Below are 54,907 nucleotides of genomic sequence, written 5' to 3'. Positions count from 1 at the left end.
GCAACTGATGCACGTCGGCGAAAAGTACAAGCTGTACATCCCTAGCGACCTGGCCTATGGCGCGCAGAGCCCGAGCCCGGCGATCCCGGCCAATTCGGTGCTGGTGTTCGAGCTGGAACTGCTGGGTATCAAGGATCCGGCCAAGCAAGACAAGCCGGACGCAGCCAAGTAACCTGCTGCAATGTCTTCAACAACGCCCCGTTCTTACGGGGCGTTGTCGTTTCTAAAGGCTGGTAATGGTAAAAAATCCGAACTGGCGGCATTGTCGACAGTCAGAACAGAGGAGCGCCAGCAGCTAGTCGCTGGAGCCTGCCAAGTCAATGAAATTATGGGTTTTTTTATGTGAGTAAAAAACGCCCGATCTGAGCTAAGCCCTTGTAAAACGGGGCTTTCAGCGCTGAAAAGGAGCTCTGTTCACAAGGTTATCCACAATTTGTGTGGATAACATTTCAGTGGGAGTGAAGATGAAAGCACCCTGGAATTTTGCCCGCTTCCTGCCCCTGGCCGCTCGGCTCCTGAGTCGTGGCCGCTTGCCGACGCTGTTGTTCGCCGTGGCGAGCAAGGGCGTTTTCCAGGGCGAGCGCCTGGGCAAGGTCAAGGAAGACCTGCGTCTGTTGCAGGCGTTGTGCCTGGCCTACTGGCGGGGCGAGTACCGAGCGATCAGTCCCAAGGCGCTGCTGTCGGTGGTCGCCGGCTTGATGTACTTCCTCAGCCCGCTGGATGCGATTCCCGATTTCCTCCCGGTGTTCGGCATGCTCGATGACATCGCCGTGCTGGCTTGGCTGATGAAGACCCTGGGTGATGAGCTGGATGCCTTTCGCGCCTGGCGCAATGGCCAGGCCCCGGAAAAGCTGGCGGTAGTGGAGCGGCTGCCGGACACCCCCGAACAATTGCGTCTGGAGAGGGCGGGGAGAACCTCCGGTAAGGGCCCCGTTACCTGACGACAATCATGCTCTGCGCGACCGCCATCGCTGTTAGGATTACACTCCTAAGGAAAATTCCGACTCGTTAAGTGTCGTAGTCCTACGGGGTGGTGATGGATATCCAGATTATTGAACGCGATGGCGAACCCGAATATGCGGTTCTGCCGTGGGCTCAGTATCAAGCGTTGTTGAAAGCCGCAGGTCTCACCGAACACGCACCGCAAGCCGCTGCAATTTCTCAGGCGGCGACACCGGCCCAGAGTCTTCCGGGCCTGGATCAATTACGCAATCTACGCGAAGGGAAGGGCATCGCCATCGAGGCGCTGGCCCGCAAAGTAGGCATCAGCCCGTCTTACCTGGCCTTGATTGAAAGTGGCGAGCGTCAACCTGACGCTGCTATTCGCCGCAGCCTGGCCTGGGAACTGACGGTGCCGGGGTGGAGGGAGCAATCGTGAGTGTAAGGATCAGTCGTCAGCACTGGGATGGGCTGTTGGGTGAGCTGGATCAAGCCCGACGACAACGCCATCTCTTAACCTACCGTGCATTGCTGGAGCGCTTGCAGTTACCCAGCCCGGCAATGCAGACCCTGACGGCCGCGCTGGAGCACCTGGCCGCCCTGGATGCACGAGCCGAGCAGCCGCTGCGCAGTTCCCTGGTCATCAGCCAGGGTGCCAGCCGCCTGCCGCGTACCGGATTCTTCGAGTGCGTGGAGCGCCTCGGGCGTTTTTCCGGGCCTTCCGATGGTGTTGCCGCAGCGTCCTGGCATGCCTCGGAAGTGGTGCGAGTGTTCGAGTACGAATATCCCGAATCAGCGGAGGCTTGAATGTTCTGGCGATTCAAGGCGCGGGCCGGCTATTGGCTGGCGCGCCGGTTGTTTCACTGGCCCTGGTTCATCCGCCAGCCCCGTAGCTGGCGCTGGATGGAGGGGCAATATGCGCGCATGGCCAACCTGGGCAATGTGGGTGCGCAGAGCTTCTATGGCCATATCCTGCTTTTCCGTGGCCAGGGGCTCGGGGCACGGGAGGAGGGGATCCGCCTGTTGCGCCTGGCTGCGTTGGCCGGCGATGCCAAGGCTGCCTACCAGCTTGGGGTGATCAGCCTGGCCGGCTCGGCCAGCACGGTACCCGATGCTGTCGAAGCGGCTCGCTGGTGGAAGCTTTCGGCCCAGGCCGGACATCCCCTGGCCAGCCTCAAGCTGGAGCAGCTAGGTCCGCAGCACTGAGGTTTTCGTTGCGCTGGCGGGCCAGGGCTTCCAGGCTGTCGATCACGTGCACGCTGTAGCCTTGGACGTTCTTGGCATGGTGCTTGGCCTGGGAGGCCAGCTCCGCCAGTTGGCTGGAGTCCAGTTGCCCACAGGCCTGTGGATACAGGTGCACCACGCCGATGGACAGTGACAGCAAGGGGAATTCCTGGCGAATTCCCTGGCGGTTGGGCGCCACGAAACAACCGGCTTCCAGGTGTTCGCTGCGATAGAAGCGCCGGCACTGGCTATGAAAGTCGTCCAGCAACTGGTTCAGCCGCTTGCGCCAGTCTTCCGGTCCCAGCACCAGCAGGAAATCATCCCCGCCGATATGCCCGACGAAGTCGCGGCTCGGGTCTACCCGGTCATTCAGGCATTGTGCCAGGCACAGCAGCACCTCATCGCCGCGGCCGTAGCCGTAGATATCGTTGAAGGGCTTGAAACTGTCGATATCCACATAGCAGATCACCGATTCGCGCCCCTGCTGGAGCAAGCGGGTCAGGCACTGCTGGATGGGGACGTTGCCCGGCAGCAGCGTCAGGGGGTTGGCGTAGCGAGCCTGCTGGATCTTCAGTTCAGTGATCAGCTTGAGCACATCGATCACCCGCCCCAGCCCCAGGTAATGGCCATTGAGGGTGATGATGAAATCTTCCTCGATGCGTTGCCTGGCGCGGCTGGTGATCAGTCGGCTGACCTGTTGCAGCGACTGGGTCAGCTCGACGGCCAGGAAGTCGTCGTTCATCAGCCGGCTGATGGGCTTGCGGGCGAACAGGTCGGTAGCGAATGGCTTGAGCAGGGCATCGGAAAGCGAATGTCGGTGGACGATTCCGCAGGGTTGGCCCTGCTCGTCAAGAACCGCCAGGGAATTGAGATTGGCCTGGCGGCGAAAGGCCTCCAGCACATTGGCCGTGGGCGTGTTGCGTGCCACCGCCGGCTGGTCGTTGAGCAAGGCGCTGAGGTCGCTGCCTTCGTCATTCAAGGCCACGCTGGTGTTGTCGTGCTTGGGCATCATCGCCCAGGCATCCTGGGACGGTTGTTCCTGGGGTCGGCACAGCAGATAACCCTGGACCAGGTCGACGCCCATCTCGGTGAGCACCGCCAGTTCCTCGGCCAGCTCGATGCCTTCGGCGATCACCTTGGCCCGGGAGGCCTTGGCGATCTGCAGGATCGATCCGACGAACTCACGCTTGAGCGCATCCTGGTGGATGCCGTCGATGAAATGGCGATCGATCTTCACGTAGTCCGGTCGCAGCTCCGACCACAAGCGCAGGCTGGAATATCCGGCCCCCAGGTCATCCAGGGCGATGGAGAAACCCATGTCGCGATAGTGGTGCAAGGCATTCTGCAGCAGTTGGAAGTCGTCGATGGGAGTCTGTTCGGTAAGTTCGATCACCACCTGGCTGGGTGGGATGCCGAAGTCTTGCAGCAATTGCAGGGTGCGCCCGGGTTGGTGGGCGGCTTCCAGCAGGGACTCGGGAGAAACGTTGAGGAACAGCTTGCCAGGCAGCAACTGCTCGCTGAAACGCCGGCAGGCGCTATGGCGGCAGGCGATCTCCAGTTCGCTCAGGCGGCCGGCCTGGCGGGCGACGGCGAACAGGGCGACTGGGGAATGCAGCGGGCTGTTGGAGGGGCCGCGGCTCAAGGCTTCATAGCCGAGGATGCGGCGTTCCGAGAGGGAAATGATTGGTTGGAACAGGCTGTGCAAACCGCTTTGAGCCAGGATTGAACTCAATGCACTGAGCTGTTCGGTCGTGGTCATGGCGATCTCTGTCGATAAAAAAAGGACCGGGTGCGCATGGCCCCCAGTCCTTTATTTCACGACAGAATGATGACTATTTGATGACGCTCCGAGGAGCGCTCGAATTAAATTGCCATCATCCTCAGTGCTTGGCCACCGAAGTGTTGAGCTTCAGGTAATCCAGCAGGATGCGCCCGGTTTCGCTCAGGTAGGCGTCGTCTTCAGGCTTGGTCTTGTCCGGCTCGGCAGCGGCCAGCGCGTCCTCATCCTCTTTCTTCAGCTCCTTGAGCGGCTCTTCGCCCTTGGCCTTGCGACGGATGTTTTCCAGGGCCAGTTGCTTGGCTTCGATATCGGCATGCTGCGCACGGCGATCGGCTTCGTTGAGGCTCACGGTTTTTTCCGCCATCAGCTTCTGCGCCAGCGCCAGCTTGTCGCGGATGAACACGAATTCCGGATCTTTCGCCGAGCGGCTTTCGTGTTCGGCCTTGAGCTGGGCCAGGAACGGCTTGAACGGATCCATCGCCGGCTTGATGGCCGGGCGGATGGTGTCCCAAGGCATGGCTTCGGGTAGCGCGCTTTCACCGATCTCCTTGGTATCGATGATCGATGGGTAGCCGATATCCGGCAGCACGCCCTGGTGCTGGGTGCTCTGCCCGGAAACCCGGTAGAACTTGGCCAGGGTCAGCTTCAGCTCGCCATGGTTGAGCGGCTGGATGGTCTGGACCGTACCTTTGCCGAAGGTCTGGCCGCCGATGATCAACGCGCGATGGTAGTCCTGCATGGCGCCGGCGAAGATCTCCGAGGCCGAGGCCGAAAGGCGGTTGACCAGCAGGGCCATCGGGCCCTTGTAGAAGGCACCGGGGTTCTCGTCTTCCAGCACATCCACCCGGCCATCGGCGTTACGCACCAGCACGGTAGGGCCCTTGTCGATGAACAGGCTGGTCAGCTCGGTGGCTTCCTGCAGGGAACCGCCGCCGTTGTTGCGCAAGTCGATGACCACGCCGTCGACCTTCTCTTTCTGCAGTTCGGTCAGCAGCTTCTTCACGTCACGGGTGGTGCTCTTGTAGTCCGGGTCACCCGCGCGGAACGCCTTGAAGTCCAGGTAGAAGGCCGGGATCTCGATCACCCCGAGCTTGTAGTCCTTGCCGTCCTGCTTGAGGTTGAGGACCGACTTCTTCACCGCCTGGTCTTCGAGCTTCACCGCTTCCCGGGTGATAGGCACGATCTTGCTGGTCTGGTCGTTCGGCGCATTGCTGGCCGGGATCACTTCCAGGCGCACCAGGGTGCCCTTGGGACCGCGGATCAGCTTGACCACTTCGTCCAGGCGCCAGCCCACCACGTCGACCATTTCCTTGTCGCCCTGGGCGACACCGATGATCTTGTCCGCCGGGGCGACCTGCTTGGTCTTGTCCGCCGGGCCTGCCGGTACCAGGCGCACGACCTTGACCTGGTCGTTGTCGCTTTGCAGTACCGCGCCGATGCCTTCCAGCGACAGGCTCATGTTGATGTCGAAGTTCTCCGCGTTATCCGGCGACAGATAGTTGGTATGCGGGTCGTAGGACATGGCGAAGGTGTTGATGTAGGCCTGGAAGATATCCTCGGCCCGGGTCTGGTCCAGGCGCGCCAACTGGTTCTTGTAGCGCTTGGTCAGGGTTTCCTGGATCTGCTTGGGTTCCTTGCCGGCGATCTTCATCCGCAGCACTTCGTCCTTCACGCGCTTTCGCCACAGGTCGTCGAGTTCGGCGGTGGTCTTGAGCCATGGAGCTTCCTTGCGATCGATCAGCAAGGTTTCCTTGGTGGTGAAGTCGATCTTGTCGACACCCTTGGCCAGTTCCGCCAGGGCGAAGTCGAGGCGGGATTTGACCCGGTCCAGATAGCGCTTGTAGATGGTGAAGCCTGCGTTCAGGTCACCGCTCTTGAGGAAGTCGTCGAACTGGGTTTTCCACCTGTCGAACTCTGCGATGTCACTGGCCAGGAAGTAGCTGCGCGATGGGTCCAGCAGCTTCAGGTAGCTGTCGTAGATGATGACCGAGCGTGCGTCGTCCAAAGGTGGCTTGCTGTAGTGATGACGCTTGAGCAGTTCAACAACATTGAGGCTGGCAATTACCTCATCGCGATCAGGCTGTAGCTTGTCCCAGCTATTGGCTGCGAGCGTAGTGGTCGACATCGGCAGTAGGCCGAAACCAATGAAAAGAGCGAGGGCGGTGCTGGGGAACAGATGCTTCATGCTGATTCGACGCGGGGGCAATTGATAACGCATATTAGGCCGTCTTAGAAGTCGCCGGTTCCATCAGGGCCGGTCGCATAATGCAAAAAGCCCGGTGCTATAACCTCCGGGCTCAGTCCAGACTCACTATGGAGGCACTGTGAAAGCATTGCAAGGCGTTGAAGGTCATGTGGAGTGGGTTGAAGAGCCAAGCCCGACTTGCGATGCGGGCCAGGTTCGTATTCGCGTGGCCGCCGCCGGCCTGAATCGGGCCGACCTGCTGCAGCGCGCGGGGCTCTATCCACCGCCGGCCGGGGCCAGCCAGGTGCTGGGGTTGGAATGCTCCGGGGTGATCAGTGAAGTCGGCCCGGGTTCGTCCTGGAAAATCGGTGATCGGGTCTGTGCGCTGTTGGCCGGTGGCGGCATGGCCGAGGAAGTGGTGGTCGATGCACGCCATGTGCTGCCGGTGCCCGAGGGGTTGTCGCTGGTCGAGGCCGCGGCGTTGCCGGAAGTCTATGCCACGGCCTGGCTGAACCTGTTCCAGCTGGCGGCGCTCAAGCCCGGAGAAAAGGTGCTGCTGCACGCCGGGGCCAGTGGGGTCGGCTCGGCGGCGATCCAGCTGTGCAAGGCCTTCGGCAGTCCGTGCTGGGTCAGTGTCGGCTCCGCCGAGCGCCTGGCCTACTGCGAAAAACTGGGTGCCCAGGGGGGCGTGATACGCACCGATGGCCTGGATGCACTGCGGGATTTCGCCCCCTTCGATGTGGTCCTGGACCCGGTGGGAGCTGGCTACGCGGCCGATAATCTCAAGCTGCTGGCCCTCGATGGGCGTTGGGTGCTGATCGGCCTGATGGGCGGGCGCGAGGCGCAACTGGACCTGGCCAAGGTGCTGGCCAAGCGGATCCAGCTGCTGGGTTCGACCCTGCGCAGCCGCAGCGATCAGTTCAAGGCCGACTTGCTGAGCGATCTGGGCCAGAACGTCTGGCCGCTGTTCGGCGATGGGCGCCTGAGCCCCCAGTTGGCGAGGACGTTCCCGATCGAGGATGCCGAAGCCGCATTCGCCGAACTGGCCACCAACCAGGTATCGGGCAAGCTGGTCCTGGTGATCGACTCCGCATTGGCATGACCATCTGCGGGAGCTGGCCCACGGCCGTTTCCCGCAGGCATGCGGTCATTTCCAGTGGTGGATCGGCCAGCCGGCTTGCTGCGCATGCTCGCGCAGTACCGGATCCGGGTTGACCACCTGGGGATGATCCACTCGCAGCAGCAACGGCAGGTCGTTGCGCGAGTCGGAATAGAAGGTCGCGCCCTTAAGGCTTTCCTGTTCGGTTTCCAGCCATTGCAGCAACCGGGTGATCTTGCCCTCGCGGTAGGTCAGGGTGCCCAGGGTATTGCCGGTATAGACGCCGTTGAGCACTTCCAGCTCGATCCCCAGTACTTCATCGATGCCCAGGCGCTGGGCGATCGGCTGCACCAGGTGGGTGCCCGAGGCCGAGATCACCAGGATCCGGTCGCCGGCCTGGCGATGGGCGGCCAGGGTCTTGCAGGCATCGCTGAAGATGATCGGCTCGATCACGTCCTCGACCCAGGGCTCCACCAGGTGGGCCACATCCTCCGGGCTGCGCCCGGCCATGGGCTCGAGGCTGAACGCCATGAATTCCTCCATGGCCAGCTTGCCATGGCTGTAGGCGTCCATCAGCTCGTTGTTGCGGCGCATGAACGACTCGCTGTCGACCCAACCCAGGCGCCCCATCTGCTCGCTCCAGAGGGTGGCGCAGTCGCCGTGGATCAAGGTTTCGTCCAGATCAAAAATTGCCAGTGCCATTAGTGCAGTTCTCTCCGAGAACAGCTTCAAGCTATAAGCTTCAAGCTGCAAGAATTGGATTTAGGTGCTTAGCGGTCTATCTATAACTTGAAGCTCGCAGCTTGAAGCTTGTCGCTGCCGTCAAGCTACCTCACACAGGGCGCTCGGATCGATGGATAACGCCAGGCGCTGGCCATTGGCGTGCAGGTCGGCAGCCGAACGGTTGAGTACATCCACCACCAGTTCCACGCCGTGGGCCTCGACCCGATAGCGGATGACGTTGCCCAGCAAGCTGTGGCCACGGATCAGCGCGTCCGGCTGGCCGTCCCTGCGCAGCTCGATGGCCTCGGGGCGAATGGCGATGCGCCCGCTCACCGGACGCTGCAACAGCTTGCTGGCGCTCTCGGCGTCAAGGAGGTTGTAGTTGCCGATGAAGCCGGCGGCGAATGCATCCACCGGCGCGGTGTACAGGGTCTCGGCATCGCCACTCTGGACGATCTGGCCCTGGTTCATCAGGAAGATCCGGTCCGACAGGGTCAGCGCTTCTTCCTGGTCATGGGTGACGAAGATGGTGGTCAGGCCCAGTTCCTGCTGGATATTGCGGATTTGCTCGCGCAGGTGCTTGCGGATTCGCGCGTCCAGTGCCGACAGCGGCTCATCCAGCAACAGCAGGCGCGGCCGGGTCACCAGGGAACGGGCCAGGGCCACGCGCTGGCACTGGCCGCCGGAGAGCTGGTGTGGGTAGCGGCTGGCGAAGTCCTTTAGCTCCACCAGTTGCAAGGCTTCATTGACGCGCTTGTGGCTGTCGTCGGCGTTGACCTTCTGCATGCGCAGGCCGAAGGCGACGTTCTGTTCCACGGTCATGTTGGGGAACAGCGCATAGCTCTGGAACACCATGCCGATCCCGCGTTTCTGCGGGCTCAGGGGCACGATATCCTGGCCGTCGAGGAGAATCTTGCCGGCATCCACCGGAGTCAGCCCGGCGATGCAGCGTAGCAGGGTGGACTTGCCGCAGCCGGAGGGGCCCAGCAGGGTGACGAACTCGCCCTTGTGGATCTGGCAGTTGATATCGCTGAACACCGTGGTGCCCGCGTAGTGCTTTTGCAGGTGTTGCACGTCGACGAAGCTCATTGGCTCTTGTCCCTGTTCAGGATGTTGGCGGCCCAGGTCAGGACCAGCACGAAGAAGAAGTAGGAGATCACCAGGGCGCTGGTGAAGTGGCCGCTGCTGTTGCGCATGTTGTTCAGGTATACCTGCAGGGTTTCGTAGCGGGTGCCCACCAGGATGTTGGCGAACACGAACTCGCCGAACAGGAACGAGAAGGACAGCAGCAGCGCCACCATCAGGCCCTTGCGCAGGTTCGGCAGGACTACCAGCAAGGCCGCCTGCCAAGTGCTGGCGCCCAGGAGCTGGGCGGCGTCCATCAGGTCCCGCAGGTTGATCGCCTGCAGGTTGTTGGTGATGGCCCGGTACATGAACGGCAGGGCCACGGTGAAGTAGCAGCCGATCAGGATCCACGGCGTGCCGACCATGGCCAGGGGGCCTGAGCCGTATAACTGCAGCAGGCCCACCGAGGACACCACCGGCGGCACCGCGAAGGGCAGCAGGATCAGGATGTTCATCAGCGCATCGAGCTTGGGAAAGTGGTAGTGCACCACGAACAGCAGCGGCAGGATCAGCACCACCGACAAGACCAGGGCGCCGACGCAGACCAGCAGCGACTGGCCGAAGGCCGCGAGAAAGCGCGGGTCGCTCCACAGCTGCGAGTACCACTTGAAGGTGAAGCCGCTGGGCAGGATGGTCGCCGACCAGCTGCTGGCGATGGAGTAGACGAAGGTCCCCAGCAGCGGCAACAGCAGGATGGCGAACAGCAGCCAGACCACGAACCGGTGGTAGAGGGCGACGGAGCCAGGTTCAGCGCGAGACATGGTAGCTCCTCTTGAGCAGCAACTGATGGACGATGGTCACCAGGGTCATCAGCGCCACCAGCACCACCGCCAGGGCGCTGGCCATGTTCGGATCCAGGGAAATGTCCCCGGAAACCATGGCCGCGATGCGGATCGGCAGGACGTTGAAGTTGCCGGTGGTCAGGGCATAGACCGTGGCATAGGCGCCCAGGGCGTTGGCCAGCAGGATCACGAAGGTGCCCAGCAGCGCCGGGGTCAGCACTGGAAGGCCGATATGCCGCCAGAACTGCCAGCCGCTGGCGCCCAGCAAGGCGGCGGATTCGCGCCAGTCTTCGCGCAGTGCGTCGAAAGCCGGGTACAGCAACAGCACCCCAAGCGGGATCTGGAAGTAGGTGTAGAGGATGATCAAGCCGGTCTTGGAGTAGAGGTTGAAGTCCTGGATGACCCCCGACTGCTTGAGCATGATGGTGATGGCACCGTTGAAGCCCAGCAGGATGATGAACGCGAAGGCCAGGGGCACGCCGGCGAAGTTGCTGGTCATGTTGGCGAAGGCATTGACGAAGTTGCGCAACCTGGAGTCGACCCGGCGCAGCGAGTAGCTACCCAGCACGGCGATGATGATGCCGAACACGCTGGACCAGAAGCTGATCTCCAGGCTGTACTGGATCGCCTGCAGGTAGAACTTCGAACTGAAGATCTTGCTGAAGTTGGCCAGGCCCCAGCCGAACTCCTCGGACTGCAGGCTGTTGATCAGCACCCACGCCAGCGGGGCCAGCTGGAACACGAGGAAGAACAGGGCGAAAGGCACCAGGCACAAGGCCGCCAGCCATTTGCCACGGGTCACTGAATTCACTTCAACAGCTCCCGGCAGAAGGGTTTGTCGTGGGGTACGCCGAGCAGTTGGCAGATGGTGCCGCACAGTTCGGCCTGCTTCGGTGTGGCCCCGGGATCGAGGCTGAAGGCCTCGCCGATGACGAATAGCGGCACCTCCCGTTCCTCCGGCAGCAGGCCATTGTGCGAACGATCGGCGTTCATGCCGTGGTCGGCGGTCACCAGCACCTGGTAGCCGGCGTCGAGCCAGCCTTGCAGGTAGTCGGCCAGGATGATGTCGGCCGAGCGTGCGCTGTTGCGGTACTGGGCGCTGTCCAGGCCGTGCTTGTGGCCGGCGTCGTCGATGTTCATCGGGTGCACCAGCAACAGGTTGGGAGCGTGGCGCAGGCGCAGGTCCTCGGCATCGGCGAACAGGTGGGAGTCGGGGTAGTGGTCGCTCCAGTAGAAGTGGCCGTACTGGATCGGCAACTCAGGGGCGACGGTGTGCCGGTCTCGCGCTGCATTGAACGGCGTGCGGTTGTACAGCTCGCTGATCCAGTGGTAGGCGGCAGCGGCGGTGCCCAGGCCGGCGGCCCGGGCGTAATGGAACAGGCTGCGCTGGGTGGAGAGGCGCGAGACCTGGTTGTGCACGATGCCGCTGTCGATCGGCGGCACGCCGGTGAGGATGCATTCGTACAGCGGGCGGGACAGTGCCGGAAGCTCGCATTCCAGTTGGTACAGCGCTGCGCGTCCTGCGCCGACGTAGGCTTGAAGATGTCCCATGGCGTGGCGGGCGACCTGGTGATTGAGGCCGTCGAGCACGACAAGGATGACGTTGTGTGACATGGGGCAAGGGCTCCGCAAGACCGAACAATCTCGTAGGAGCGCAGCTTGCCCGCGATGGTGTCGCTGCGATTTCAAGATAGACCGCAGCGCCTGGATCGCGGGCAAGCCTCGCCCCTACGGAAGCAGCATTACTGCATGTTGATGATCACTTCTTCCTGCCACTTCTGCGGCAGGGCCTTGGAGGTTTTCTCCCAGGCTTCGGCGTCCTTGATCGGCGTCACGTGCTTGTACTGCTCGTTGGGCAGCAGGTTGGCCTTGACGTCCGCCGGCAGGTTGACGTGTTCGGCGCGGATCGGGCGGGCATTGCCACGGGCCAGGTTGATCTGCCCGGCGTCGCTGAAGATGTACTCGCGGGTCAGCTTGGCCGCATTCGGGTGCTTGGCGTACTTGTTGATAATGGTGGTGTAGCCGGAGATCACCGAGCCGTCGGACGGGATCAGCACCTCGTAGTCGTCCTTGTTGACCATCTTGTTGCGGTAGCTCAGGCCGTTGAAGTCCCAGACCACGCCGACTTCCACTTCACCCTTCTCCATGGTGGCGATGGTCGGGTTGGCCAGGGACAGGCGCCCCTGCTTGGCGATCTCGGCGAACATCAGCAGCGCCGGCTGGATGTTCTTCTCGTCGCCACCCTTGGCGATGGCGGCGGCCAGGACGCCGTTGGCAGCCTGGGCGGCGGTGCTCACGTCACCGATGGACACCTTGTACTTGCCCTTTTCCAGGTCGGCCCAGCTCTTGGGTGCTTCGGAACCGTGCAGCAGCTTCTTGTTGACGATGAAGGCGATGGTGCCGGTATAGGCCAGGGCCCAGTTGCCGTCCTGGTCCTTGGCCCAGTCCGGGACCTGCGCCCAGGTGCTTGGCTTGTAGGGCTGGACCACGCCCTGCTTGACGGCGATCGGGCCGAACGCGGCGCCAACGTCGCCGATATCGGCGCTGGCATTGGCTTTCTCGGCGGCGAACTTGGCGATTTCCTGGGCCGAGCTCATGTCGGTGTCGATGTGCTTGAGGCCGTAGGTCTTGGCCAGGTCGTCCCAGGTGCCTTTCCAGTTGGCCCAGTCATCGGGCATGCCGACGCTGTTGATGGCGCCTTCCGCCTTCGCAGCGGCTTCCAGGGTTTTCAAGTCGTTGTCAGCGGCCATGGCGGCGGTACACATGGCGATGGTCGAACCTAACAGTGATGCCAGGAAAAGCTGTTTCATCCGAAGCTCCTTTGGGCGTGTTCCACGCTGCGTTGTGATCGACAGTCTTGCGGTGGGTTGGTCTAGGTCAGCAATACCCGAGCCAATCTAAGCCTGTTGGATGACACTTTTATGTCGATGCCTGCCGCGAACGCCTGGAACCAGGCGCTGGCGCGACACTGCGAACTAAGCGTAGACCACGGCAAAACTCCCGTTTTCAAAGGCCCTGGCGAGAAAATTGCAGCCCCGGCCAGGGCCGTTCGCAAGCTTTGTCACATATCAGTCATCTGCGTTGCCTAGGCTTTGCAGTCAGGAGCAGGGGGCCGCCCGGGTCGCTGCCAGGCACTGGGACGGTGCTGGTCTAGTCCAAATAGGTAACGTTGATGCGTATAGAGGCAACCAAGGCGGTGACAGCCATCGGCCAGGTGCTGCAAGAACAGATTGCCCATGGCTTGCTGGCGCCGGGGAGCAAGCTGCCGGCCGAGCGCAAGCTCAGCGAGTTGTTCGCCACTACCCGGATCACCGTGCGTGAGGCTCTGCTGCAACTGGAGGCCCAGGGACAGATCTACCGCGAGGAGCGCCGGGGCTGGTTCGTTTCGCCGCCGCGCCTGGCCTATAACCTGATGCAGCGCAGCCACTTCCACGCCATGGTCAGCGCCCAGGGCCGGGTGCCGTCCACCGAGGTGATTTGTGCACGTTTGCAACCGGCGTCGGCGGCGGTCTGCGCCTGGTTGCAACTCCCGGCCTTGTCCAGCGTGATCCAGATCTGCCGGGTGCGACGTATCGACGAGCGTCTGGTGCTGTATGTGGAGCATTACCTGAATCCGCAGTACTTCCCGAAGATCCTCGACCTGGATCTGAACCAGTCGATCACCGAGCTGTATGCCCGGCACTACGACCTGCATTACGGGCGGGTGCGTTTCGAGATCGTGCCCACGTCCCTGCCACCGGAGGCGGCCGCGGCGCTCAAGGTCTCGGTGGGCAGCCCGGGACTGCGCATCGCCCGGGTCAACTACGACCAGCATCAGCGGCTGATCGATTGCGACCTGGAGTTCTGGCGCCACGATGCGATCCACGTCGGTGTGGATGTGGCCTGAGCCCGCTGCCTTCGCGCCAGCGGGCAGGGGCGGGGACTTGCAGGCTTAGCAGGCCGTTGAAAAACGTAGGCGAGGCAGTCAACGCAAGGCAAAAACAGGCGAAAAAGCGCAGTTTACGCTTGGTAAATGAGCATTTTGAGCCCTGTTTTTAACGCAGCGATGGCAACGCAGGTAGCTTTTCAACGGCCTGTTAGGGATTGGCCCCGGCGAACAGATAGTCCGTGGTCAAGGACGCCAGGGTCCGCACGCCCACCACCAGAGCCGACTCATCGACGAAGAATCCCGGGTTGTGGTTCGGCGCGGCCTTGGCCATGTCCTGGTCCCGGGGCGTCACGCCGAGGAACACGAACAGTCCCGGTGCCTGCTTGGCATAGAAGGAAAAGTCCTCCGCGCCGCCCACTAGCGGCCCTTGCACCACATCGTCCTTGGCCGCCCAGCGCAGGCTTGGCAGCATCTTCTCGGTCAGGGCCGGGTCGTTGATGGTCGGGTCGTACTTCTCGATGATGCTCACTTCGGCCTTGGCGCCGCCGCTCTCGGCGATCCGCTCCACGGTCTGGCGTACATCGCTGTGCAGTTTCTGGCGAATGCCATAGTCGTAGGAACGGATGGTGCCGGTCATTTCCACCGATTCGGGAATGATGTTGTAGCGTGTGCCGCCGTTGATGGTGCCGATGCTGACCACCGACGGGTACGACGAAATATCGGTTCGGCGACTGACCACGGTCTGCAGCCCGACAATGGCCTGGGCTCCGACGGTGATCGGGTCGATGCCGTCCCAGGGGCGGCCGGCGTGGGTCTGCTTGCCGAGGATGCGGATGCGCAGGTCGTCGGAGCTGGCCAGGGTCGGGCCCGGGCGATAGGCGATGCGCCCGGCGGGAATCCCGGCCCAGACATGCAGGCCGAACACCGCGTCCGGCTTGGGCGATTGCATCACGCCTTCCTGCACCATCATCTTCGCGCCCCAGACGTTCTTGCCGTCAGGAATGAAATCGCTCGGGCCTTCTTCGGCGGGCTGGAAATAGAACACTACAGTGCCTGGCAGGCGCTCGCGCATGTCGCTGAGGACTTTCGCCGTGCTCAGCAAGATTGCCGTGTGGGCGTCGTGGCCGCAGGCGTGCATGACGCCCACTTCCTTGTCCAGGTAGCGCCCCTTGGCCTTGGAGGCGAACGGCAGGTCCGCGACCTCCTTGACCGGCAGTGCGTCCATGTCGGCGCGCAAGGCCACGGTGGGGCCGGGCAGGCCACCCTTGAGCACCGCCACCACGCCGGTGCGGGCGACGCCCGTCCGGACTTCCAGGCCCAGGGCGCGCAACTGCGTGGCTACCAGCTCGGCAGTGCGGCGTTCGGTGTTGCCCAGTTCAGGGTGGGCATGGATATCGCGACGGGTTGCCAGCAATGCCGGTTCCAGGGCCTTGGCCTGTTCGGCGATGTGCTTGCGGGCCTGCGCCATGGCGCTGTCGTCGGCGGCATGGACGTAGTGGCCCGACAAGGCCAGGACACTGGCCAGGCAAGCGCTGGCGATGGTGGATAGCTGCATGGGGACTCTCTCCTTGATTGTTGTTGTAGTACGGGGCTGCCAGGTCCCGTGGCGTGCTGCGCCGTCCTGTCATGGGCCGCCTTGCCATGGAGCGCGTGCAGGCGTGGTCGCTCGCCTTATGCCTCGGCCTGGGAGCCGCCCCCGGCGGTGACCACCTGGATGCTCATGCGCGGGGTCGCCAGGTCCAGCCCGGCCTCGTCGAGGTGGCGCTTGAGCGACAGGTTGAAGGCCCGGGACACTTCCCATTGCTTGATCGGCGCGGTCTTGAAGCGGGCGCGGAGGATGGCGCTGCCGGATTCGAAGCTCTCCACCCCCTGGATCTCCAGGGGCGACCAGATATTGCGCCGCTGTAGCGGATCGCTGCGCATCTTCTGGCCGACATCGCGCATCAGCTTGATCGCATCGTCGATCTCCATGTTGTAGGGGATCGCCACGCGGAAGATGGCGTAGCCGAACTCCCGGGAGTAGTTCTTGATGCTCTTGATCTCGCTGAACGGGATGGTGTGGACGATGCCGTCGATGTCTCGCAGGCGCACGGTGCGGATGGTCAGGCCCTCGACGGTGCCCAGGTGGCCGCCGACATCCACGTAGTCGTCGATGGCCAGGGAGTCCTCGATGATGATGAACAGGCCGGTGATCAGGTCCGCCACCAGCGACTGGGCGCCGAAACCGATGGCCAGGCCGATCACACCGGCACCGGCCAGCAGCGGCGTGACATTCATGCCCATGTTGGCCAGGGCGACGATGGTGGCGATGATGAAGATCGCCACGAACAGCACGTTGCGGATCAACGGCATCATGGTCTGGGCGCGGGCATTGGCCAGGCCCTTGCGCGAGCGGGTCAGCGCGTGGTGCACGGCGGTATCGCTGAGGATCCAGATCAGCCAGGCGAAGATCAGGGTGCCGCCAAGGCCGAACAGCTTGACGCTGACTTCGTGGCCGTCGCCTTCGGTGAAGCGGATCAGCGACATGCCCCAGACCCGCAAGCCCAGTTCGATGAAGGCCAGCCACACGGCGAGGTGGGCCAGGGTGTAGAAGAACCCCTTGAGCCGCTCGGAATACAGCGCATGGCGCTTGTGCCCGCGGTGGGGGCGCTGGGCATGGCGGCGCACCAGGCCATTGATGACCATGCACAGCACCAGCAGCACGGTGCACAGCAGCGACTGGCGCAGGGCGGTGCTGGTGTCGCCGGCGGAGACGAAGGTGGCGAACAGCGAGATGCCCACCAGCACCAGGGCCGGCAGGTACCAGAAGGTGCCGATGATCTCGATGGTGTCGCTCAAGGCCCGGCGCGTCAGGCGGCGCGCCAGGGGCTGGTTGCGGATCAGGTGGGCGATCGGCCGCCGGAAGCGCAGGATGAACACCCCGGTGGACAGGGCGGCCATGACATTGGCGAAGGTCGCGGCGGTATGGGCCAGGTGCTGGCCGAGGCTGGCCACCATGCGCGGATCGCTCAGGGCCTCGCCGAAGGCGGCGAAGCTGCCGATCCACCATAGCGGTCGAAACGCCTGGCGCCGCAGGATGTACAGGGCGCGATGGCGGTGGGGGCCGTCGAGAACCGAGAACGCCACCACGCAGATCGCCGAGAAGCAGGTGCCGACCACCAGGGCATAGGCCAGGACCATGGCCAGGTCCTTGCCCAGGGACGAGGGCAGGGAATAGGTCATGTACACGGTGATCAGCAGGGCGATCATCCAGGGGCCGAGCTTGCGCAAGGCGAAGCGCAAGAGGTCCCAGGTCTTGGGGTGCTGGGGCAGGTCCTCGGTAAGGCCGAAGCGCAGGCGCACGCGATGGCTGAGCCAGATCAGCGCCGCTGCCAGCAGGCTCCAGACCATGAGGATCAGGGCAAAGGCGAAGATGATCGGCAGCCACTGGCTGGCCGGCAGTACCAGGGCCGCCAGTTCCTGCTGGGCCAGCTCGAACTCGTCGGTCCAGCGGGTCGCGGGGCTGTCAGCGCCGGAAAACTGCTTTTCCAGGGTCGACAAGGTGCCGCCGATCAGCCCGAGCACGCCTTCCTCGGGGGTGGGCTGGGCTTTTTTCGTGGTGTCGCGCAGGCGCTTGAGGTCCGCCAGCAGCTTGGCCCGCTGCTGGTCGTTCTCCAGGGACTTGATCACTTGGTCCAGGGACTGCCCCAGGGGCTCCTCGGCTTGCGGCTGGGGCTTGGCCTGGTTGCCCAGCAGGCCAGGCAGGCCGACGGCCTGGGCGCTGTTGAGGGGCAGGAGGGTCAGCAGGCAGACGAGCACATAGCAGGGCAGGGCGAACAGACGAGCGAACACTGGGCGGTCAACCTCGGACGTTTACGGTATCGACCGAGTGTACGAGGCCGCCAAATCCAATGCGAGGGCGAGCGGCGCTTTTATTCCGCGAGCTTGGCCAGGATCTTGTAGACCACGGTGCCGAGGATCAGCAGCATGCCGATCCACATGCTGAGTACGCCCAGGTTCTTGTCGCGGAAATTGAAGCCGATGGCCAGGAGGATCATGCCAATGAGGATCGGCACGAGCATGGCATGGAATGAAGACATCGAAATCATGGCAATGGCCTCCTCAGAAGGAATGCTTATAAGTCTAGATCGTTTTGTCGCGATTCGTAGTGATGTGCATCAGCGACCAGCGATCTGTCGCCGGGACCGGGCCGTGCTGGCGCAGGCGCAGGCGCAGGCGCAGGTGCCTGTGCCAGCGGCGGTTGGTGGTTTACGGCAGCTCTTGGCTGGCGTAGAAGGCGCTCAGCACCTTGACCAGGTGAGCCAGGTCGTGGCTGCCGCACAGCTCGCGGATCGAGTGCATGGCGAAGGTCGGCAGGCCGATATCGACGGTGCGCACGCCCAGGTGGCTGGCGGTGATCGGGCCGATGGTCGAGCCGCAGCCCATGTCGCTGCGCACCACGAAGCTCTGCACCGGCACCTCTTCGGCCATGCACAGGTGACGGAAGAAACCGGCGGTTTCGCTGTTGGTGGCGTAGCGCTGGTTGCTGTTGACCTTGATCACCGGGCCGGCGTTGAGCTTGGGGCCGTGATTGGCGTCGTGTTTATCGGCGTAGTTGGGGTGGACCCCGTGGGCGTTGTCGGCGGAAACCAGCAGCGACTTCTGGATGGTACGCACGAACTCGTCGCCCTCGGGCAGCAAGCGGCGCAGGGTCTGCTCGAGCATCGGGCCGTCGGCGCCGCAGGCCGAGCAGGAGCCGACTTCTTCATGGTCGTTGCACACCAGCACGCAGGTTTCGTCGCTGTCGGCATTGAGCAGGGCCTGCAGGCCGGCGTAGCAGGACAGCAGGTTGTCCAGGCGCGCGCCGGCGATGAAGTCCTCGTGCAGGCCGATCACCGCCGCGCCCTGGGTATCGTAGAAGCTCAGCTCGTAGTCCAGCACCACGTCGGCGTTCAGGCCGTGCTCACGGGCCAACTGGTCGGTCAGCACGGCACGAAAATCCACGCGCTCGTCGCCGGCGAACTGGGCGAGGATCGGTGGCAGTTCGTTCTGCGCGTTGATGGCCCAACCCTGGTTGGCTTCACGGTTGAGGTGGATGGCCAGGTTGGGAATGATCGCGATCGGCGCCTTGAAGTCGATCAGTTGGCTTTCCACCTTGCCATCGCGGCGGAAGGTCACCCGGCCGGCCAGGGACAGGTCGCGGTCGAACCAGGGGGCAAGCAATGCGCCGCCGTAGACTTCCACGCCCAGTTGCCAGAAGCCCTGGCGTTGCAGCTCTGGTTGGGGTTTGACCCGTAGGCACGGGCTGTCGGTATGGGCGCCGACCATGCGGATGCCGCCGTGCAGAGGGGAGTGCCGACCCAGCTTGATGGCGACGATGGAGGAGTCGTTGCGCGTGACGTAGTAGCGGCCATTGGCTTCGGTGGCCCATGACTCGCGCTCGTCCAGGCGCTGGTAGCCTGCGGCTTCCAGGCGTTGAACCAGGCTGGCAGTGGCATGGAAAGGGGTAGGGGAGGCCTTGAGGAAGTCGATCAGGCCTTGGTTCAGCTCTTCGCGCATAAGTAGCTCCAGACAGCAGTGGCGCGAGTTTAACGTATTGGGCAGGGGCTATGGGCAAGAGCATGTGCTGCTTGCCCATCCTGTGAGTGGGGCCTCAGGCGATAGGCTGGCGCAGGTAGCCGAGAATGGCTTGGTGGTCTTCCCGGCGCTCGGGCATAGGCAGGTGCTCCGGCCAGGCGCCATCCTCGAGGGCCAGCATGGCTTGCTGTTGCTGTTCGTCCCAGCGGCCGATTTCACGAGATGCGCATTCCCACCAGGCATGCCGGCACGCCGAATGATACGGCGCATCGGACAGCGAGCTGCCGTAGAGCACGTCGCGGCCGATCTTTTTCTGTCCCCCTTTGAGCTTGCGCAACCGCCACTTGATCCGCAGTCGCTGCCACAGATGCGGCAGGGGTTTGCTCCGGGGCATTTCCTGGCACAGCTTGATCAGCTCGGGGCGATAGTCCTCGCCGTGCAAGGCAAAGAAGTGCGCCTGCATGGCATGGAAGAAGCGTTTCGCCGCGAAGTAGTGATAAACGTGTTTCCTGGCTTCCTGCACCGGCTTGCCGCGCATGGTGAACGACAGCGCGACTTGTTCGATGGTATGGATCTCGAAAGGCTCGCGGGTCCACTCGTCGATCAGTTCGATGGCCCTTTCCAGCATCGGCAAGTCGCTGTCGGTGAGGCCGCACAGTCCACTGTTATACAGCCGGAAGTCGCTGTCAGGTTCGATGCCGTGGGGTTTCAGGCACTGGCCGAGCTTGTGGTAGACCGGGCGCTTGCTGACGTCTCGCCAGTGATATTCGAAGCAGTCCATCAGGTAACGCTGAGGGCTGATCTGCTTGAACAGCAGATGTGGGTTCTTCAAGAACAGGGTGTCGGTATCGACGAACAGAGTCTTCTCAGCAAGTTGCAAGCCACTGGCGATAGCGCAGGCCTTGCGTCGATGGTGATAGCCGTTCTGGCCTTGCCATTGCTGCAGGGTCTGCTCATCCAGGGCGACCGTATCCACGGGCCAGCCGGCATAGTCTTCTGGCCGGTCGGTCATGATCCTGATGCACAACGATTCGCTGCTCCTCAAGTGGCTGAGGGCGGTGAGGATGCTGAACTTGACTTCGCGCCGGTAGACCGCATTGCTGCCGTAGACCAGGTAGAGCAGTTGCTGCGGTGTTTTCTCTGGGTTGCGGGGAGACGGTACTGCAGGGAACGTCATCGTTTCGAGTGTCCTTACTTCTGGATAGGCGCTGGAGAATCGGGTGTTGTCAGAACGGGGCAGGGCATTCGAAGCGCAGGCGCTCGCCGGTCTGGGGGTGGGTGAAGGCCAGCATGCTTGCATGCAGGCATAGGCGCGGCCAGGCGGCCAGGGCCTGGGGATGGGCGTAGAGACCGTCGCCCAGCAATGGGTGGCCGATCGACAGCATATGCACTCGCAACTGGTGGGAGCGGCCGGTGATAGGGGTCAACTCGACCCGGCACCAGTCGCCGCAGCGCTCCAGCACGCGCCAGAAGGTCAGGGCGTGCTTGCCCTGCTCGTGGTCCACCACGTGCCGTGGCTTGGTCGGCGGGTCATAGCGCAGGGGCAAGTCGATACTGCCGCTGTCCAGTTCCGGCTGGCCCCAGCACAGGGCGGTATAGGCTTTTTCGGTTTCACGGTCATGAAACTGCCGGGACAGTTCGCGATGGGTGTCCGGGTCCCGGGCCAGGAGAATGATCCCTGAGGTTTCCCAGTCCAGGCGGTGGACGATGCGGGCTTCGGGATAGCCGTTTTCCTGCAGGCGGGTGATCAGGCAGTCCTTGTTGTCGTCGGCGCGACCGGGCACCGAAAGCAGCAGGGTAGGTTTGTTCACCACCAGAATGGCGGCATCCTGGTACAGGATGTGGATATTGGACAACGGCATCAAAACAGTCTCGTAACAAACGCCAACGGCGGCTCGCCGACCCCATGCATGCATGAGGCCCGCGAGCCGCCGTGGTTTCCGCCCGGTCGATCAGCGATCAGGCAGAGTGATGTTGAGTTCAAGGATCGAGCAGCTACCCTGGTTTTCCAGGGCGACCTGCACATCATCGGACCCGATATTGACGTACTTGCGGATCACTTCCACCAGTTCCTTCTGCAAGGCGGGCAAGTAATCCGGGGTGCTGCGCTGGCCGCGCTCATGCGCCACGATGATCTGTAGACGCTCTTTCGCTACCGACGCGGTACTGACCTTTTTGCTGGCACGAAAGAAGTCGAAAAGATTCATTATCTACCTCCAAACAGGCGCTCGAAGAATCCCTTCTTCTCGACATTCAGGAACCGGTGTTCTTTTTCCTTGCCCAGCAAGCGATCGACAGTATCGCTGTAGGCTTGGCCGGCATCGCTCTGGTCGTCGAGGATGACAGGGATACCCTGGTTGGAGGCTTTCAGTACCGCCTGGGATTCCGGGATCACGCCCAGCAGGCGGACGGCGAGGATTTCCTTGACGTCTTCGACGCCGAGCATTTCGCCTTTCTCGACACGCTCGGGGTGGTAGCGGGTGATCAGCAGGTGTTCCTGGATCGGCTCCTCGCCTTTTTCCGCACGACGCGATTTGCTGGCCAGCAGGCCCAGCATGCGGTCGGAGTCACGGACCGAGGATACTTCCGGGTTGGTCACGACGATCGCTTCGTCAGCGAAGTACATGGCCAGGTGGGCGCCTTTTTCGATGCCGGCCGGGGAGTCGCAGACCACGAAGTCGAAGGACTCCTTGAGCTCCATCAGGACTTTCTCCACGCCTTCCTGGGTCAGGGCATCCTTGTCGCGGGTCTGGCTGGCGGCCAGCACGTAGAGGTTTTCCAGGCGCTTGTCTTTGATCAGGGCTTGTTGCAGGTTGGCTTCGCCATTCACCACGTTGACGAAGTCATACACCACGCGACGCTCGCAGCCCATGATCAGGTCGAGGTTACGCAGGCCGACGTCGAAGTCGACGATGACAGTCTTGTGGCCACGCAGAGCGAGGCCGGTACCGATAGCGGCGCTGGTGGTGGTTTTACCCACACCACCCTTGCCGGATGTAACAACGAGAATCTTGGCCAAGGTGTTTCACCCCTAAGGAAAAAGGACTTTGGGTCCCTGAAAAACATCTCTTGAAAACTACTGCAGTCGGACAGCCTTGGCTGGAGCTCGGTCAGTGGCAGGGTTTATCTTCGATAAACGCTGCTTATTGCCAATTTCCCACTTCGTTTGAGCCGTATTCGCTACGTTTTAGAGATGCTTGGAAAATGCGGCAGTATCCGTTAAAGACGGATGATGTTCAACACGTCACCCGACAGGCTGACCTGGACTCCAGAGCCCCACAGGGGGTCGCGCCGCAGGTCCTCGGAGACCTTGTACTGGCCCGCGATGGAGATCAGTTCGGCGCTCAGTTGCTGGCAGAAAATCCGTGCCTTGGTGTCGCCCTTGACACCGGCCAGGGCTCGGCCACGCATCGGGCCGTATACATGGATATTGCCATCGGCGAGAAGTTCCGCACCGGGGCTGACCGAGGACACCACCACCAGGTCGCCACCCTGGGCGTAGATCTGCTGGCCACCACGTACTGGCGAGGTGATGATGCGGGTCGGCTTGACCGTGGGTTCAGGGGGCTTTTCCGGCGCCTTGCGGACTTCGCTTTCCGGTGGCTCCAGTGGCCGTTCCCGGGCTCCGGAAGGGGGCAATACCGGCAGGTCCACGGCGATCGCCGCAGCGATGTCCTCGATGCGGCTGGCGCGGATGGCCAGGGTCCGCAGGCCGTGATGACGGCAGACGCGCATCAGCCCGGGCAGGTCCACCGAGCCTTCGGCGGCGGGCAGCTTGTCCAGGGCCAGTACCAGTGGGGCATTGCTGAAGAAGTTCGGGGCCTGGGCGACCTTGGCGGCCAGCTGGCGATCGAGACCTTCCAGGTCGTTGCGGGCCAGCTCCAGCACAGTGATGGCGAGCATGCTGCCCTTTAACTGGAAGACAGGATCTTGGTCTAGCAATTCGGTTTGGCTCATGGTCTGCAGGGGGCGGCTTGTCACTAAAAGTGCCGAGACTTATAACGAGAACGCCCGCGGGCCGCAAGCCAGGTCGAACCGTTGTAGAATGCGCGACCTTGTTGTCTGTCCGGAATCTGTAATGGATCGCCCGCGTTTTCGAGCTGCATTCCTTCATCCTCGCTTTTGGCCGCTGTGGCTGGGTCTCGGGGTGTTATGGCTGGTCGTCCAGCTGCCCTATCCTTTATTACTGCTGATCGGTCGCGCCCTGGGAGCCCTGATGTACCGGGTCGCCGGTGAGCGCCGGCGGATCGCCCAGCGCAACCTGGAGCTGTGCTTCCCGGAAAAGTCCGCCCAGGAGCGCAAGCGCCTGCTCAAGGAGAACTTCGCGTCCACCGGCATCGCCTTCTTCGAGATGGCCATGAGCTGGTGGTGGTCCAAACCGCGCCTGGCACGCCTGGCCCATGTCGAGGGGCTGGAGCACTTGAGGCAAGCCCAGCGCGAAGGGCAGGGAGTGATCCTCATGGCCCTGCACTTCACCACCCTGGAAATCGGCGCGGCCCTGCTGGGCCAGCAGCACACCATCGATGGCATGTACCGCGAGCACAAGAACCCGCTGTTCGACTTCATCCAGCGTCGTGGCCGTGAGCGACACAACCTCGACTCACTGGCGGTGGAGCGCGAGGACGTACGCGGCATGCTCAAGCTGCTGCGCTCCGGTCGCGCCATCTGGTACGCGCCGGATCAAGACTATGGCGCCAAGCAGAGCCTGTTCGTGCCGCTGTTCGGCATCCAGGCCGCCACGGTCACCGCCACCACCAAGTTCGCCCGCCTGGGCAAGGCGCTGGTGGTACCGTTCACCCAGGAGCGCCTGGCCGATGGCAGCGGTTATCGGCTGGTGATCCATCCGCCGATGACGGACTTCCCAGGCGCCAGCGAAGAAGCGGATTGCCTGCGGATCAACCAGTGGGTCGAGAGCGCGCTGCGTGCCTGCCCCGAGCAGTACCTGTGGGCCCACCGGCGTTTCAAGAGCCGTCCGCCAGGCGAGCCCCGGCTTTACCCGAAACGCGGTTGATTCCCCGACAGTGACTAGCGCCCCCAAGGCGTCATGGATGGAGTGGATTGATGAGTGCGGTGCAACCGGTCACAGGTTTGATTCTTTCCGGCGGTGGGGCCCGAGCGGCCTACCAGGTGGGGGTGTTGTCGGCGATCGCCGAATTGCTGGGGCCTGGGGCGCGTAATCCGTTCCCGGTGATCGTCGGCACTTCCGCCGGCGCGATCAATGCGGTCAGCCTGGCCAGTGGTGCCAGTAATTTCTCGGCGGCGATCGAGCGCCTGACAACGTTCTGGGGCAACTTTCGCAGTCACCAGGTGATGCGCAGCGATTGGCCGGGAGTGATTCGCCAGGCCAGCCGCTTCGTTGGCCACAGCCTGCTGGGCCTGGGTTCCCAGGTGCCGGTGGCGTTGATCAACAGCTCGCCGCTACGCGATCTGCTCGACCAGCACATGCAGCTCGCGGGGATCGACGAGGCCATCGCCCTGGGGCAACTGCACGCGGTGGCGGTCACGGCTTTCGGTTATGAATCCGGCCAGGCGGTGACCTTCTACCAGGGCGGCGGAGTGATCGACCCCTGGCTGCGGCACCGGCGGATCGGTCTTCCCACGCGCTTGACGGTGGATCACCTGCTGGCCAGTTCGGCCATTCCACTGCTGTTCGCCCCGGTGAAGCTGCAGCAGGAGTACTTCGGCGATGGTGCGGTGCGCCAGTCGGCGCCCATCAGCCCGGCCCTGCACCTGGGCGCCAGCCGGGTACTGGTGGTCGGGGTCAGCGGCAACCCTCGGAGCAACGACCCGCAGAGTCTCGTGGAGCGTACCTACACCGGCCAGGAGCCGACCCTGGCGCAGATCGGCGGCCACATGCTCAACAGCACCTTCATCGACAGCCTGGAAAGCGACATCGAACTGCTCGAGCGGCTCAATCACTTCACCCGACTGGTACCGGGCGGCGCCAGCGAAAGTGGCTTGGGCATCGCCCCGGTGGAGGTGCTGGTGATCGCCCCCAGCCAGCCGATCGACGAGATCGCCGCGCGTCACCGCCACGAATTGCCGGCGGCCTTGCGCCTGTTCCTGCGCGGACCGGGGGCGACCCGTACCAGTGGTGCCGGGGTGCTGAGCTACCTGCTGTTCGAGGCAGCCTACTGCAGCGAGCTGATCGAGCTGGGCCGCAGCGACGCCCTGGCCAAGGCTGGGGAGCTGGTGCGTTTCCTCGGTTTGCGCAAGGCCCTGGCCCCGGCCTGAAACCCCTGGCCTGCGAGCCTCAGTCGGTTAGGCGGTCATCGCGAAAATCCCGCAAGGCCTGCTCGATCTCCTCCCGGCTATTCATCACGAAAGGGCCGTACTGCACCACCGGTTCTCCCAGGGGCTTGCCGGCGATCAGCAGCACCCGGGCGCCCGCCCGGCTGTCCAGGCGCAGCTCACCTTCGTCGGCCAGGCGTACCAGGCGGCTGCTTGCGATGCTCTGCGGGTGCCCCGGCAACTCGATCGAACCTTCATAGACGTACAGCATCACTCGGTGTCCCGCCGGCAGTCGTGGACTGACCGAGGCTCCGGCCGGCAGGTGCAGGTCGAAGTAATGCGGTTCGGTATGGGGGCGCTCCACTGCTCCGGCCTGCTGGCTGTGACCATCGTCGAAGCGTCCGGCGATCACCACCGCCTCGACCCCACCAGCCGTGGTCAGCCGCGGGAGGTCCTGGGGCTGGATATCACGATAGGCGGCCGGATCGAGCTTGTGCCGGCCCGGCAGATTCAGCCACAACTGGAAGCCGCGCATCACGCCTTGTTCCTGTTCCGGCATCTCGCTGTGGATGATGCCCTTGGCAGCGGTCATCCACTGCACGCCGCCGCTTTGCAGCAGGCCGACGTTGCCCAGGTGGTCTTCATGGCGCATGCGGCCTTCGAGCATGTAGGTCACGGTCTCGAAGCCACGGTGCGGGTGGGGCGGGAAGCCGGCGATGTAGTCGTCGGGGTTTTGTGAACCGAATTCGTCGAGCATCAGGAACGGATCGAAGCGTTCGACGCCCTGGCCACCGAAGACCCGGGTCAGTTTCACTCCGGCACCGTCGGATGCGGGCTGGCCGCTATGGACGCTGAGTACCTTGCGCAGTTGGGTCATGGAGCAACTCCTGGTCGATAAGTGGAATGAGCGGGATGTTATGCCTGCCTCATCGATCGATGGTTGCGAAATGTGCGCTGGTTTTATCGAATTGGTCGATATTTTGCGTGCTGCCTCCAGCCATCGGAGGCAGCACCCGGCATGCCGCTTAGAAGTGGTACTTGACCAGCAGGCTGGCGGTGTCCTGGTTGGTCTCGAAGGCGCGAGAGTCCTGGACGCCGTACTTGTTCTTCCAGTAGTCGTACTCGAAACCGACGTACAGCTGCTTGGCGCCCCAGTTCAATGCCTTGCCCAGGTCGTACTTGACCTGTGGATTGAAGTGCAGGTTGGCGTGGTAGGTGCCCTTGGAATTGCGGTCGTTGTCCACGACCCAGTCCATGTAGCCGTCGATCAGGATGTCCGAGCGGCCCACGGGAATGGTGTAGGACCACACCGGGGTGATCTGCCAGACGTTGTCGCCCGGGCGGCTGCCTTCGGTGTGGCGCTGGTAGAAGTTGAGCTGGAAGTAGTCGAAGCCGGGTACCGCCAGGTCGAAACCGGGACCTACCAGGTAGGACTCGTTGTCGCCTTCGCCGAATTCATAGGTGAAGGCCAGGAGCACATCCTTGATCGGGCCGAATTCCAGCTTCTGGTCGAAGATCTTGCCGAACGAAAGACGCGGGGTGAACTCGCCGTAGTAGGTGTTCGGGCCGACGTTGCCGTCTTTCTTGCCGTTATAGAAGATGCGGTCGAGGAAGAAGAAGTTGTCTCCATACTTCCAGGCGTCGGCGTGCTCGAAGGTCACGGTCTGCTGGATCTGCGGGTTGATCTTGAAGTCCTTGCCGTACAGGTAGGTCAGGCTGTTGTTCTGCCATTGCAGCAGGTCCCCGGCCATGGCCTGGCTCCCGGCCAGCAGGCCGGCGGCCAGCATCAGGCGTGTGCTCACAGGTTTCATTCGGTTGCTCCCAAAGTAGGTGTTTCAATGTTTTTTTTGATCTGGCGCTCTGGTGTGGCGCCTTTTTTCTTTGCTTCGAACACTGTCCGATCGCTCAGCTCGGCCGCTTTTAACGGCTGCTGTGGCAAGGCCGAAAAAAGCGAAAGAACCATCGCCCGGCTGTAGCGATACAGTCGGCAGAGGGTTCTTGTGCTTTGATTCCTGCGCCTTGATACCTGCCTGGGCCGGGATAAGTTGGCTTTCAGGTCAGGTTTTTCGTCCGGGCTTTTTTTTACCTCGGAGTTGCGCGGCCGCGGAGAATACTGGCTCCCACGGCGGCGCTCAAGTACGGCACAGCGCTGTACTTGCAGCCACGCTGGGGCAGGCCGGGCGCCAGGTCTGGCCACCGGCTCGCAAGGATGGGGAATGGCAGGGCCATGACCGTTGGCGGCCTGGCTGCGTGGCGCCCGGGGAATGGGGGCCACTGGGTAACTGCGGGCAGTCTGCATGGTGGTGCTCCCTGGTTGTTCTTGTTCTCAAGGCGCAGCGGTGCAGGCAGCGCTGGGCCCAGGGTGGGCCGTGGCTGCGGTATCGGTTCAGGGCATGCTCGGGCGCCAACCTGGCGCCCGGGTCGTTCAATGCTGGTGGACTTGCCGGTGGCTGTCGGTGACTCGTTCGGCACCGCCAAGGATGTTGAACAGCAGGTTCAGCAGCAGGGCGCTCAAGGTGGCCATGGCGATGCCGCTGTGGGTGATGGGGCTCATCCACAGCGGCAGGTGGGCGAAGAACTCCGGGCGTACCACCGGGATCAGGCCCATGCCGATGCTCACCGCCACCAGCAACTGGTTGCGCCGGTCGGCGATGTCGGCCTCCTGGAGGATCTTGATCCCGGTGGCCGCCACCATGCCGAACATGGCGATGGCCGCGCCACCCAGGACCGCCGGGGGAATCGATGCCACCAGGAAGGCCGCCTTGGGCAGCAGGCTGAGGACGATCAGCAAGCCGCCGGCGACCATGGTCACCGAACGGCAGCGAACCCCGGTCATCTGTACCAGGCCGATGTTCTGGGCGAACGAGGAATGGGTGAAGGTATTGAGGAAGCCGGCGAAGAACGAGGCCCCGGCGTCACACAACAGGCCACGGCGCAGCATGCGCGGCGTGACTTCCTGGCCGGTGATCTTGCCCAGGGCCAGGAACATGCCGGTGGACTCGACGAAGATGATCACCACCACCAGGCACATGGAGAGGATGGGGGCCAGGTTGAATTGCGGCATGCCGAAGTGCAGGGGCGTCACCACCTGTAGCCAGGGCGCCTGGGCCAGGCCGCTGAGGTCGACCATGCCGATCAAGCCGCACAGCAGGTAGCCCAGGCCCATGCCGATCAGCACGGAAATGTTCACCCAGAACCCACGCATGAAGCGGTGGATCAGCAGGATGGTGCCCAGCACCAACCCGGCGACGATGAGGTAGATGGGGGAGCCGAATTGTGCCGAGGTCCCGCCGCCACCGGCCCAGTTCACCGCCACGGGGAACAGCGACAAGCCGATCGAGGTGATCACCGTGCCGGTGACCAGGGGTGGGAAGAAACGCACCACCTTGGACATGAAGGGCGCGATCAGCATGCCGAAGAACCCGGCGGCGATGGTGGCGCCGAAGATGCCCTGCAGGCCGATGCCGGGCATGCCGGCCATGGCCACCATGCTGCCCACGGCGGCGAAACTGGCGCCCATCATCACCGGCATGCGAATGCCCATGGGGCCGATGCCGAAGGACTGGACGATGGTGGCGATGCCGGCCACCAGCAGGTCGGCGTTGATCAGGAAGGCGATTTCTTCACGACTCAGGCCAGCGGCCTGTCCGATGATCAGCGGTACCGCGATCGCGCCGCCATACATCAGCAGGACGTGCTGCAAGCCGACCAGGATCAGTTGCAGGAAAGGCAAGCGCTGAATGGCTGGCGCATCGGGGACGCACTGTTCGGATGAATCGGACATGCAACACCTCGGATCTTTTTTATTCTTGTGATTTAGCCACCGCGCCATTGGCGTAGTGGTATGCAGCAACAGGCAAATCATGATCGGCCGATGGCGAGCCAGCCCGCCCCTACAGAAGCACCGATCCTGTAGACGCGAGCTGCTCGCCGCTGGGCCTGGCGCCAGGCGCTGATCAGTTGGTCTGGGCCCCCTGGGCGATCCAGGCGCCGATCAGTTCACGTTCCTGCTGGGTCATCTGGGTGATGTTGCCCAGGGGCATGATCTGGCTGGCGACGGCCTGGGCCTGGATGCGTGCCGCCTGCAAGCGGATCTGCTCGGGGGTATCGAACATCACCCCGGCTGGCGCGGCGCTGAACAACGGGCTGGTGGGCTTGGCCGAGTGACAGACTGCGCAACGCTCCTGGATCACGTTGTGGACCTTCTCGAAGCTCGGCCCGGTATTGGCGGCCTGGGCCGGAGCGCTGGCGGCCGGAGCTGGCGCCGAGGCTTGGGTGGCTGGCTTGGCACCCCCGCCCAGGGCGGTTTCCGGCAATGGCTGGTACTCGATCTTGGCGGGGGCCTTGGCCACTTCCGGGGTGCCGGGAGTGCCGGCCGGGCCGGTGACGTAGGCCAGGCAGATCATGCCCAGCGCCGCGACCGGCAGGGTCCAGGCGAACTTGTGGCTGTCATGGCGAGTGTTGAAGTAGTGGCGAACCAGCACCGCCGCCACCGCGATACCGGCCAGGATCAACCAGTTGTACTGGCTGCCGTAGGTGCTCGGGAAGTGGTTGCTGATCATGATGAACAGCACTGGCAGAGTGAAGTAGTTGTTGTGCCGCGAACGCAGCAAGCCCTTGGCCGGCAGTACCGGATCCGGCGTCTGGTTGGCCTCGATGGCTGCTACCAGCTGGCGCTGGGCCGGCATGATGATGCGGAACACGTTACCCACCATGATGGTGCCGATGATCGCCCCGGTATGCAGGTAGGCACCGCGACCGCTGAACACCTGGCTGAAGCCGAAGCAGGCGGCGATGATCAGCACGAACAGCACCAGGCCCAGCAGGGCCGGTTGCTTGCCCAGCGGCGAATCGCACAGGAAGTCGTAGATGAACCAGCCGGCGACCAGCGAACCGACGCCGATGGCGATGCCCTCGCCACCGCTCAGGGTGCTGCCGGGGGCCAGCAGGTACAGGGTCGGGTTCCAGTAGAACACCAGGCACAGCAGGGCGATCCCCGACATCCAGGTGAAATAGGCTTCCCATTTGAACCAGTGCAGGTTCTCCGGCATCGAGGGTGGTGCCAGCTTGTACTTCTCCAGGTGGTAGATACCGCCACCATGGATCGCCCAGAGATCGCCGGACAGGCCGTTCCTGGGGTTGACGCGATTGAGGTTGTTCTCCAGCCAGACGAAGTAGAACGATGCGCCGATCCAGGCCACACCGGTGATCATGTGTATCCAGCGCACGCTCAGGTTGAGCCATTCCAACAGATGTGCTTCCACAGTCTTTACCTCATGCCCGTCACCCTTGTTGTCGGGGGATCAGGCCTTCTCTTATTGGTGGGGGGCGAGGATCAAACGCTCATCCTCTTTGAAGAAATGCTCATCGCAGTTGTTGCCAGAACCACTGCGATCGACCACCAGGAAGTCATCCCGCTTTTCGATCGTCAGCACCGGGTGGTGCCAGACGCCGCGATGGTAGTTGATGCCCTGCCTGCCATTACTGACAAAGGCACGGACGAGACCTGATACAGGTGCATCGCCAAGTGGCGCGACCACGATCAGAAAGGGGTTGCCGAGCAGCGGGATGAAAGCCTGGCTGCCCAGCGGATGGCGTTCCAGCATGCGGATGGTGAGCGGCATCTCCAGCGCGTCGGCGCGGAAGATGCTGATGATCGCCCGGTCCTCCGGCTGGGCGGTCTCGACCGTCGCCAGGCGGTGGAAGCGCATGGTCGAACCGTTGTTGATCATGAAGTGGTCGCTGCCGTCGGTTTCGATCACGTCTCCGAAAGGGGCGAAGGCTTCTTTGCTCAGGGGCTCAATGGTCAATGTGCGCATGCTGTTCTTCTTGAATTCTCTATGGGTTGCTGTTGGCCATGTCCGGCGCTGCTCACCGAGCGGTTTCAGCCTGCATCCCTGGCGGATGCCCAGGGCTGTTCGCGGCTCGTGTCCGGGAATCGGTGCGGCTGGATGCGAAGGTGCGGGCCCCGAGGTTCGGCGAGGCTCCGGACAGCCGGGCATGCACCCTTGCGGGTGGCGGGCTGCGGGCAGGATATGGCGTGGTTGTCCATTGTTCTTGTCAGCCTTTATCGGTGGTTTTGCCGCGGCAGGCCGGGCCTGCCTCGACCACTGGCTACAGCGTCTGCAAGCGGAACAGGGCGATCTTGTTGATTTCCGCCAGGGCGCACTTGAACTCGGTGTCCACCGAGTTGTGGATGCGGGTTTCGAAGGCGGCGAGGATCTGGTGCCGGTTGCTGCCCTTCACCGCCATGATGAAGGGGAACTGGAACTTGGCCTTGTAGGCATCGTTCAGTTCGGTGAAGCGCTGGAACTCCTCGGCGGTGCACTGATGGATGCCGGCGCCGGCCTGCTCGTTGGTGCTGGCCGCGGTCAGTTCGCCCTGGATCGCGGCCTTGCCGGCGAGGTCCGGGTGGGCGTTGATCAGCGCCAGTTGGCGGGCGTGGTCGGCGCTGAGGAGGATGTCGCTCATGCGCTGGTGCAGCCCCTCGATCTGGTCGATGGAGGCGTCCAGGCCCAGGTCATGGGCCTTTTCGGCCACCCATGGGGAATGCTCGTAGATGTCGGCGAAGGCCTCGATGAAGCCTGCGCGGTCCAGGGTCGAGGGCTTGAGGGTCTGGAATGCGGTCATTTCGCCGCTCCCTGGCAAGGGTGGACCTGCTGCCAGTGACGGGCGATATCCACCCGCCGGGTGAACCACACCTGCTCGTGGCCCTTGACATACTCGATGAAGCGCTTGAGGGCGGCCAGGCGTGCCGGACGTCCAACCAGGCGGCAGTGCAGGCCGATGGAGAGCATCTTCGGTGCCTCTGCACCCTCGGCATACAAGACGTCGAAGGCGTCCTTGAGGTAGTGGAAGAAGTCATCGCCCTTGTTGAAACCCTGCACCTGGGTGAAGCGCATATCGTTGGTGTCCAGGGTGTAGGGGATCACCAGGTGCGGCTTGCCGGTGGGGTTGTTGGGTTCCCAGTAGGGCAGGTCGTCGTCGTAGGTGTCGCTGTCGTAGAGGAAGCCGCCTTCCTCCATCACCAGGCGCCGGGTGTTCGGGCCGGTGCGCCCGGTGTACCAGCCCAGGGGGCGTTCGCCGGTGATCTCGGTGAGGATGCGGATCGCTTCGAGCATGTGCTCGCGTTCCTGGGCCTCATCCATGTACTGGTAGTCGATCCAGCGGTAGCCGTGGCTGCAGATCTCGTGGCCGGCCTCGACCATGGCGCGGATCACGTCCGGATGGCGCTGGGCGGCCATGGCCACGGCGAAGATGGTCAGCGGGATATCGAATTCCTTGAACAGCTTGAGGATCCGCCAGACGCCGGCACGGCTGCCATATTCGTACAGCGATTCCATGCTCATGTTGCGCTCGCCCTGCAGGGGCTGGGCGGCGACCATTTCCGAGAGGAAGGCTTCGGATTCCTTGTCGCCATGAAGGATGTTGCGCTCGCCGCCTTCTTCGTAGTTGAGCACGAAGGACAGGGCGACACGGGCATTGCCTGGCCAGTGAGGGTGAGGAGGGTTGGAGCCGTAACCGATCAGGTCGCGAGGGTAGTCAGCGCTCACTGCAGTCTTCCTTATTGTTCGTGGTAACTGTGGCGTGGCGGGACCTGAAACCGGGAAGAGCCAGGTGAGCGTCACTGCGATGGCTTGATTGTATACAAGTTTATAATCGGTTTGTAAGCCCGTTTTTTTGCAAATTTACCCTTTTGTTGCTGCACAATCTCCCTGCAAGAAATCTGCCCAAGTGGTCAGCTTATGAATCGCAAGTCGCCAGGCGGCGTGCTTTTGGTCTTGATCGGAGCTCGACCGGCAGTAGCCTTGGAGTGGGCGATGAGTGTAATTATTATTGTGTACAATTTTAGATAAAAGTGTCTTAATCGTGACCTCGCCATGCTCGTTGCCCAGCCGCCGATCATGGCCGCCCTTTCTTTCACTGACTCCGGGAGGCGCGAGGCCTGAAGCTCGATCGCAACAGGCACGCAGAATCAATGGGACGTTTGACTACACACGTTTTGGATGCCGCACACGGCTGCCCTGGCAGCGCCATCAAGATCGAGCTGTATCGGGTCGAAGGGGCGCAGTTGGAACCGGTCGCCACCGCCGTCACCAACAGCGACGGGCGCTGCGACGCACCGCTGCTGCAAGGCGATGACTACCGCAGCGGCGTCTACCAGTTGCACTTCCACGCCGGCGATTACTACCGCGCCCGCGGCGTGCAGTTGCCGGAGCCGGCATTCCTCGATGTGGTGGTGCTGCGTTTCGGCATCAGCGCCGAGCAGGATCACTACCACGTGCCGCTGCTGATTTCGCCCTACAGCTATTCGACCTATCGAGGAAGCTAGGACTTTCCCCCAAGAATCCTGCGCAAATAGCTTTCTTTGGTCCTTGCCCGCCCCACACTGCGGGCTTTTTTTTGCCCGCGACCAGGGCGGGCCGGTGTGTTGCCGGGGCGCCCATGAAAAAGCCCCATCCGACTGGACGGGGCTTGGCGACAAGGGCCGAGAACTACAGGAACACGAACTTGGCGATGAAGATCGCGCACAGCACATACAGGCTGATGGAGATTTCCTTGTGCCTGCCGGTGCCGGCCTTGAGCACCACGTAGGTGATGAAACCCAGGGCGATCCCGTCGGCGACGGAAAAGGTCAGGGGCATCATGATCGCCGTGACGATCGCCGGAATGCTGTCAGTGGCTTCTTCCCAGTCGATATGGGCCATGCCGCCCATCATCAGCATCGCCACGTAGATCAGCGCGCCAGCGGTGGCGTAGGCGGGGATCATCCCGGCCAGCGGGGCGAAGAACATCGCCGCCACGAACAGCACGCCCACGGTGATGGCGGTCAGGCCGGTACGGCCACCGGCGGCCACGCCTGCGGCGCTTTCCACATAGCTGGTGACCGGTGGCACACCGACCACCGCGCCGAACACGCTGGAGGCGCTGTCGGCCTTGAGCGCCCGGGACAGGTTCTCGATCCGTCCGTCAGGGTTCACCAGGCCGGCGCGCTGGGCCACGCCCATCAGGGTGCCGGCGGTATCGAACATGTGCACGAACAGGAACGCCAGGACCACGCTGATCATGCTGACGTTGAACACCCCGGCGACATCCATGGCCATCCAGGTCGGCGCCAGGCTTGGCGGCGGGGAGAGGATGCCGTTGTAGTGCACCAGGCCCAGGCCCCAGCCGGCCAGGGTCACGGCGATGATGCTGATCAGGATCGCGCCGAACACCCGGCGATAGCTGAGCACGGCGATCATCAGGAAGCACACCGCAGCCAGCAGCGGCCCCGGCTCGCGCAGGGAGCCGAGCTTGATCAGGGTCGCCGGGCTGTCGACGATGATCCCGGAGGTCTTGAGGCCGATCAGGCCGAGGAACAGCCCGACCCCGGCGCCCATGGCGAAGCGCAGGCTGGCCGGAATGCTGTTGAGCAGCCATTCGCGGACCCGCGACAGGGTCAGGATCATGAACAGCACGCCGGAGACGAAGACCGCGCCGAGGGCGGTTTCCCACTGGTAACCCATGGTGCCGACCACGGTGTAGGTGAAGAAGGCGTTGAGCCCCATGCCCGGTGCCAGGCCCACTGGCCAGTTGGCGTACAGGCCCATCAACAGGCAGCCCAGGGCCGCGGAGATGCAGGTGGCGACGAAGGCGGCGCCGTGGTCGATACCGGCGTCGGCCATGATGTTCGGGTTGACGAAGATGATGTAGGCCATGGTGATGAAGGTCGTCATGCCGGCGATCAGCTCGGTCTTCACCGTGGTGCCATGCAACTTGAGTTTGAAGATGCGCTCCAGCCAGCCGCTGTTCGGCGATGACGAGAGGTTGAGCGGAGAGGCTTCGGATTTTCGGCTTTCCACAGCGAGTACTCCTCAAGAGTTTTATTGTTTTTTCCAGAACCGGGCACGCGAGGGTGGGCAGCGGCTCTTTGAGGCAGGTCAGGCGCGTGGGCTTAGTTGACCCTTGGGTCAAGAACTCACAGTTGGCGATTATGCTTTTGTATACAAAGAATGCAAATAATGTTTTTTGGCTTGTGTGCGAAGGCTCTGCCAGGCACGGCTATATCGAGCTTGCAGGCAATCGGGGCTCAAGACGGGGAGATGGCAGGAGGCGGGCGCCGGGAGCTGATGCCCGCCCAGGAAGTCAGGCGTCGGCCGGTTTGCCGGCCAGGGCCTGGTTGACCGCCAGCCAGCCATTGACCGCATCTTCACCCGCTTCGGTAAAGGCCCGTTGCAGCAACTTGACCTGCTCGCGGCGCAAGGATTGTTCGAAGCGCACGCCTTCGGCGGTCAGTTGCAGCAGGCGTTTGCGCTTATCGCAGGCTGGCGTGACGCTGTTCACCAGGTGCATTTCCAACAGTTGGCGCAGGGGAGTGTTCAAGGCCTGCTTGCTGACTCCCAGCAGGGCCAGCAACTCCTTCACGCTCAACTCGGGGTAGCGAGCGATGAAAAACACGATGCGTTGATGGACGCGGCTCAGGCCGCGACGTTCGAGCATTTCGTCGGCCTTGGCGGTGAAGGCCTGGTAGCCGAAGAAGAAGGCTTCCATGGCGATCTGCTGCGAGGATTGCTGTTTAAGGTCAAGCATATTGACGTATCTGCGAGAGTCGGCGTAATTTTCGGTCAAGCAGTTTGACGTATTTTTCCAGCCCTTCGCTAGCGGTGACTCCATGGCCTTCTCCGACGTGTATCGCGCCTCAAAAGCTCCCTGATCCATGAAATCCTCGCCGCGGCCCAGCTCCGGAGGTGATGTCGTTCGCTGGAGGCCTGCCCGCCGAGGCGATGTTGCTCAAGGTGCAGTGGCAGGCCATGCAGTGGATCGGCAGCGACCGGTTCCAGCAGCATCTGCAAGACCTGCGCAGCTACTACCGCCAGCGTCGTGATGCTTTCGAGGCGGCCTTGCAGGCTCACTTCAGCGACTTGGCGTACTGGCAGGTGCCTGCGGGCGGATTGTTTTTCTGGCTGAGCTTGAAACAGGCCCTCGACACCCGCACTTTGCTGAAGGCGGCGTTGGAACGCGACGTCGCCTTCATGCCCGGTGAGCCGTTCTTTAGCGAACCGGACCACAACCACGGGCATCTTCGGTTGAATTTCAGCCACATCGATCCGGCGCGGCTGGACGAGGGCCTCAAGCGGCTGGCCACCGTGATACGTCAAGCACAGGCTGCACAGGCAGCCTAGGGGAGGGCCATGTACAAGGTTTATGGCGATTACCGTTCAGGCAACTGCTACAAGATCAAGCTGATGCTCAACCTGTTGGGGCTGCCTTATGAATGGCAGGCGGTGGATATCCTTGGCGGGGATACCCAGACCGAGGCATTCCTGGCGAAGAATCCCAACGGCAAGATCCCGGTCCTGGAACTCGAGGACGGCACTTGCCTGTGGGAGTCCAACGCGATCCTCAACTTCCTTGCCGATGGCAGTGAATTCCTGCCCAGCGAGCCGCGGCTACGGACCCAGGTCCTGCAATGGCAGTTCTTCGAACAGTACAGCCACGAGCCGTACATTGCCGTGGCGCGTTTCATAAAAGCCTACGAGGGCTTGCCCGAGGAGCGCCGGGAGGAATACCTGAAGCTGCACAAGCGTGGCTACAAGGCGCTGGATGTGATGGAGAAACAACTGAGTCGCACGCCGTACCTGGTGGGCGAGCATTACTCCATTGCCGACATCGCGCTGTATGCCTACACCCATGTGGCCCATGAGGGTGGTTTCGACCTGGCCGGCTATCCCGGGATCCAGGCCTGGATGCAGCGGGTGGCGAGTCATCCGCGACATGTGGCGATGTTCGATTGAGCGGCGGCCGGCGCCTGACGGGCGCCGGATCTTCGCGTCAGGTTGTTCAGGCTGCGGAAAAACGCTGGTTCAGGTAGTCGATGATCACCTTGGATTCGTACATCCAGGTGGTCTGCCCGTTCTCTTCGATGCGCAGGCACGGCACCTTGATCTTGCCGCCTTGTTCCAGCAGGGCCTGGCGGTCCTGTGGGTTGTTCTTGGCGTCGCGCAGTGCCACCGGCACGTTGAGGCGGTGCAGGGTGCGGCGGGTCTTCACGCAGAAGGGGCAGGCGTGGAACTGGTATAGCGCCAGGCCCTGGGCGGCCTGCTCGACCTGGGCCTGGGCGGCGGCGCTGCGCTGCTGCTTGCGCGGGCGGGTGATGAAGTCGATGAAAATGATGAGTTGGCCCAGGCCGACTCGCAGTGCTTTGACGATCACGGTGTTGCCTCTTGCCCATGGATGAAGGGGCGGCAGCTTAACCGATTTTTGCCAGGCGAAAAAAAACCGGCGATCGACGCCGGTTTTTTCATTTCCCGCCTGTCACTTGATCAGGCTGAGGAACTCGCTGCGGGTCGCGGCATTCTCGCGGAATTCACCGAGCATCACCGAAGTGATCATCGACGAGTTCTGCTTCTCCACGCCGCGCATCATCATGCACATGTGCTTGGCCTCGATCACCACGGCCACGCCCAGGGCACCGGTCACTTGCTGGACGGCGTCGGCGATCTGCCGGCTGAGGTTTTCCTGGATCTGCAGGCGCCGGGCATACATGTCGACGATGCGCGCGACCTTCGACAGCCCCAGGACCTTGCCACTGGGAATGTAGGCCACGTGGGCCTTGCCGATGAAAGGCAGCAGGTGGTGTTCGCACAGCGAGTAGAGCTCGATGTCCTTGACCAGCACCATTTCGCTGTTGTCGGAGCTGAACAAGGCACCGTTGGTGACCTCTTCCAGGGTTTGTGCATAACCGCGGCAAAGGTACTGCATGGCTTTGGCGGCGCGCTTGGGCGTGTCGAGCAGGCCCTCGCGGGAGACGTCCTCGCCCAATTGGCCGAGGATCGCGGTGTAATTCTGTTCCAGGGACATGAAACTACCTGTGGGATTTTACGCAAAGGGCAAGGGTACGGTGGCCGGCACGGCGCTGCAAGCTCGATGCAGGCGCTTTATTCGTCGCGGCCTTCCATCATGGTGCGCTTGAGCATCACATACAGCGCGCCGGTGCCGCCATGCCTGGCCTGGCAGGAAGCGAAGCCCAGCACCTGCGGATGCTGGCGCAGCCAGGTGTTGACGTGGCTCTTGATCATCGGCCGCTTGCCGTCCAGGCGCACGGCCTTGCCGTGGGTAACCCGCACACAGCGAATTTCGAACCTGGTGGCTTCGGCGAGGAACGCCCAGAGGGTTTCCCGGGCTTTCTCCACGGTCATGCCGTGCAGGTCGAGGCTGCCTTCGAAGGGGATCTGGCCGATCTTCAGCTTGCGCATCTGGCTGTCCTGGACCCCATCGCGGGCCCACATCAGCTCGTCTTCCGGACCCACGTCGATGACGAACTGGTCGGACAAGCCGTCCACCGTGGTGGTTTCGCTGCGTACGGTGGCAGCCTGGCGCAGCTTGGCGATCTGCGCCCGGTCGGTCTTGGGTTTGCCTGTTTCGGCACGGTCATGCTTGATCGGCTTGATGCCGCGCATTTCGTTCTTGAACAGGGAAAAGTCGTCGTCTTGCATGTCAGCCTCCGCGAAGGGCGGCTAGTTTACCCAAGTCGGTACGCCTTCAGGCGCGTAAATCGCGCCGTGGGCTGTCTCAGTCGTGTTTTTTCATCAGGTGCGGGGCCATGTTCAGCGCCAGCGGCTGTCGCATGCGCCGTCGGCAACGTCGCCACAGGCGCACGCCGGCATACAGCAGTACCAGGCCGATCAGCAGAACCACCGTCGAACCCAGCGGTTGGGCGTTGAGTTCGCCCAGCGCCGGCGCGCGTCCCAGCAGGCTGGCGATACCGGCCATGGCTAGCAGCACGCCGCAGGTCGCCAGCAATGCGGAGAATGCCGCTCCCAAGCGCAAGCGCCAGTTGCGCGGGCTCTTGGGCCGCAACCGGCGTGCGTCAAAACCATCGGATATCTTCATTCCGACCTTCCTCAGTGGGTATCGGCCCTTCGACCGGAAGTTGATCGGGTGGTTCCTGAGGCTCGGGTAATTGCTGCAAATGCGTGGCATTCATGGATGAGCGGCCCGCCAGCCGCTCACCGCAGGGCGGTCAGATCAGGCTTGCGGTCGAGGCCAGGGTGGCGAAGTTGTCGGCCATGATCGCCATTTCGGTCTGCTGGACGTGTGCAGCGCTGAGGATGCCGTCCTTGTAGGGCAGGTCGCGGGTGGCGCAGGCATCTTCCACCAGGGTGCAGCGAAAGCCCAGGTTCTTCGCCGCGCGGACGGTGGTGCTGACGCTGGAGTGGCTCATGAAACCGGCCACGATCAGGTCCAGGGAGCCCAGGTCCTGCAGGCGCTTTTCCAGTTCGGTGCCGTGGAAGGCGCTGGGCAGCAGCTTGCCGATGATGGTCTCGTCACCCTGGGGTTCGAGGCCGGGAATGAATTCGCCGCGTTCGCCCTGGGGGTCGAACAGGCCACCGACGGTGCCGAGGTGGCGGACATGCACGATGGGCCGGCCGGCTACCCGGGCGGCGCTCAGCAGCTGGCGGATGTTGGCCACTGCCGCGTCCATGCCGGACAGGGCCAGGGGGCCGCTGAGGTACTCTTTCTGGGCGTCGATGATCACAAGGGTCGCGTGGCTCAAATTGGCCGCCGCATAACCACGACCGCTGAGTTGAAACATCGTCTTTGGAACGGACATTCTGGGGCTCCTGTGAGTGGGGCGTTTGCGACATTGTCCTCTGGCGGAGCGCTTCTGTGAATCGCTACTAACGTAAGGGGCGCCGTTGCTGGCCTGCAGCCATGTCAAGGGCTATCGTCGAACGCCCTTCGAGAGGAGCCAGGGCGCTCGCCGGTCGATTGCGCGGCAATGGTTTTCACGCTTAGTCGGCAACGGCTTTGGCTGTTAGAATCGTCGGTCGTTTTGTCAGGAGTCTGTTCCGTGATCACTTCCCGTCTACGCACCTTGCGTGACCATATCCGCTGGGCTGTCAGCCGCTTTCATGGGGAGAATCTGTTCTTCGGCCATGGCACCGACAATGCCTGGGACGAGGCGCGCCAACTGGTACTGGGTGCCCTGCATCTGCCCTGGGAAATTGCCGATAGCTATCTGGACTGCGCGTTGGAAGACAACGAGCTGGTCCACTTGCAGCACTTGCTCAAGCGCCGCATCGAAGACCGGGTTCCCGTGGCCTACCTGCTGGGCGAGGCCTGGTTCTGCGGCCTGCCATTCATGGTCGACGAGCGTGTGCTGGTTCCCCGCTCGCCCATTGGCGAACTGATCGAGAAGCGCTTCGAGCCCTGGCTGGCCAACGAGCCGGCCCGCATCCTCGACCTGTGCACCGGCTCAGGCTGCATCGGCATCGCTTGTGCCTACGAGTTCCGTGATGCCGAGGTGGTGCTCGCGGACCTGTCCTTCGAGGCCCTGGAAGTGGCCAACCAGAACATCGAGCGCCACGGCGTCGAAGAGCGGGTCTTCACCGTGCAGGGCGATGGTTTCGATGGCCTGCCAGGCCAGCGCTTCGACCTGATCGTGTCCAACCCGCCCTATGTCGACGCCGAGGATTTCGCCGACATGCCCGAGGAATACCAGCACGAGCCCGAGCTGGGCCTGGCTTGTGGCGAAGATGGCCTGAACCTGGTGCGGCGCATGCTGGCCGAAGCGGCCGGGCACTTGACCGAAAAGGGCCTGCTGATCGTCGAGGTGGGCAACAGCCAGGTGCACGTCGAGGCGTTGTATCCGGAGGTGGATTTCGCCTGGCTGGACTTCGAGAACGGTGGCCATGGCGTGTTCATGCTCACCGCCGAACAATGCCGTCAGCACCAGGCGCTCTTCGCTTCTCGTCTCTGAAGGGGGCCGCCGGCCCGCGCAATGCGGGCCCTGGCGGCAAGGGGATGCGGCTCAGCGGTGAGTCGCGATCCAGATCAGCAACCCGGCCTGGAATACGGCGAAGGCCACCAGGCAGGTGATGGTGAAGCGCAAGCCGGCATCTTCACGCTTGTACTTGGTGACTTTCTCATCCTGCTTGCGCAGCTTGCCTTCCAGTTCCTCCAGGTTCTGCTCGGCCTGCTGGAGCATCTGCGCGGCTTCCAGTATCTCCACGAACTGCAGTTTCTCGGTGTTCCACTGGCTCAGCAGCTCACCGACCTGGACGTCCTTGACGCTGCCCTTGAGGTGCTGGGCATCGGCGTAGGCCACGTCGAAACCCTGCATGCGCAGCACATGGTCGCGGCGCAGGCGGGTGTCTTCATTCAGGGCGTCCTTGTTCGCCAGGTCGAAGCCGTCGACCCGGTAGTGCGGCCATTTCTTCTGTGCCCACTGTGCAGCCTGGGCCAGCAGGAAGCGGCCAATCCCACGATTCAAGGGTTCGATCTGCAGGCCGCCCTCGGGCTCGAAGCAAACCCGGCGAGTGTCGTGCTCGACCCACACATCCAGGTGGTTCTGTTCCTTGCGCACCCGTTGCCCGGGCAGGCTGACGTTCAGGCGCAGCAGGCTGTATTGCTTGTTGCTGCGCTCGGCGTAGCCGAACTCGATGAAACGCAGGGGACGTGAGCCGGTGGCGCGATCGGTTTGCAGGGGAGCCAGGCGCAGCATCTTGCGGTGCTCGACCTGGACGTCAGCCCAGGGGCGCGCTGCCGGCTCCGGGGCGACGGTTTCCTGCTCGGCGGCAGATGAATTCTGGGTATCAGTCATAACGGCAAGTCCTGTCCAATCGCTGTGCGCCGACAGCAATCGAACGGCCGGCAAAGGCTTATCGGCCGTTTTTTCCAGGACTGGAGGGTTAAAACAGGCTAACGGGTGTGAAGTCCGTCAATAAAGTCGGTGATGGCACTGCCCAGCTGTGCCGCCAGGGGCAGTTGCGGGTCCTTGTAGGAGGCCAGCTGGCGCTGCAGGTCGTTGGGCACGATGCGCATTACATGGTTCATGCCCTCGATCAGCGCCAGCCGGGCATCGGGTTTGGCGGCCTTGAGCACCTTGGCATCATCGACGCTGACCTGGATGTCGTTGCTGCCCTGGACGATCAGCGCCGGCATCTTCAGGCGGGCGAACGCAGCGGCCGGATCATCGCGGAACAGCGTGATCAGGTAAGGCTGCACGCTGGGACGGAAGATCACCTGCAAGGCCGCGGGCACATCGCTGTCGACCTTGCCGGCCTTGAGACTGTCCAGCAGTTCGTTGGCCCGCACCATCAAGCCCGGGGGCAGGCGGTAGCTCAATTGCTGGCGCAGGACCTGGTCTACCGGCCGGGCGGTGCCGGCGATGGAGATCACCCCGGCGGCATCCACTTGCGGCGCGGCGAGGCTGGCGATCAGCGCCCCCTCGCTGTGGCCCAGTACCACCAATTGGCCCAGGCGCGGGTCGGCCTTGAGCTTGTTGCCCCAGGCGACGGCGTCGGCCACGTAGGCCTCCAGGGTCAGGTTGCGTTCGTCCGGGGTGGCGGCGAGGCTGGCGGCCACCCCGCGCTTGTCATAGCGCACGCTGGCGATGTTGTGCCGGGCCAGCACCCAGGCCAGGCGCTTGAGGTTGTCATTGCGCCCGCCGTCGGGGTTGTTGCCGTCGCGATCGGTAGGGCCGGAGCCGGAGATGATCAGCACGACCGGCACGGGCTGCGCGGATTTGGGCAGCAGCAGCGTGCCGTACAGCTCGCCATGGCCGGTATCCAGGCTGATGGGACGTTGCAGGACGGTGGCCTGGGCCAGGCCGGTGAACAGGAACAGACTCAGCAGAAGAACTCGCAGCATCATCACGCCATCATGGAAAAGGTGCCCGTTGGACTCGGGCAAGGGTCGAAGGTTCGAGGATGAACTACTTGGGTAGCCTGCGTATACTGCCGTGCTGCCGGGAGCTGTTGCCGTGGGTCGATGGAGGATCGACAAACCGTAACGGGACCTGGTCCAGATTGAGTCATTCCCGCTGATTTCACGGAGCGCCCCGCATGTCCGGCAATACCTACGGCAAGCTGTTCACTGTCACCACCGCCGGCGAAAGCCATGGCCCGGCGTTGGTCGCCATTGTCGACGGCTGCCCGCCGGGCCTCGAGCTGTCCCTGCAAGACCTGCAGCGCGACCTGGACCGGCGCAAGCCCGGCACCAGCCGCCACACCACCCAGCGCCAGGAGCCCGACGAGGTCGAGATCCTCTCCGGAGTCTTCGAGGGCAAGACCACCGGCTGCTCCATCGGCCTGCTGATCCGTAACACCGACCAGAAGTCCAAGGACTACTCGGCGATCAAGGATCTGTTCCGCCCGGCCCACGCCGACTACACCTACCACCACAAGTACGGCATTCGCGACTACCGTGGCGGTGGCCGCAGCTCGGCGCGGGAAACCGCCATGCGCGTGGCGGCCGGTGCCATCGCCAAGAAATACCTCGCCAGCCAGGGCATCGTGGTGCGGGGCTACATGAGCCAGCTGGGCCCGATCGAAATCCCGTTCAAGACCTGGGACTGCGTAGAGGACAACGCCTTCTTCAGCCCCGACCCGGACAAGGTGCCGGAGCTGGAGGCCTACATGGACCAACTGCGCCGTGACCAGGATTCCGTGGGCGCGAAGATCACGGTGGTCGCCGAAGGCGTGATGCCAGGGTTGGGCGAACCGATCTTCGATCGCCTGGATGCCGAACTGGCCCATGCGCTGATGAGCATCAACGCCGTCAAGGGCGTGGAAATCGGCGCCGGTTTCGCCTCGGTGTCCCAGCGTGGCACGGAACACCGGGACGAGCTGACGCCGGAAGGTTTCCTCAGCAACAACGCCGGCGGCATCCTCGGTGGCATCTCCTCGGGCCAGCCGATCATTGCCCACCTGGCCCTCAAGCCGACCTCCAGCATCACCACTGCGGGGCGCTCCATCGATGTCGACGGCAACCCGGTGGACGTGATCACCAAGGGGCGCCACGACCCATGCGTGGGCATCCGCGCCACGCCGATCGCCGAGGCGATGATGGCCATCGTGCTGATGGACCATCTGCTGCGTCATCGCGGCCAGAACGCCGACGTGCGCGTCGGCACTCCGGTCCTGGGCCAGCGTTGATGCCGGCGCTGCCGGTCGCCACGGTCGAATGACCGTGGCGACATTGCCGTACTGGCGGCTTTCCAGCTTCTACCTGTTCTATTTCGCGCTACTGGGTTCGACCGCGCCGTTCCTGGCGCTGTACTTCGACCACCTGGGGTTTTCCAGCGCGCGGATCGGCGAGCTGGTGGCCATCCCCATGCTCATGCGGTGCGTGGCGCCGAACCTCTGGGGCTGGCTCGGCGACTACACCGGCCGGCGCCTGGCCATCGTGCGTTTCGGCGCGATCTGCACCCTGGGCTGTTTTTCCCTGATCTTCATCGACCAGAGCTACGCCTGGCTGGCGATGGTCATGGCCCTGCATGCCTTCTTCTGGCACGCGGTGCTGCCGCAGTTCGAGGTCATCACCCTGGCCCACTTGCAGGGGCAGGCCTCGCGCTATAGCCAGATCCGCCTCTGGGGCTCCATCGGCTTCATTCTCACGGTGGTGGCCCTGGGGCGCTTGTTCGAATGGCTGAGCCTGGATATCTACCCGGTCACCCTGGTGGTGATCATGGCGGGGATCGTCCTCAGCAGCCTGTGGGTGCCCAATGCCCAGCCGCCGGCCCAGGGCCAGCGGCTGGCGGGGGAGGGATTTCTCCGGCAGGTGCGGGCCCCCGGGGTGCTGGCCTTCTACTTGTGCGTGGCGCTCATGCAACTGAGCCACGGTCCTTACTACACCTTCCTGACCTTGCACCTGGAGCGCCTGGGCTACAGCCGTGGGCTGATTGGCATGCTCTGGGCCCTTGGGGTGGTGGCCGAGGTGCTGATGTTCCTGGCCATGAGCCGGATCCTGGCGCGGTTCTCCGTACGCCGGGTGCTGCTGGCCAGCTTCCTGCTGGCGGCCCTGCGCTGGTTGCTGCTGGGCAGCCTGGCGGAGTTCCTCTGGGTGCTGCTGTTGGCCCAGGTGCTGCACGCCGCGACCTTCGGCAGCTTCCACGCGGCCTCCATTCATTTCGTCCAGCGCAGCTTCGGGGCGCGCCAGCAAGGCCAGGGCCAGGCGTTGTACGCAGCCCTGGCGGGCACCGGTGGCGCTCTCGGAGCGCTCTACGCCGGCTACAGCTGGAACGCCCTGGGCGCGACATTGACCTTTAGTATTGCCAGCGTCGCAGCCCTGGCCGCAGCCGTTATCATTGCCACCCGCATGCAAGAGCAGAGGCCCTGAGCCTGTTTCTCGCACTGTTGCCTGTCGTGGCCTGCGACCCTGCCAAAGCTCCTTCGACGAAGGCGCCGGCGTTGTGTCCGAACGGCCCCACCAAACTCCAGGAGTCACCACTATGAGCAGCCTGTCCGTCTATCACGTCTCCAGCCCGGACCTGCCGAACAAGGTCCTGACCCATTTCGAGGATATCGCCGCCACCCTGGCCGAGCAGGGCATCGCCATCGAGCGCTGGCCGCACGCTACCCGGATCGAACCCGGCGCCAGCCAGGAGCAGGTCCTGGCCGCTTGCCAGGTCCAGCTCGACCCGCTGATGAGCCAGCGCGGCCATACCTCGCTGGAAGTGCTCAGCCGCAAGGGCAGCTATGCGGACATCGACGGCAGCTTGCCCGAGGAGCAGCGCTTGGATGACGACGCAGCGTTGCTGTTGCTGGCCGGGCGCGGGCTGCTCTACCTGCACATCGACGACTACGTGTATGGCCTGGTATGCGAACGGCATGAGCTGGTCTCGCTGCCGGCAGGCACCGCCCACTGGTTCGACATGGGCGAGCAGCCGGACCTGGTGGCCATCCGCTTGTTCGGCGGCAAGACCGCGACCCAAGCCGCCAAGATCACCGGTGACGCGATCGCCAGTGTTTTCCCACGCCTGGACGACTGACCTGGCAAATGCACTCGGGCCGGCGCCACGCAAGGTGGGGCCGGCCCGAGCAGCTGGATGGGCAGCGACTTACAGGGAGTGGTAAGTCGGCAGGGCGAAGCGGTTCTGGCTCTGCAGCAGGGAAATCTGTGGCAGCTCGCTGGCCTGCTCGGCCAGGTCGCGGCGGATGGCACTGATGACCCACGACAACTGGTCTGCGGCGTGCAATTGGGCGTAGGAAATCGAACGCTTGAACTCCTTGCCCTCGCTATTGCGCAGGGTGAGCAGGATGCCGCCATCGGGGCGCGCCAGGGTGGTCACTTCGAAGTTGGAGAACAGGGAGGAAAACTTTTCTTGGATCAGGCTCATGTCTATCAGCTCCGTTAGTTCTTGAAGGGCAAGCATGGAGTGATAGGTGCAGCGATTGTGCCAGTATTGGATTTTATAAAAATCCTTATATATCAATAGCTTATAAAATAATCTGAAAAAAGAATTCGTGCAAATTGCATGAATCGCCATCGTGCATCCTGCATTTTGCAGGTTGTGGCGGGGCAGGGCGCATGGTGGCCTTGATCATTGTGACCATCGGGCCGGCAAGAAAATTCAATGCCGATCCAAGGCCATGAAGTGCCATCAAAGGGCGGCGCTGGAGATACAAAACTTTGCAAAAACCCCGTGTACAGCTTCGCGAGGGCTGACGTATTTTCCAGCTCGTCAGCCCTTGCTGCGCTGGTCTTGCGCCAGCGCTGGACAGGGGCTTGCAGCGACATGGAATGTGTTGCGGCGCGGCCCTGGTGACCTCGCCAGAAGGATAATAAGAATATAGGACGCCCTTCATGAACGATCTGCGCATACCCTCGGCGGCGCTGCCTGCCGCACTCTCCCCGACTCATCCGTCGTTCCTTTCCAGCAGCTGCGGCCTGCGTCGCCTGCCGGTGCTCCGATCCCGAGTCGCCAATCCCGGTTGAGCCCAGCACGTCATCCGTTGCCAGCGCCCGGCCGGCCAGGTCCGGGCACAGACCTTTGTCGTCGAGCCGGAGCCACCATGAACAAGCAAAAGAGCGACATGATCACCTGGGGCATGATGCTGCGTAAGGTGCCGTCCATTGCCCGGGCGCTGCCTCGGGTGGTGCGCGGCATCAGGGCCGGGAACATCGAGAAGGCGGACCAGCCCTGCGGCCTGGGCTGGAGCTTCGAACAAGCGACCAGGCGCAATCCCCAGGGGCCGGCATTGCTGTATGGCAATCGGGTCCTGAGTTACAGCCAGGTCAACCAGTGGGCCAACCGCATCGCGGCCTACCTGCAGGAGCAGGGCATCGGCAAGGGCGATGTGCTGGCGGTCTTCATCGAAAACCGTCCGGAACTGCTGGTCACCGTACTGGCGGTGGCCAAGCTCGGCGGGATCTGCGCCATGGTCAACACCGCACAGACCCAGGGGGTGCTGGTGCATAGCCTGAACCTGGTCAAGCCGGTGGCGATCATGGTCGGCGCCGAGTTGCTGGCGGCCTATTCGGCGGTGCGCGACCAGGTCGGAATCGAGCCGCGGCGCACCTGGTACGTCGCCGACCAGGACACCCTGGCCGATCCCGGAGCCACCCCCGAAGGGCTGGTCAACCTGATGGCCGAGAGTGCCGGCTATCCGGGGGACAACCTGGCCCAGACCCAGCGCATCTTCCTCGATGACCCTTGCTTCTACATCTATACCTCCGGTACCACCGGCTTGCCCAAGGCAGGCATCTTCAAGCACGGGCGCTGGATGCGCACCAGTGCCGGCTTCGGCACTATCGCCCTGGATATGCAGCCTGAGGATGTGCTGTATTGCACCTTGCCGCTGTATCACGCGACCGGCTTGTGCGTGTGCTGGGGCTCGGCCATCACCGGGGCCTCGGGGTTCGCCATACGCCGCAAGTTCAGCGCCAGCCAGTTCTGGGACGATGCCCGGCGCTTCCAGGCGACCACCATAGGTTATGTCGGTGAGTTGTGCCGCTACCTGATCGACCAGCCGGGTTCGCCACGCGACAGCGACCACCAGGTTTTCAGGATGATCGGCAACGGCCTGCGCCCGGGGGTCTGGAGTGAATTCAAGCAGCGCTTCGGCGTCGGCCATATCTGCGAGCTATACGCCGCCAGCGACGGCAACATCGGCTTCAGCAACATTCTCAACTTCGACAACACCGTCGGGTTTTCCCTGATTCCCTGGGCCTTGGTGGAGTACGCCCATGACACCGGTGCGCCGCTGCGCAACAGCCAGGGGTTCATGCAGAAGGTGGCCAAGGGCGGCCAGGGCCTGCTGCTGGCGAAGATCGACGACAAGGCACCGCTGGATGGCTATACCGATCCGGAGAAGAACCTCAAGGTGATCCTCAGGGACGTGTTCGAGAAGGGCGACAGCTACTTCAATACCGGCGACCTGCTGCGTGATATCGGTTTTGGTCATGTGCAGTTCGTCGATCGCCTGGGCGATACCTTCCGCTGGAAGGGCGAGAACGTCTCCACCACCGAGGTCGAGAACATCCTGCTGGGGCACCCGCAGGTCGCCGAGGTGGTGGCCTACGGCGTGGAGATCCAAAACACCAATGGCCGTGCGGGGATGGTGGCGATCACCCCGGCGGAGTCCCTGGCGACCCTGGATTTCAGCGCGCTGTTGCAGTTCGCCCGGCAGCAACTGCCGGGCTATGCGGTGCCGCTGTTCCTGCGGATCAAGGTGAAGATGGATACCACCGGTACTTTCAAATACCAGAAGAGCCGCCTGAAAGAGCAGGCCTTCGATCTCGAACGCACCGGTGACGATCCGATCTATGCCTGGCTGCCGGGTTCGGACACCTATGTGCGCTTGACCCCGCAGATCTTCGCCGACATCCAGGGAGGGCGCCTGCGCTATTGATTGTGTCTATGGCGGTCCTTGGGAAAAAGAGGGTGACAGGCTGCGGCCGGCTTGGGGAAACTAGCGACTTTCCGATTTGCCGAACCTGGAGTTACCGATGACCGACAAAAGCCGCCAGATGACTGAAGACGAGGCCGCCCAGTTTGTCGAGCAGGTGTTCAACGTCGCCCGCCAGGGCGATGCCCAGATGCTCGACCGGCTGGCCGGTGGTGGCCTGCCGGTCAACCTGCGCAACCACAAGGGCGATACCCTGCTGATGCTGGCCGCGTATTACGGGCATGTGGAGGCGGTACAGGTGCTGCTCAAGCACAAGGCCGACCCCGAGATCCGCAACGACAACGGCCAGAGTCCGATCGCCGGGGCCGCCTTCAAGGGCGACCTGGCGGTGGTCAAGGCGCTGGTGGAGGGTGGTGCCCAGGTCGAGGGCGCCTCTTTCGACGGCCGTACTGCGCTGATGATGGCGGCGATGTTCAATCGCACCGAGATCGTCACCTACCTGATCAGCCAGGGCGCCGATCCCATGGTTCGCGATGCCAATGGCGTCAGTGCCCTGGAGGCGGCCCGGACCATGGGCGCGGCGGATACCACCGCGCAACTGGAACAGCTCCTGGCCTGAGGCGCGAGGGCGGCGAGGGCTTGGGCCCTCGTCGTTGCGGCAGGACCGACCGAGGACTTTAGGCTATCCTTCGCGCCCTCGAAATTTCCTTGCCTCCAGGATGCGCCCATGAAGACCGCCCTTATCGAACTCATCACCAGAATCAGCTCCGGCTGCATGGGCGACGCCGAGATCCAGCGGATCGCCGATGAAGCGAGCCAGGCCTATGCCGATCCCCAGGCGTTCCTGGCGGCCAACCCCGACATCAACTATGACGACAGCTTCCCCATCTGCCTGGGTGAATGGGTGGTGGTCGGCAGCCTGCCGGACACCGTGCTGTTCCAGGCCGATACCTACGTCGACCTGTTCAGCCAGATCGTCGCGTCCTTCGGCCAGGGCGTGTCGTTCAATATCAAGCCCAAGCAACTGGCCAAGACCGAAGCCTTGACCGCCCTGAACCGGATCCAGATCCAGATGGGCAGCATGAACCCGGAGAACGGCGGCTACGTGCTGGTGAACTTCAGCCAGTTGCTGGACGACGAACTGCAGATGGTCCTGGTCTACGGCCACGATGTGCCGCGGGTGCTGGAGCTGTGTGCCGAGGTGGGTATCGCCGCAGCCCCGGCCCTGGAGGCCCTGAAGGTTGCGGTGCACGTCTGATTCGCCAATGTCGTGCGATCTCACGGAACCCTGATGGTGGCCGGCTATCCTAGAAGGAAGCACACCATCATTAGGGAGCGACACCATGGGTTCCACCTTCAATGGCCTGGTCGGCCTGATCATCCTGGCCCTGGATATCTGGGCCATCATCAACGTCCTCAAGAGCGGCGCCGAGACGGGCATGAAGATCCTCTGGGTACTGCTGATCATTCTGCTGCCAGTGCTGGGGCTGATCATCTGGGCCATCGCCGGGCCCCGGGGGAATGTGCGCCTCTGACCGCCATCAGGTCGGGCGTCAGCAAGAGAGGGCCGCGAGGCCCTTTTTTGTGTGACTAAACATGCCTTGAACGAAATTTTCACAAACGCTCGAAGACAATTCGCCAGCGTTTTTTTCTCTGTCACTCCCTGCAATTCATTGCCCCAGAGCCGTTGGTAGGGCGGCGAATACGCCTGCCACTAAGCAATGGCAATGCCTCCAGTGATCGTGCAACATCTGCGCACCGCGTATTCCCCGTCGCCCCGGCGGCAACAAGAGGGCTGAACGCCGCTTCATCCTTGCAACTTAAACTTCCAATGGGTCCTAAAACGACATGGCAAACTCGGATGCCCTGAGCCAGCAGCGATCCCCGAATCGCTTGCTGCAACCGACCGTCAAATCCCATCTGGCCTACACGCTCCTCTGTGCGCTGGTCATGATGGTGATGTTCACCCTGCTGCGCGTTGCGCTGCTGGTCTACAACCGCGAGATGATCCTCGATACGCCGGCCTCGACCTTCCTCGAGGCGTTTGCCAATGGCTTGCGTTTCGACCTGCGACTGGTGGCCTACATCAGTGCGCCGCTGGTACTGGCGCTGTTCAGTGCCCGGGCCATGGCTGCCCGTGGGCTGCTGCGCTTCTGGCTGACGCTGACCTCCAGCATCGCGCTGTTCCTCGGCCTGATGGAGATGGACTTCTATCGCGAGTTCCACCAACGCCTCAATGGCCTGGTGTTCCAGTACGTCAAGGAAGACCCGAAGACCGTGATGAGCATGCTCTGGTACGGTTTCCCGGTAGTGCGCTACATCCTGGCCTGGGTCGTGGGCACCTGGATCCTGAGCCTGGCATTCAAGGGGGCCGATCGTGCCACCCGGCCCCGTGGGCCATTCACCGGCGGCAGCGTCGGGGCACGCCAGATCGCGCCCTGGTACGCGCGCCTGGCGGTGTTCGTGGTCTGCCTGGTGATTTGCGTGGTGGCCATTCGTGGCACCCTGCGCCAGGGACCGCCGATGCGCTGGGGTGACGTCTACACCACCGATTCCAACTTCGCCAACCAGCTGGGCCTCAACGGTACCCTGTCGCTGATCGAGGCGGCCAAGAGCCGGATGGGCGAGGATCGCAGCAATATCTGGAAGGCCACCTTGCCCCAGCCCGAGGCGCAGCAAGTGGTGCGCGACCTGCTGTTGATGCCGGACGACAAGCTGGTGGATGGCGATATCGCCGCGGTACGCCGTGACTACATGCCCCCGGCCGACAAGACCCTGCCGATCAAGAACGTGGTCGTGATCCTCATGGAGAGCATGGCCGGTCACTCGGTGGGCGCCCTGGGCGGCCCGGGTAACATCACTCCGTACCTGGACAAGCTGTCCCAGGAAGGCCTGTTGTTCGACCGCTTCTTCTCCAATGGCACCCATACCCACCAGGGCATGTTCGCCACCATGGCCTGCTTCCCCAACCTGCCGGGCTTCGAATACCTGATGCAGACCCCGGAAGGCAGCCACAAGCTGTCCGGCCTGCCGCAAGTATTGAGTGCGCGCAAGTATGACGATGTCTACGTCTACAACGGCGACTTCGCCTGGGACAACCAGTCGGGCTTCTTCAGCAATCAGGGCATGACCAACTTCGTCGGTCGCAACGACTTCGTCGATCCGGTGTTCTCCGATCCGACCTGGGGCGTGTCCGACCAGGATATGTTCGATCGTGGCCTGCAGGAGCTGAAGGCGCGGGAAAACGGCAAGCCGTTCTATGCCTTGCTGCAGACCCTGTCCAACCACACCCCGTACGCCTTGCCGACGCCACTGCCGGTGGAGAAAGTGACCGATCGTGGCAGCCTCAATGAACACCTGACGGCCATGCGCTACGCCGACTGGGCCCTGGGCCAGTTCTTCGAGAAGGCGCGCAAGGAGCCGTACTTCAAGCAAACCCTGTTCGTGATCGTGGGCGACCATGGTTTCGGCAACGAGCGCCAGATCACCGAAATGGACCTGGGTCGCTTCAACGTGCCGATGCTGATGATCGCCCCGGGTATCCAGGAGAAGTTCGGCCAGCGCAACCACACCGTGGGTACCCAGGTCGATATCGTGCCGACCATCATGGGGCGTCTGGGTGGCCAGGTGCGCCACCAGTGCTGGGGACGTGACCTGCTCAACCTGCCGGAAGGCGATACCGGCTTCGGCGTGATCAAGCCTTCGGGCAGCGAGCAGACCACGGCCATCGTGACGGCCGGACAGATCCTGGTGCTGCCGCGGGAGAAGGAAATGGCGCCGCGGATGTACCAGTACGAGCTGGGCGCCAACCCTCACGCGGAAATCGTCCCGGATGCCCCGCGGACCGACGAGTTGAAGCACAAGCTCGAAGCTTTCCTGCAAACCGCGACCAAGAGCCTGCTGGATAACACCGCAGGCGTGGTCAACGGCAAGCCGGACTGATCGCCATCGCACCCGGCCGGCTCGCCTTCGAGCGCCGGCCGGGTTGGCCAGGTCACCATGCACCCCTCTTGCAGGGGTGTTTTTTTGCCCGGCCCGAAGCTGCCGGAGCGGCTTGTGCCCTAGATCCTGCCGAGCAACAGCAACACCAGCAACACGACCAGCACCACGCCAATCACCCCCGAAGGGCCGTAGCCCCAGCTTCTGGAGTGGGGGAAGACCGGCAGGCCGCCAATCAGCAGCAGGATCAGGATGATGATCAGGATGGTGCCCATAGCGATGTCCTTTTAGGAAGTATTTGTCGAACGGCGAATGTTGCGTACCTGTCTTGCTCGCAACATGGGCCGCTTACTGTTTCGGACTCGTTGCCGGTGCACAAGATTCAAAGTTTTTCGCCGGCCAGCGCCGTCGCTCCCAAGGGCCGAACCGAGGCACGGGTTTGCCCGCGCCATTCAGCACCCTGATGGTGCATGGGGCGTGCCGGGGCCTTCGCTACACTGCGCTCATCTTTCCAGGACCTACAAGGCAACTGTTATGCACAATCGCATGATGATCACCGGCGCCGGCTCCGGCCTGGGGCGCGAAATCGCTTTGCGCTGGGCGCGCGAGGGCTGGCGGCTGGCCTTGTCCGATGTCAACGAGGCAGGTTTGCAAGAGACCCTGAAGCTGGTTCGCCAAGCCGGTGGCGATGGTTTCGTGCAGCGCTGCGATGTGCGCGACTACAGCCAACTGACCGCGTTCGCCCAGGCCTGCGAGCTCAAGTTCGGTGGCATCGATATCATCGTCAACAACGCCGGCGTGGCTTCCGGCGGCTTCTTCAGCGAGCTGTCCCTGGAGGACTGGGACTGGCAGATCGCGATCAACCTGATGGGCGTGGTCAAGGGCTGCAAGGCCTTCCTGCCGCTGCTGGAGCAGAGCAAGGGCAAGATCATCAACATCGCCTCCATGGCCGCGCTGATGCAGGGGCCGGCGATGAGCAACTACAACGTGGCCAAGGCTGGCGTGGTGGCGCTTTCGGAAAGCCTGCTGGTCGAGCTGGCGCAGCAGGAGATCGCCGTGCACGTGGTCTGCCCGTCGTTCTTCCAGACCAACCTGCTGGACTCCTTCCGTGGCCCGACCCCGGCCATGAAGGCCCAGGTGGGCAAGCTGCTGGAGAGCTCGCCAATCAGCGCGGTCGAGATCGCCGACTACATCCACCAGCAGGTGCAGGCCGGCCAGTTCATGATCCTGCCCCATGAGCAGGGGCGCCTGGCCTGGACCCTGAAGCAGCACAATCCCCAGGCGCTGTACGCCGAAATGACCCAGATGGCCGAGAAGATGCGCGCCAAGGTCAAGCAAGGCGCCAACTGAACTTGCCCGTCGGCCTGGGCCTGGTTAGGGTTGCCGGCATCTGGCAATCCTGACGAGACCTTGCATGCTCAACTACCTGTGGTTCTTTTTCGCCGCGCTGTTCGAAATCTTCGGCTGCTATGCCTTCTGGATGTGGTTGCGCCAGGGCAAGAGCGCCCTGTGGGTCATCCCCGCGCTGGTCAGCCTGACCCTGTTCGCCCTGTTGTTGACCAAGGTCGAGGCGGTTTACGCCGGGCGCGCCTATGCCGCCTATGGAGGCATCTACATCGTCGCGTCGATTGGCTGGCTGGCGGTGGTGGAGCGGGTCCGTCCCCTGGGTTCGGACTGGCTGGGGCTGGCGCTGTGCGTGATCGGCGCCAGCGTGATCCTGTTCGGGCCGCGCTTGAGCGCCTCTTGAAAAAACGCCCGGGGCAGGCCCGGGCGTCGTGTTCAGTCGAATAGTTCCTTGGGCACATCGTGCTTGAGCATCAACTGGCACTGCTCGCTGT

At 63.1% G+C, this 54,907-nt stretch carries 60 protein-coding genes and 1 pseudogene (2 of these 61 only partly in view); 23 read left to right on the top strand and 38 right to left on the bottom strand.

What is annotated here, in order from left to right; genetic code table 11:
- The 5 genes from CAG11_RS14300 to CAG11_RS14280 all read left to right on the top strand — a co-directional run.
- Positions 1-172, top strand: partial view of an FKBP-type peptidyl-prolyl cis-trans isomerase gene (locus CAG11_RS14300; RefSeq protein WP_085596831.1) — the 3' end only. It extends 551 nt beyond the left edge of the window; only the last 172 of its 723 coding nucleotides appear in the window; the start codon falls outside the window, past its left edge; it ends in the stop codon at positions 170-172.
- Between the two features lie 292 nt (positions 173-464).
- Positions 465-941, top strand: a complete 477-nt coding sequence (locus CAG11_RS14295) for a YkvA family protein (RefSeq protein WP_085596830.1) — start codon at positions 465-467, stop codon at positions 939-941.
- A 95-nt stretch (positions 942-1,036) separates the two neighbouring features.
- Positions 1,037-1,378, top strand: a complete 342-nt coding sequence (locus CAG11_RS14290) for a helix-turn-helix transcriptional regulator (protein WP_085596888.1) — start codon at positions 1,037-1,039, stop codon at positions 1,376-1,378.
- A complete protein-coding gene (locus tag CAG11_RS14285; RefSeq protein WP_003179080.1) occupies positions 1,375-1,746 on the top strand; it encodes a hypothetical protein in 372 nt (123 codons plus the stop codon). Before CAG11_RS14290 ends, CAG11_RS14285 begins: the two co-directional genes overlap by 4 nt.
- Positions 1,747-2,145 (top strand): hypothetical protein, encoded by a 399-nt coding sequence (locus tag CAG11_RS14280; RefSeq protein WP_085596829.1) that lies wholly within the window; start codon positions 1,747-1,749, stop codon positions 2,143-2,145.
- Here CAG11_RS14280 and CAG11_RS14275 read toward each other — a convergent pair.
- Together CAG11_RS14275 and CAG11_RS14270 are read right to left on the bottom strand one after the other, a co-directional pair.
- Positions 2,114-3,922 carry a bifunctional diguanylate cyclase/phosphodiesterase gene (locus CAG11_RS14275; protein WP_022640191.1) on the bottom strand — a complete coding sequence of 603 codons (1,809 nt, stop codon included), beginning with the start codon at positions 3,920-3,922 and terminating at the stop codon, positions 2,114-2,116. The genes CAG11_RS14280 and CAG11_RS14275 overlap by 32 nt on opposite strands.
- A 121-nt stretch (positions 3,923-4,043) precedes the next feature.
- Positions 4,044-6,128, bottom strand: coding sequence for a carboxy terminal-processing peptidase (locus CAG11_RS14270; protein WP_164485038.1), 2,085 nt, complete (start codon positions 6,126-6,128; stop codon positions 4,044-4,046).
- Between the two features lie 139 nt (positions 6,129-6,267).
- Here CAG11_RS14270 and CAG11_RS14265 point away from each other — a divergent pair, with 139 nt between their 5' ends.
- Positions 6,268-7,230 carry a zinc-binding dehydrogenase gene (locus CAG11_RS14265; protein ID WP_031320289.1) on the top strand — a complete coding sequence of 321 codons (963 nt, stop codon included), beginning with the start codon at positions 6,268-6,270 and terminating at the stop codon, positions 7,228-7,230.
- A 45-nt stretch (positions 7,231-7,275) separates the two neighbouring features.
- On the opposite strand, the gene CAG11_RS14260 is transcribed toward CAG11_RS14265, so the two are convergent.
- The 6 genes from CAG11_RS14260 to CAG11_RS14235 all read right to left on the bottom strand — a co-directional run bounded on the left by CAG11_RS14260 (position 7,276) and on the right by CAG11_RS14235 (position 12,667).
- A complete protein-coding gene (locus CAG11_RS14260; protein ID WP_022640188.1) occupies positions 7,276-7,929 on the bottom strand; it encodes an HAD family phosphatase in 654 nt (217 codons plus the stop codon).
- 120 nt (positions 7,930-8,049) lie between these two features.
- Positions 8,050-9,039 carry an ABC transporter ATP-binding protein gene (locus CAG11_RS14255; RefSeq protein ID WP_085596828.1) on the bottom strand — a complete coding sequence of 330 codons (990 nt, stop codon included), beginning with the start codon at positions 9,037-9,039 and terminating at the stop codon, positions 8,050-8,052.
- Positions 9,036-9,836, bottom strand: a complete 801-nt coding sequence (locus CAG11_RS14250; RefSeq protein WP_085596827.1) for an ABC transporter permease — start codon at positions 9,834-9,836, stop codon at positions 9,036-9,038. The genes CAG11_RS14255 and CAG11_RS14250 overlap by 4 nt, the downstream gene beginning before the upstream one ends.
- Complete coding sequence (locus tag CAG11_RS14245; protein ID WP_085596826.1) at positions 9,823-10,668, bottom strand: ABC transporter permease subunit; 846 nt, start codon at positions 10,666-10,668, stop codon at positions 9,823-9,825. The genes CAG11_RS14250 and CAG11_RS14245 overlap by 14 nt, the downstream gene beginning before the upstream one ends.
- Positions 10,665-11,471, bottom strand: a complete 807-nt coding sequence (locus CAG11_RS14240; RefSeq protein WP_085596825.1) for an alkaline phosphatase family protein — start codon at positions 11,469-11,471, stop codon at positions 10,665-10,667. Before CAG11_RS14240 ends, CAG11_RS14245 begins: the two co-directional genes overlap by 4 nt.
- Before the next feature lie 128 nt (positions 11,472-11,599).
- Complete coding sequence (locus CAG11_RS14235) at positions 11,600-12,667, bottom strand: ABC transporter substrate-binding protein (protein WP_085596824.1); 1,068 nt, start codon at positions 12,665-12,667, stop codon at positions 11,600-11,602.
- Positions 12,668-13,029: 362 nt separating this feature from the next.
- Between CAG11_RS14235 and CAG11_RS14230 the strand changes: the two genes are divergently transcribed.
- Positions 13,030-13,743 (top strand): UTRA domain-containing protein, encoded by a 714-nt coding sequence (locus CAG11_RS14230; protein ID WP_022640182.1) that lies wholly within the window; start codon positions 13,030-13,032, stop codon positions 13,741-13,743.
- A 190-nt stretch (positions 13,744-13,933) separates the two neighbouring features.
- Here CAG11_RS14230 and CAG11_RS14225 read toward each other — a convergent pair whose 3' ends face one another.
- The 9 genes from CAG11_RS14225 to minC form a co-directional block, all read right to left on the bottom strand.
- Positions 13,934-15,280, bottom strand: coding sequence for an amidohydrolase (locus tag CAG11_RS14225; protein WP_085596823.1), 1,347 nt, complete (start codon positions 15,278-15,280; stop codon positions 13,934-13,936).
- Positions 15,281-15,396: 116 nt separating this feature from the next.
- Positions 15,397-17,556, bottom strand: a complete 2,160-nt coding sequence (locus tag CAG11_RS14220; protein WP_085596822.1) for a mechanosensitive ion channel family protein — start codon at positions 17,554-17,556, stop codon at positions 15,397-15,399.
- Between the two features lie 80 nt (positions 17,557-17,636).
- On the bottom strand, positions 17,637-17,813 hold the full coding sequence (locus CAG11_RS33800; RefSeq protein WP_022640180.1) for a hypothetical protein: 177 nt from the start codon (positions 17,811-17,813) through the stop codon (positions 17,637-17,639).
- Between the two features lie 160 nt (positions 17,814-17,973).
- Complete coding sequence (locus tag CAG11_RS14215; RefSeq protein WP_022640179.1) at positions 17,974-19,263, bottom strand: M18 family aminopeptidase; 1,290 nt, start codon at positions 19,261-19,263, stop codon at positions 17,974-17,976.
- A gap of 94 nt (positions 19,264-19,357) precedes the next feature.
- Positions 19,358-20,458 (bottom strand): hypothetical protein, encoded by a 1,101-nt coding sequence (locus CAG11_RS14210; RefSeq protein ID WP_085596821.1) that lies wholly within the window; start codon positions 20,456-20,458, stop codon positions 19,358-19,360.
- Between the two features lie 49 nt (positions 20,459-20,507).
- Entirely contained in the window at positions 20,508-21,143 is a 636-nt protein-coding gene (locus CAG11_RS14205; RefSeq protein WP_053133275.1) for an RluA family pseudouridine synthase, read from the bottom strand.
- A 90-nt stretch (positions 21,144-21,233) separates the two neighbouring features.
- Positions 21,234-21,488 (bottom strand): cell division topological specificity factor MinE, encoded by a 255-nt coding sequence (minE, locus tag CAG11_RS14200; RefSeq protein ID WP_010224188.1) that lies wholly within the window; start codon positions 21,486-21,488, stop codon positions 21,234-21,236.
- Positions 21,488-22,300, bottom strand: a complete 813-nt coding sequence (minD, locus tag CAG11_RS14195; protein ID WP_031320287.1) for a septum site-determining protein MinD — start codon at positions 22,298-22,300, stop codon at positions 21,488-21,490. Before minD ends, minE begins: the two co-directional genes overlap by 1 nt.
- Positions 22,301-22,500: 200 nt before the next feature.
- Positions 22,501-23,238 carry a septum site-determining protein MinC gene (gene minC / locus CAG11_RS14190; protein ID WP_053133272.1) on the bottom strand — a complete coding sequence of 246 codons (738 nt, stop codon included), beginning with the start codon at positions 23,236-23,238 and terminating at the stop codon, positions 22,501-22,503.
- A gap of 121 nt (positions 23,239-23,359) precedes the next feature.
- Between minC and CAG11_RS14185 the strand changes: the two genes are divergently transcribed.
- Together CAG11_RS14185 and CAG11_RS14180 are read left to right on the top strand one after the other, a co-directional pair.
- On the top strand, positions 23,360-24,292 hold the full coding sequence (locus tag CAG11_RS14185; protein WP_022640175.1) for a lipid A biosynthesis lauroyl acyltransferase: 933 nt from the start codon (positions 23,360-23,362) through the stop codon (positions 24,290-24,292).
- 50 nt (positions 24,293-24,342) lie between these two features.
- Complete coding sequence (locus tag CAG11_RS14180) at positions 24,343-25,515, top strand: patatin-like phospholipase family protein (RefSeq protein WP_085596820.1); 1,173 nt, start codon at positions 24,343-24,345, stop codon at positions 25,513-25,515.
- 19 nt (positions 25,516-25,534) lie between these two features.
- Here the strand turns inward: CAG11_RS14180 and CAG11_RS14175 are convergent, their stop codons facing one another.
- The 8 genes from CAG11_RS14175 to puuE all read right to left on the bottom strand — a co-directional run bounded on the left by CAG11_RS14175 (position 25,535) and on the right by puuE (position 33,065).
- Positions 25,535-26,389 (bottom strand): pirin family protein, encoded by an 855-nt coding sequence (locus CAG11_RS14175; RefSeq protein WP_085596819.1) that lies wholly within the window; start codon positions 26,387-26,389, stop codon positions 25,535-25,537.
- A 148-nt stretch (positions 26,390-26,537) separates the two neighbouring features.
- Positions 26,538-27,323, bottom strand: a complete 786-nt coding sequence (locus CAG11_RS14170; protein ID WP_085596818.1) for an outer membrane protein OmpK — start codon at positions 27,321-27,323, stop codon at positions 26,538-26,540.
- A complete protein-coding gene (locus tag CAG11_RS33185) occupies positions 27,320-27,811 on the bottom strand; it encodes a hypothetical protein (protein WP_143494583.1) in 492 nt (163 codons plus the stop codon). Before CAG11_RS33185 ends, CAG11_RS14170 begins: the two co-directional genes overlap by 4 nt.
- A 126-nt stretch (positions 27,812-27,937) precedes the next feature.
- Positions 27,938-29,296, bottom strand: coding sequence for a nucleobase:cation symporter-2 family protein (locus CAG11_RS14165; protein ID WP_085596817.1), 1,359 nt, complete (start codon positions 29,294-29,296; stop codon positions 27,938-27,940).
- 172 nt (positions 29,297-29,468) lie between these two features.
- Complete coding sequence (locus tag CAG11_RS14160) at positions 29,469-30,776, bottom strand: urate hydroxylase PuuD (RefSeq protein WP_085596816.1); 1,308 nt, start codon at positions 30,774-30,776, stop codon at positions 29,469-29,471.
- A 51-nt stretch (positions 30,777-30,827) separates the two neighbouring features.
- The gene (locus CAG11_RS14155; protein WP_022640170.1) at positions 30,828-31,331 is read right to left on the bottom strand and encodes an ureidoglycolate lyase; all 504 of its coding nucleotides are present in this window, start codon (positions 31,329-31,331) and stop codon (positions 30,828-30,830) included.
- A gap of 295 nt (positions 31,332-31,626) precedes the next feature.
- Positions 31,627-32,142 (bottom strand): 2-oxo-4-hydroxy-4-carboxy-5-ureidoimidazoline decarboxylase, encoded by a 516-nt coding sequence (uraD, locus tag CAG11_RS14150; protein WP_085596815.1) that lies wholly within the window; start codon positions 32,140-32,142, stop codon positions 31,627-31,629.
- Complete coding sequence (gene puuE, locus CAG11_RS14145) at positions 32,139-33,065, bottom strand: allantoinase PuuE (protein ID WP_085596814.1); 927 nt, start codon at positions 33,063-33,065, stop codon at positions 32,139-32,141. The genes uraD and puuE overlap by 4 nt, the downstream gene beginning before the upstream one ends.
- A gap of 425 nt (positions 33,066-33,490) precedes the next feature.
- Here puuE and uraH point away from each other — a divergent pair, with 425 nt between their 5' ends.
- The gene (gene uraH, locus CAG11_RS14140; protein WP_068587591.1) at positions 33,491-33,844 is read left to right on the top strand and encodes a hydroxyisourate hydrolase; all 354 of its coding nucleotides are present in this window, start codon (positions 33,491-33,493) and stop codon (positions 33,842-33,844) included.
- Positions 33,845-34,007: 163 nt separating this feature from the next.
- Here the strand turns inward: uraH and CAG11_RS14135 are convergent, their stop codons facing one another.
- Together CAG11_RS14135 and CAG11_RS14130 are read right to left on the bottom strand one after the other, a co-directional pair.
- Positions 34,008-35,357 (bottom strand): NCS2 family permease, encoded by a 1,350-nt coding sequence (locus CAG11_RS14135; protein ID WP_022640166.1) that lies wholly within the window; start codon positions 35,355-35,357, stop codon positions 34,008-34,010.
- 283 nt (positions 35,358-35,640) lie between these two features.
- Complete coding sequence (locus tag CAG11_RS14130; RefSeq protein ID WP_085596813.1) at positions 35,641-36,084, bottom strand: MarR family winged helix-turn-helix transcriptional regulator; 444 nt, start codon at positions 36,082-36,084, stop codon at positions 35,641-35,643.
- Positions 36,085-36,293: 209 nt separating this feature from the next.
- On the opposite strand from CAG11_RS14130, the pseudogene CAG11_RS14125 reads away from it, so the two are divergent.
- Positions 36,294-36,677: pseudogene (locus tag CAG11_RS14125) on the top strand (aminotransferase class I/II-fold pyridoxal phosphate-dependent enzyme); the annotation flags it as partial.
- Between the two features lie 9 nt (positions 36,678-36,686).
- Complete coding sequence (locus CAG11_RS14120; RefSeq protein ID WP_022640163.1) at positions 36,687-37,289, top strand: glutathione S-transferase family protein; 603 nt, start codon at positions 36,687-36,689, stop codon at positions 37,287-37,289.
- A gap of 46 nt (positions 37,290-37,335) precedes the next feature.
- Here CAG11_RS14120 and CAG11_RS14115 read toward each other — a convergent pair whose 3' ends face one another.
- From CAG11_RS14115 to CAG11_RS14095, 5 genes are all read right to left on the bottom strand, one after another.
- The gene (locus CAG11_RS14115; protein WP_085596812.1) at positions 37,336-37,707 is read right to left on the bottom strand and encodes a glutathione S-transferase N-terminal domain-containing protein; all 372 of its coding nucleotides are present in this window, start codon (positions 37,705-37,707) and stop codon (positions 37,336-37,338) included.
- Positions 37,708-37,809: 102 nt separating this feature from the next.
- Positions 37,810-38,355, bottom strand: a complete 546-nt coding sequence (gene folE / locus CAG11_RS14110) for a GTP cyclohydrolase I FolE (protein ID WP_011062625.1) — start codon at positions 38,353-38,355, stop codon at positions 37,810-37,812.
- A gap of 77 nt (positions 38,356-38,432) precedes the next feature.
- The gene (locus tag CAG11_RS14105) at positions 38,433-38,990 is read right to left on the bottom strand and encodes a Smr/MutS family protein (protein ID WP_022640161.1); all 558 of its coding nucleotides are present in this window, start codon (positions 38,988-38,990) and stop codon (positions 38,433-38,435) included.
- Between the two features lie 76 nt (positions 38,991-39,066).
- The gene (locus tag CAG11_RS14100) at positions 39,067-39,387 is read right to left on the bottom strand and encodes a hypothetical protein (RefSeq protein ID WP_053133259.1); all 321 of its coding nucleotides are present in this window, start codon (positions 39,385-39,387) and stop codon (positions 39,067-39,069) included.
- 130 nt (positions 39,388-39,517) lie between these two features.
- Complete coding sequence (locus tag CAG11_RS14095) at positions 39,518-40,108, bottom strand: cysteine hydrolase family protein (protein WP_085596811.1); 591 nt, start codon at positions 40,106-40,108, stop codon at positions 39,518-39,520.
- 240 nt (positions 40,109-40,348) lie between these two features.
- On the opposite strand from CAG11_RS14095, the gene prmB reads away from it, so the two are divergent.
- Positions 40,349-41,257, top strand: coding sequence for a 50S ribosomal protein L3 N(5)-glutamine methyltransferase (prmB, locus tag CAG11_RS14090; RefSeq protein WP_022640158.1), 909 nt, complete (start codon positions 40,349-40,351; stop codon positions 41,255-41,257).
- A 51-nt stretch (positions 41,258-41,308) separates the two neighbouring features.
- Here the strand turns inward: prmB and CAG11_RS14085 are convergent, their stop codons facing one another.
- Together CAG11_RS14085 and CAG11_RS14080 are read right to left on the bottom strand one after the other, a co-directional pair.
- Positions 41,309-42,100, bottom strand: a complete 792-nt coding sequence (locus tag CAG11_RS14085; RefSeq protein ID WP_085596810.1) for a hypothetical protein — start codon at positions 42,098-42,100, stop codon at positions 41,309-41,311.
- A gap of 98 nt (positions 42,101-42,198) precedes the next feature.
- The gene (locus tag CAG11_RS14080; protein ID WP_085596809.1) at positions 42,199-43,152 is read right to left on the bottom strand and encodes an alpha/beta hydrolase; all 954 of its coding nucleotides are present in this window, start codon (positions 43,150-43,152) and stop codon (positions 42,199-42,201) included.
- Between the two features lie 191 nt (positions 43,153-43,343).
- Between CAG11_RS14080 and aroC the strand changes: the two genes are divergently transcribed.
- From aroC to CAG11_RS14065, 3 genes are all read left to right on the top strand, one after another.
- Entirely contained in the window at positions 43,344-44,435 is a 1,092-nt protein-coding gene (gene aroC / locus CAG11_RS14075; protein ID WP_022640155.1) for a chorismate synthase, read from the top strand.
- Positions 44,436-44,463: 28 nt separating this feature from the next.
- Positions 44,464-45,618, top strand: coding sequence for an MFS transporter (locus tag CAG11_RS14070; RefSeq protein ID WP_177409119.1), 1,155 nt, complete (start codon positions 44,464-44,466; stop codon positions 45,616-45,618).
- Positions 45,619-45,730: 112 nt separating this feature from the next.
- On the top strand, positions 45,731-46,270 hold the full coding sequence (locus CAG11_RS14065; RefSeq protein ID WP_085596808.1) for an acireductone dioxygenase: 540 nt from the start codon (positions 45,731-45,733) through the stop codon (positions 46,268-46,270).
- A gap of 69 nt (positions 46,271-46,339) precedes the next feature.
- Here CAG11_RS14065 and CAG11_RS14060 read toward each other — a convergent pair whose 3' ends face one another.
- Complete coding sequence (locus CAG11_RS14060; protein ID WP_022640152.1) at positions 46,340-46,618, bottom strand: DUF3509 domain-containing protein; 279 nt, start codon at positions 46,616-46,618, stop codon at positions 46,340-46,342.
- A 92-nt stretch (positions 46,619-46,710) separates the two neighbouring features.
- On the bottom strand, positions 46,711-47,019 hold the full coding sequence (locus CAG11_RS33180) for a hypothetical protein (protein WP_143494577.1): 309 nt from the start codon (positions 47,017-47,019) through the stop codon (positions 46,711-46,713).
- Between the two features lie 275 nt (positions 47,020-47,294).
- On the opposite strand from CAG11_RS33180, the gene CAG11_RS14055 reads away from it, so the two are divergent.
- From CAG11_RS14055 to CAG11_RS14035, 5 genes are all read left to right on the top strand, one after another.
- A complete protein-coding gene (locus tag CAG11_RS14055) occupies positions 47,295-49,133 on the top strand; it encodes a long-chain-acyl-CoA synthetase (RefSeq protein WP_085596807.1) in 1,839 nt (612 codons plus the stop codon).
- Between the two features lie 97 nt (positions 49,134-49,230).
- Positions 49,231-49,749 (top strand): ankyrin repeat domain-containing protein, encoded by a 519-nt coding sequence (locus CAG11_RS14050; RefSeq protein WP_085596806.1) that lies wholly within the window; start codon positions 49,231-49,233, stop codon positions 49,747-49,749.
- 108 nt (positions 49,750-49,857) lie between these two features.
- On the top strand, positions 49,858-50,388 hold the full coding sequence (locus tag CAG11_RS14045) for a hypothetical protein (protein ID WP_085596805.1): 531 nt from the start codon (positions 49,858-49,860) through the stop codon (positions 50,386-50,388).
- 85 nt (positions 50,389-50,473) lie between these two features.
- Positions 50,474-50,665 carry a PLDc N-terminal domain-containing protein gene (locus CAG11_RS14040; RefSeq protein ID WP_011062611.1) on the top strand — a complete coding sequence of 64 codons (192 nt, stop codon included), beginning with the start codon at positions 50,474-50,476 and terminating at the stop codon, positions 50,663-50,665.
- Positions 50,666-50,978: 313 nt separating this feature from the next.
- Positions 50,979-53,072 (top strand): LTA synthase family protein, encoded by a 2,094-nt coding sequence (locus CAG11_RS14035; RefSeq protein WP_085596804.1) that lies wholly within the window; start codon positions 50,979-50,981, stop codon positions 53,070-53,072.
- 119 nt (positions 53,073-53,191) lie between these two features.
- On the opposite strand, the gene CAG11_RS14030 is transcribed toward CAG11_RS14035, so the two are convergent.
- Complete coding sequence (locus tag CAG11_RS14030; protein WP_172681654.1) at positions 53,192-53,350, bottom strand: DUF3309 family protein; 159 nt, start codon at positions 53,348-53,350, stop codon at positions 53,192-53,194.
- Positions 53,351-53,603: 253 nt separating this feature from the next.
- Between CAG11_RS14030 and CAG11_RS14025 the strand changes: the two genes are divergently transcribed.
- Both CAG11_RS14025 and CAG11_RS14020 read left to right on the top strand, forming a co-directional pair.
- Entirely contained in the window at positions 53,604-54,419 is an 816-nt protein-coding gene (locus CAG11_RS14025; RefSeq protein ID WP_085596803.1) for an SDR family oxidoreductase, read from the top strand.
- A gap of 64 nt (positions 54,420-54,483) precedes the next feature.
- Positions 54,484-54,816: a YnfA family protein gene (locus tag CAG11_RS14020; RefSeq protein ID WP_053133239.1), complete on the top strand. Its 333-nt coding sequence runs from the start codon at positions 54,484-54,486 to the stop codon at positions 54,814-54,816.
- Between the two features lie 32 nt (positions 54,817-54,848).
- Here the strand turns inward: CAG11_RS14020 and CAG11_RS14015 are convergent, their stop codons facing one another.
- On the bottom strand, positions 54,849-54,907 hold the 3' end of the coding sequence (locus tag CAG11_RS14015) for a YheU family protein (protein WP_022640145.1). The gene runs 169 nt beyond the window's last position; 59 of the gene's 228 nt are visible here — the last part of the coding sequence; the start codon falls outside the window, past its right edge; the stop codon is at positions 54,849-54,851.

The sequence above is a fragment of the Pseudomonas sp. B6(2017) genome (assembly GCF_002112765.1).
GTDB lineage: Bacteria > Pseudomonadota > Gammaproteobacteria > Pseudomonadales > Pseudomonadaceae > Aquipseudomonas > Aquipseudomonas piscis.
This window is presented reverse-complemented; position numbering and strand designations above follow the sequence as displayed.

Excerpts from the sequence above, each read along its gene's own strand:
- CAG11_RS14295 (WP_085596830.1), top strand. The coding sequence starts at position 465 with ATGAAAGCACCCTGGAATTTTGCCCGCTTCCTGCCCCTGGCCGCTCGG.
- CAG11_RS14290 (WP_085596888.1), top strand. The coding sequence starts at position 1,037 with ATGGATATCCAGATTATTGAACGCGATGGCGAACCCGAATATGCGGTT.
- CAG11_RS14280 (WP_085596829.1), top strand. The coding sequence starts at position 1,747 with ATGTTCTGGCGATTCAAGGCGCGGGCCGGCTATTGGCTGGCGCGCCGG.
- CAG11_RS14275 (WP_022640191.1), bottom strand. The coding sequence starts at position 3,922 with ATGACCACGACCGAACAGCTCAGTGCATTGAGTTCAATCCTGGCTCAA.
- CAG11_RS14270 (WP_164485038.1), bottom strand. The coding sequence starts at position 6,128 with ATGAAGCATCTGTTCCCCAGCACCGCCCTCGCTCTTTTCATTGGTTTC.
- CAG11_RS14260 (WP_022640188.1), bottom strand. The coding sequence starts at position 7,929 with ATGGCACTGGCAATTTTTGATCTGGACGAAACCTTGATCCACGGCGAC.
- CAG11_RS14255 (WP_085596828.1), bottom strand. The coding sequence starts at position 9,039 with ATGAGCTTCGTCGACGTGCAACACCTGCAAAAGCACTACGCGGGCACC.
- CAG11_RS14250 (WP_085596827.1), bottom strand. The coding sequence starts at position 9,836 with ATGTCTCGCGCTGAACCTGGCTCCGTCGCCCTCTACCACCGGTTCGTG.
- CAG11_RS14240 (WP_085596825.1), bottom strand. The coding sequence starts at position 11,471 with ATGTCACACAACGTCATCCTTGTCGTGCTCGACGGCCTCAATCACCAG.
- CAG11_RS14235 (WP_085596824.1), bottom strand. The coding sequence starts at position 12,667 with ATGAAACAGCTTTTCCTGGCATCACTGTTAGGTTCGACCATCGCCATG.
- CAG11_RS14230 (WP_022640182.1), top strand. The coding sequence starts at position 13,030 with ATGCGTATAGAGGCAACCAAGGCGGTGACAGCCATCGGCCAGGTGCTG.
- CAG11_RS14225 (WP_085596823.1), bottom strand. The coding sequence starts at position 15,280 with ATGCAGCTATCCACCATCGCCAGCGCTTGCCTGGCCAGTGTCCTGGCC.
- CAG11_RS33800 (WP_022640180.1), bottom strand. The coding sequence starts at position 17,813 with ATGATTTCGATGTCTTCATTCCATGCCATGCTCGTGCCGATCCTCATT.
- CAG11_RS14215 (WP_022640179.1), bottom strand. The coding sequence starts at position 19,263 with ATGCGCGAAGAGCTGAACCAAGGCCTGATCGACTTCCTCAAGGCCTCC.
- CAG11_RS14210 (WP_085596821.1), bottom strand. The coding sequence starts at position 20,458 with ATGACGTTCCCTGCAGTACCGTCTCCCCGCAACCCAGAGAAAACACCG.
- CAG11_RS14205 (WP_053133275.1), bottom strand. The coding sequence starts at position 21,143 with ATGCCGTTGTCCAATATCCACATCCTGTACCAGGATGCCGCCATTCTG.
- minE (WP_010224188.1), bottom strand. The coding sequence starts at position 21,488 with ATGAATCTTTTCGACTTCTTTCGTGCCAGCAAAAAGGTCAGTACCGCG.
- minC (WP_053133272.1), bottom strand. The coding sequence starts at position 23,238 with ATGAGCCAAACCGAATTGCTAGACCAAGATCCTGTCTTCCAGTTAAAG.
- CAG11_RS14185 (WP_022640175.1), top strand. The coding sequence starts at position 23,360 with ATGGATCGCCCGCGTTTTCGAGCTGCATTCCTTCATCCTCGCTTTTGG.
- CAG11_RS14180 (WP_085596820.1), top strand. The coding sequence starts at position 24,343 with ATGAGTGCGGTGCAACCGGTCACAGGTTTGATTCTTTCCGGCGGTGGG.
- CAG11_RS14175 (WP_085596819.1), bottom strand. The coding sequence starts at position 26,389 with ATGACCCAACTGCGCAAGGTACTCAGCGTCCATAGCGGCCAGCCCGCA.
- CAG11_RS14170 (WP_085596818.1), bottom strand. The coding sequence starts at position 27,323 with ATGAAACCTGTGAGCACACGCCTGATGCTGGCCGCCGGCCTGCTGGCC.
- CAG11_RS33185 (WP_143494583.1), bottom strand. The coding sequence starts at position 27,811 with ATGCAGACTGCCCGCAGTTACCCAGTGGCCCCCATTCCCCGGGCGCCA.
- CAG11_RS14165 (WP_085596817.1), bottom strand. The coding sequence starts at position 29,296 with ATGTCCGATTCATCCGAACAGTGCGTCCCCGATGCGCCAGCCATTCAG.
- CAG11_RS14155 (WP_022640170.1), bottom strand. The coding sequence starts at position 31,331 with ATGCGCACATTGACCATTGAGCCCCTGAGCAAAGAAGCCTTCGCCCCT.
- uraD (WP_085596815.1), bottom strand. The coding sequence starts at position 32,142 with ATGACCGCATTCCAGACCCTCAAGCCCTCGACCCTGGACCGCGCAGGC.
- uraH (WP_068587591.1), top strand. The coding sequence starts at position 33,491 with ATGGGACGTTTGACTACACACGTTTTGGATGCCGCACACGGCTGCCCT.
- CAG11_RS14130 (WP_085596813.1), bottom strand. The coding sequence starts at position 36,084 with ATGCTTGACCTTAAACAGCAATCCTCGCAGCAGATCGCCATGGAAGCC.
- CAG11_RS14120 (WP_022640163.1), top strand. The coding sequence starts at position 36,687 with ATGTACAAGGTTTATGGCGATTACCGTTCAGGCAACTGCTACAAGATC.
- folE (WP_011062625.1), bottom strand. The coding sequence starts at position 38,355 with ATGTCCCTGGAACAGAATTACACCGCGATCCTCGGCCAATTGGGCGAG.
- CAG11_RS14105 (WP_022640161.1), bottom strand. The coding sequence starts at position 38,990 with ATGCAAGACGACGACTTTTCCCTGTTCAAGAACGAAATGCGCGGCATC.
- CAG11_RS14100 (WP_053133259.1), bottom strand. The coding sequence starts at position 39,387 with ATGAAGATATCCGATGGTTTTGACGCACGCCGGTTGCGGCCCAAGAGC.
- CAG11_RS14095 (WP_085596811.1), bottom strand. The coding sequence starts at position 40,108 with ATGTCCGTTCCAAAGACGATGTTTCAACTCAGCGGTCGTGGTTATGCG.
- CAG11_RS14085 (WP_085596810.1), bottom strand. The coding sequence starts at position 42,100 with ATGACTGATACCCAGAATTCATCTGCCGCCGAGCAGGAAACCGTCGCC.
- CAG11_RS14080 (WP_085596809.1), bottom strand. The coding sequence starts at position 43,152 with ATGATGCTGCGAGTTCTTCTGCTGAGTCTGTTCCTGTTCACCGGCCTG.
- aroC (WP_022640155.1), top strand. The coding sequence starts at position 43,344 with ATGTCCGGCAATACCTACGGCAAGCTGTTCACTGTCACCACCGCCGGC.
- CAG11_RS14070 (WP_177409119.1), top strand. The coding sequence starts at position 44,464 with ATGACCGTGGCGACATTGCCGTACTGGCGGCTTTCCAGCTTCTACCTG.
- CAG11_RS14065 (WP_085596808.1), top strand. The coding sequence starts at position 45,731 with ATGAGCAGCCTGTCCGTCTATCACGTCTCCAGCCCGGACCTGCCGAAC.
- CAG11_RS14060 (WP_022640152.1), bottom strand. The coding sequence starts at position 46,618 with ATGAGCCTGATCCAAGAAAAGTTTTCCTCCCTGTTCTCCAACTTCGAA.
- CAG11_RS33180 (WP_143494577.1), bottom strand. The coding sequence starts at position 47,019 with ATGTCGCTGCAAGCCCCTGTCCAGCGCTGGCGCAAGACCAGCGCAGCA.
- CAG11_RS14055 (WP_085596807.1), top strand. The coding sequence starts at position 47,295 with ATGAACAAGCAAAAGAGCGACATGATCACCTGGGGCATGATGCTGCGT.
- CAG11_RS14050 (WP_085596806.1), top strand. The coding sequence starts at position 49,231 with ATGACCGACAAAAGCCGCCAGATGACTGAAGACGAGGCCGCCCAGTTT.
- CAG11_RS14045 (WP_085596805.1), top strand. The coding sequence starts at position 49,858 with ATGAAGACCGCCCTTATCGAACTCATCACCAGAATCAGCTCCGGCTGC.
- CAG11_RS14040 (WP_011062611.1), top strand. The coding sequence starts at position 50,474 with ATGGGTTCCACCTTCAATGGCCTGGTCGGCCTGATCATCCTGGCCCTG.
- CAG11_RS14035 (WP_085596804.1), top strand. The coding sequence starts at position 50,979 with ATGGCAAACTCGGATGCCCTGAGCCAGCAGCGATCCCCGAATCGCTTG.
- CAG11_RS14025 (WP_085596803.1), top strand. The coding sequence starts at position 53,604 with ATGCACAATCGCATGATGATCACCGGCGCCGGCTCCGGCCTGGGGCGC.
- CAG11_RS14020 (WP_053133239.1), top strand. The coding sequence starts at position 54,484 with ATGCTCAACTACCTGTGGTTCTTTTTCGCCGCGCTGTTCGAAATCTTC.